Raw genomic sequence first — 50272 nt, 5'->3', positions numbered from 1 at the left:
TTTTTTGTCGGTGAGGCGGGGGGGAGGAGGGGGGGGGGGTCTTCCCCCCCCGGGGGGGGGGGGGGGGTCGGTGGGGGGGGGGCGCCCCCCCCCCCGACTCCGGCGGCCGACGCCACCGCGCCGGGGCCGGGACCCCGGTCGGACGCGTCGCACGCCCCAGGGGACCGGCGGGTCAGCCCAGGACGAGGCTCACGGTGCTGACGCAGTTGCCGGGGACGATCTCGCGGTCGACGACGCCCGGGGTCTCCTGGAGGTCCAGCACGGAGTGCGCCTCCACCTCGGGGGTCTCGGCCTCGGTGTTCTCGTCGACGGCGGGCTGGGTGTTCTCGGACATGGTGGTCTCCGTCCACTCGGGTGGGCCGGCCCGGCGTCCGCGGCGCCTGCCGCGGCCCGGTTCCTGCCGGTGCCGAGAAAGGTAGGGACAGCGGCCTGGCAGGCGCTTCGGCGCCGGTATGGGGCCGGTATGGGGCCAGCACCACGTGGCCCGAGGACGCCCCCGCCGACCGGCCCGGCCCGCCCCGGACCGCGCGGACCTGGGCCCATACCGAACCTGAAGCGGCGGCCGACCACTGGTGAACCGGTCCGTCCCAGCCTGGGCGTGCGCACGCCGCGCCCCCGGCCCCGAAGGAGGCGGCCCGTATGGAACTCGCCGAACTCGTCGGACTGCGGCCCTTCCCGGCCGCCGGTCTGCTGCTCGGCCTCACCCGCCGCTGCCCCCTGCGCTGCCGGCACTGCTCCACCGGATCGGACCTGACCGTGCGGGAGGAGCCGAAGGCCGCCCAACTGCTGCGGTTCGTCGGCTCGTTCACCGACGAGAACCGGCCGGACGTCGTCATGCTGACGGGCGGCGAGCCGCTGCTCCTGCCCACGCTCGCCGGGGAGCTGAGCTTCCTGGCCCGCCGCGCCGGATCGCGTACGGCGGTGCTGAGCGGGATGTTCTTCGCCCGCTCACAGCGGATCCCGCCCGCGATCCTGCGCGCGATCGCCCAGGTCGACCACTTCTCCGCGAGCCTGGACGTGTACCACGAGCGGGAGGTGTCGCGCGCGGACGTGTTCCGGGCGCTGCACCGCATCCGCGAGTCGGGGGTGAGCGTGAGCTTCCACCTCACGGGGGCCGGGGCGGACGACCCGTATCTCGCCGACATCACCCGGGCCGTCGACAAGGAGTTCGGCGGCCGGGTGCCGTCCCTGGTCAACGAGGTGCGGCCGTTCGGCCGGGCCGCCTCCTGGGCCCGCCCCGCGCGCACCGGGCCGGACCCGTCGGCGGCGGCACCCTGCTCGATGGCCGCCTGGCCGGTGGTCGCCTTCGACGGTACGGTACTGGCCTGCTGCAACCAGGACACGGTGGACCGGCGCCCCGCGCCGGCCCACCTGAACCTCGGGCACATCGGCTCCGACGACTGGGCGACCGTACGCCGACGGGCCCTGGAATCCCCGGTGCTGCGGATGATCCGCACGGTCGGCCCGACCCATCTGGCCGCCCGCTCCGGCGCCGCGCCCCACTCCGGCTCCTACTGCGACGGGTGCCGGGCGCTGGGCGGGAACGAGGCGGTGGCGGCCGGGGCCCGCGCGGTGGCGTCCGGCCCGGCGGGTGCGCTGCTCGACCTGGCGGCAGCGCGGCGCGGTGCGCTGGGCGGGCCGGAGGGGGTCGTACGGCGGCACGGCTGCTCGGCGTACGCGCGGCTGGTGGGGGCGGGGGGCGAGGCAGGGGCGGGCGCCGGGAGCGGAGCGGGGGCCCGCGCCGCGGCCGGAGCCGGAGCCGGGGCCGGAGTCGGGGCCCGAGCCGGGGCCGGGGCTCGTACCGGGACCGGGAGCGTGCGGTGACCACCGCGGGCCTTGGCGCCTCGGAGCGGCTGCGCACCAAACTCCTGCTGCTGGAACCGGAGTTCCGGGGCGCCACCACCCATATGTGGCGCGCAGAAGGGCTGTTGACGCGCTACCGGACGTATCTGTGCACCATGCACGCCGTGATCCGGGCCTCGGTCCCGCTGATGGAGCTTGCCTTGCGGCGCATGGCGGACCGGCCCGGCGATCCGCTCTGCGGACCGCTGACCGCCTATCTGGCGGAGCACATCCAGGAGGAGGCGGAGCACGACGCCTGGCTGCTGGAGGACCTCCGGGCGGCGGGCGCGCGCCCCCAGGACGCGCTCGACCCCCTGCCGCCGCCGGATGCGGCCGCCCTGGCCGGCCCCCAGTACTACTGGATCGAGCACCACCACCCCGTGGCCCTGCTCGGCTATGTCGCGGTGCTGGAGGGGTACGCGCCCGCGCCCGGGCTGACCGACCGCATCGGCAGGCTGACCGGGCTGCCCGCCGCCGCCCTGCGGACCGTACGGGAACACGCGACGCTCGACACCGGCCACCTGGACGAGCTGTACGCCCTGCTGGACCGGTTGCCGCTGACCCGGGACCAGGAGGCGGCCGTCGCGGTCAGCGCACTGCACTCCTTCGACGCGCTCACCCGGCTGTTCGTCCGGCTCGGGCGCTCCGCACCGGCGCCGTCGCTGCGGGGAGCCGGACCCACCCCACCGACGGGAGTCACCCGATGACCGGACGACCACCACTCACACCCGAGTCCTCCCCGGGCGCGTCCTCCTTGGAGGCGACCCTGCACGCCGCGGGCTTCCCCGTGGACCTCCTCACCGACGAACAACGTCTGGTGCTCAGCGAGTTGACGTCCGAGGAGCTGTCCCTGCTGCTCGACGTCAAGAGCCGGCTGGACGCGGTGGGCCCCGAGGTCCAGGCCCACGGCGAGATCGCGGGCGGCGCCCTGTTCTGAGCGCGCCGCCACGGACCCACGGGGTGTCCGCGCCAGGACGGGGGTCCGGCGCGGCGGGGCAGGTGCGGCCGGGCACGACAGCCGGCCGCACCACCTCCGATCCCGACCCCGAACCCGAACAACCGAGTTGACCCACGACGTGGACCACGACCCCGTGAGGACCCGCCATGATCTGCCCCTCGTGCCGACAGGACCTTCCCGCCACGGCCCGGTTCTGCTCGTCCTGCGGGACACCGTGCACCGGTCCGGCCGCGGCTGCTCCGCCCGCCCCCGTCGCACCTCCCCCGGAGGACGAACGCAAGCCGGTGACCGTACTGTTCTGCGATCTCGTGGGGTCGACGGCACTGTCGGGGGTGCTGGACCCGGAGACCCTGCGCACGGTGACCCTGCGGTACTTCGGGGCGATGAGCGCCCAGATCGTGGCGCGCGGCGGCACCCCGGAGAAGTTCATCGGGGACGCGGTGATGGCGGTGTTCGGCGTACCGGTGGTCCGTGAGGACGACGCCCGCCGGGCCCTGGCGGCGGCGCTGGGGATGCGCCGGGCGCTGGACGCCCTCAACGAGGAGCTGGACGCCTCGCTCGGCATCCGGCTGACCACCCGTGTCGGCGTCAACACCGGTCAGGTGATCGCCGGTTCGGATGCCACGGCCCGGCAGGCGCTGGTCTCCGGCGAGGTCGTCAACATCGCCGCACGCCTGGAGCAGAACGCGGGCCCCGGCGAGATCCTCATCGGCCCGCAGACCCTGCTCGCCGCCGGCCCCACGGTGAAGGCGGCGCCCACCGGCCCGCTCCGGCTGAAGGGCAAGCGCGAGAGCGTGGAGGCGTACCGGCTGCTCGCGCTCGGCGCCGACGACCCCGAGCTGCTGCGCCGCTTCGACGCCCCCTTCGTGGGTCGTGACGAGGAACTCCGCTTTCTGGAGAGGGCTTTGGAGGAGACCGTACGAGACGACCGCCCCGGTCTGCTGCGGGTGACGGGCGAGGCCGGTATCGGTAAGACACGGCTCGTACGGGAGTGGCTGACGCGCCACGGCGGGGAGGGCGCGTTCCATCAGGGGGCGGGCCGCTGCCGCACCTACGGGGACCACGGCACGCTGGCCCCGCTGGCCGAGGCCGTCCGCTCACTTCTCCCTCAGGCCGACGACCCGGCCGACACGCCCACGCCCACGCCCCCACCCGCGGACACCGACACGGACGATTCGACGGCCGACGCGATGGCCCTGCTCTCCGGGGGCCTCCTGCGCGACGGTACGCCCAACGCCCCCTTCGAGGACATGTGCGCGGCGCTGACCGTGGTCCTGAAGCGTGCGGCCCGCACCCGGCCCGCGGTCCTGGTGTTCGACGACTGGCACGCGGCGGCGCCCCTGCTGGTGCGGACGGTGGAGCGGCTGACGGGGGACGCCGGGCCCGCCCGCACCCTGGTGGTCTGCGCGGGCCGCCCGGACGGCTTGCCCGAGGGCCGTGCGCATCTCCACCTCTCCGGTCTCCCCCGCGAGGAGGCGGCCCGGCTCGCCGCCGGGCTGGCCCGGCTCGACGGCCGCCCCGCCCCTGCCGACGACCGCCTCCTCGCCCGCGCCGAGGGCAATCCCCTCTACCTGGAACAGCTCCTGGTCGGCGGGCAGCACCCCGACACCGACAGAAGCACCATCGCCACCCCCTCGGACCAGGAGGGAGAGCTGCCGCCCACGCTCCAGGCCCTGTTGGGCGCCCGGATCGGCGCGCTCGCCCGGCCCGAGCGCGGGGTGGTGGACCTGGCGGCCGTGATCGGCCGGGAGTTCGCCGCGGCGGAGCTGGTCCGCCTGGAACAGTCGGTGCGGCTGGAGCAGTCGGTACACCCGGCGAAGCGGCCCGGGGGGACTTCCGAAGGCCCCGGGGCCACTGCCGCCGGGCCCGCAACCGAAGGCGGACCCGGCGATCCCGCCACCCCCCGGGACCGCCGCCGCATGGACGAGGCCCTGGCGGAGCTGACCCGGCGGCGGCTGGTGGAGCCCGCACAGCCGTCCGGGGCCGGGACCCCGTCGGCGTACCGGTTCAGCAGTGGGCTGGTGCACGAGGTCGCCTACGCCTCGCTCTCCAAGCGTGCCAAGGCGGAGCGCCACGCGTGGGCGGCCGAGCTGCCGAGTGTGGCGCGGAGCGGGGACGGTGCGGTCGGGGGCCATCTGGAGCGCGCCTACCGCTACCGCGCCGAGCTGGGGCTGCTGGACGACCGGGCCCGGGAGCTGCGGGACCGGGCCGCCGCCGCGCTGGGCCGCGCCGGTGCGCAGGCCGCCGCCCGGTCCGACCTGCACTGGGCGCACGGGCTGCTGGAGCGGGCGGTGGAGCTCCGGCCGGACGCGGCGCGGGCGGTGCTGGGGCTCGGTGAGGTACGGGTGGCCCTCGGCCGGACCGTGGAGGGCGCCGAACTGCTGCGCACCGTGCGGGACTTGCCCACCGCACCCGTGGAGTCCGCGCACGCCCGGCTGGCGCTGGCGGTGCTGGACCCGACGGCGCCCCCCGGTCCCGCCGCCACGGCCCGTGCGGTGCTGCCGGTCTTCGAGGCGGCCGGGGACGCGGTGGGCCGGGCCCGCGCCCACCTCCGGCTGGCCCAGCGGCTCCAGCAGTCGGGCCGCCACGAGGAGGCGGAGCGCGACCATGCGCGGGCCCTGGAGCACGCGGTGGCGGCCGGGGCGGAGCCGGAGCGGGCAGGGGCGCTGGGCGCGATCGGGATCTCCCTCTGGCGCGGGCCCGTTCCGGTGCCCCAGGCGGTGGAGCGCTGCCGCACCCTGCTCGCGGCCCACGGTGCGGGCCGGCCGACGGTGCGGGTGACCCTCAACTGCCCGCTGGCGGTGCTGTACGGGCTCCAGGAACGGTCCGAGGAGGCATACGCGTGCCTGGCCGAGGCGGAACGGCTGGCCGCAAAGCTGGGGTTCGCGGAGGCGGAGGTGTTCCTTCCGGTGTTCCGGGCGACGGTGGAGGCGTTGCTCGGCCGCGGTGCCAAGGCCCTGGAACTGCTGGCCCGGGCCGACGCGGCGGCCCGGCGCACGGGGGCGGCGGGCATGCGGACGGCCGTCGCGCTGGACGCGGCCCGGCTGGAGCTGGACGCGGGCGGGGAGGACCGGGCGGCACCGTGGCTGGCGGCCGTGGGCGAGGCGTCGGGGCTGAGCCGGGCGGACGCCGTCGACCTGGAGGGGATGCGGGCCCGGCTGGCGGCCCGGGAGCGCCCGGACGAGGCGCTCCGCCACGCCGAGAGGGCCCACCGCGCCTCCCTGCTCACCGACTCTCCGCTGGTGCAGGCCACCGCCGAACTGGACCGGGCCCGCACGCTCGCCACGCTGGGCCTCACGGCGGCGGCGGGGGCGGCGGCCCGGAGCGCGGTGGAGCACTTCACGGGCAAGGGACATCTGCCGGGGGCGCGCCGGGCGGCCGCGTTCCCCACCTCGCTGCACCTCCCGAGGGCGAGGACCACGGCGGACATGGCCACGACGATCACGGCGAGGGAGGGGAGCTGACCCGATGAACACGGCAGGAAGCACCACGGTGACCACCGACACGGCCCCGGGGCCGGGCCTGACCTGGAGCCTGCGCGGACGCGGCCCCGAGGACGTCCCCGTACTGGGCGATCCGGGGCCGCCGGGCGGGCGGCCCACGACCCCCGCCACCGGACGCGGTGTACGCGTCTGCGTGGTGGACTCGGGGGTGGAGCGCGACCATCCGCTGGTCGGCCGACCGGCCTCGTCCTGGGTCGCCGTCAGGGACGGGGGCAGCGGGGAGATCACGGTCGAGCCGACCACGACCGGCGACACCTGCGGGCACGGCACCGCGTGCGCGGGCATCATCCGCCGGACCGCCCCGGAGTGCGAGATCCACAGCGTACGGGTGCTGGGGGAACGCTTCTCCGGTACGGGCGACATCCTGATGGCGGGTCTGCGGTGGGCGGTCGAGCAGCGCTTCGACGTGGTGAACCTGAGCCTGTCGACCACCCGGACCCGGTTCGCGCAGGAGCTGCACTCGCTGGCGGACAGCGCCTACTTCGCCCGTACGGTGATCGTCGCCTCGGCCCACAACACCCCGGTGGAGAGCTTCCCGTGGCGGTTCGCCTCGGTGATCTCCGTGGGCAGTCACCAGGAGGACGACCCCGCTCTCCACCTCTACAACCCGGCCCCGCCGGTGGAGTTCTTCGGCCCGGGCCAGAACGTGACCGTGCCGTGGCTGGGCGGCCGGACGATCCGCACCACCGGGAACAGCTTCGCGACGCCGTACGTGGCCGGGCTCTGCGCGCGCCTGCTGTCGGCGCACCCGCGGATGACGGCCTTCCAGCTCAAGAACGCGCTCTATCTGTCCGCGGCCAACGTCCGCCACGACCTCCGTCACGACCCGCACCCTTCATGCCCCCCGCGTCCTTCAACAGCGGCAGGAGACACCCACGATGACGCCGAAGTCTGATTCCGCCCTTTCGCTGCCCGCACCCGTCCCCGCCGCTCGGGACGCACACCGCGACGAACTGCTCCAGTCGGTCGTCGACGTCGCCCGGGCCATCTTCGGCGCGGCGGCCGGTTCGGTGCTGCTGCTCGACGAGGAGGCGGACGAGCTGGTCTTCCGGGCGGTCTCCGGGGAGGGCCAGGAGTTCCTGGTGGGCCGCCGGTTCCCGGCCGGGCGGGGCATCGCCGGCTGGGTGGCGACCTCGGGCGAGCCGATGGTGGTGGACGACCTGGCCGACGACCCCTCGTTCGACCGCTCGCTGGCGGAGTCCACGGAGTACGTCCCCGACTCCTTGATGGCGGCCCCCCTGATCAGCGACTCCCGGGTCCTCGGGGTCCTTGAGGTGCTGGACGCGTCACCGCAGGCCAGGAGCAGCGTGCGGGAGCTGGACCTGCTGGCGATGTTCGCCCGGCAGGCGGCGGCGGCCCTGCGGGTGATCACCCCGGAACCGGCACCTGCGGCTCCGGCGGGCCGCCCGCTGGAGGGAACGGAGCGGGAGGACGCGCTCCGGCTGCTCGGTAGCCTGGAGCAGGTGCTGCGGGGCACCGCATAGCGTCCCGGCCGACGGGCAGGAGCCGGGGGTAGGGCGCCGGGCGCACCCCCCCTCCGCGCGCGGCGACGACGGAAGGACGCACTCATGAAGCTCGCTTTCTCCACGCTCGGAGTACCGGGCATGCCGCTGCCCGAGGTCGCCCGGCTCGCCGCCGGCCACGGGTACCAGGGCGTGGAACTGCGCGCCCACCCCGAGGAGCCCGTGCACCTGGGGCTCTCCGCTCTCGAACGGGCTGCTGCGGTGGAGGTGTTCAAGGCGGCGGGGGTGGAGATCCTGACCGTGGCGGGGTACGTCCGGGTGGCGGCCGAGGGCGACGACGAGGCCGTCTCCGCCGAACTGGCCGAGCTGCTGAAGCTCGCCCGGGACCTGGGCGCCCGGTACGTCCGGGTCTTCCCCGGCGGCGGCGACCAGGACCCGGCGGACGCCGACGCGACGGCCGCCCGCCGCCTGGGCTCGGCCGCCCCGGCCGCCGCCGACATGGGCGTCACCATCCTGCTGGAGACCCACGACTCCCATCGCGCGGGCGCCGACGTGGCCCGGATCGCGGGCACGGTCGGCCACCCCAGGGTCGGCGCCGTCTGGGACGTCCTGCACACCTGGCTCGCCGACGAGGACCCCACCGCCACCCACCCGATCCTGGCCCCGCACCTCGGTTACGTCCAGGTCAAGGACGTCGCCTCCGCCACCGACCTCACCCCCCTCCCCCTGGGCACGGGCGTACTCCCCCTGGCCGCCTGCCTGGAGCTGCTGGACTCCGACACCTGGGTCTGCTGGGAGTACGAGAAGCGCTGGCACCCGGCCGCGGCCGATCTCCCGGACCTCCTGGGCGCGGGCCGGGAGCACCTGCTGCGGCTGGGGGCGCCGAAGGGGTAGGCGGCGGTTCCCCACCCCTCGCGACAGTGACACTTGTCACAGACCGGATGCCCGGTTTTGGCTGCTTGGTGCCTTCATAACTCCCTGGTGATTCACACAGGATCTTCATAGAGTCCCGCATGGCTTCTCATTCGCGATGGGGAGCAGTACACGTGGACGGGTGGGGACTGTGTCGGGGAAACGGCGTTACCGAAGAACAACAGGGCTGGTCGCAGGGGGTGTCGGCCTTGTCCTGCTGGCGGGTCTGGCGCCCCAGGCGGTCGCCGCACCGAGCGGTCGGCAGGCTTCTGCGCCGAGTGAAGCCGGAGAGTCCGGCGCGGGGGTGGATGCCGCGTCAGCGGAGGCGAAGCAGACCGGGCGGTCCGTTTAAGTGGCGTCGTTGCGTGGGGAGAGCAGCGAGGTCTTCGCGACGCCCGAGGGGAACCTGGAGGCGCGGGAGTATCAGCGTCCCTTAGTGCAGGAGGCCGCGAACGGCAAGTGGTCCACGATGACGTTCGGTCTGCGGGCGGCGAGCGAGTCGGACGGGCTGGGCTGGAAGCGGTTCTCCGACAAGGCGTTCCTGCGGGTGAAGTACAACCGGCCGCCCGGCCAGGTGAAGATGTCCCAGCTGTCGATGGAGTACGGGGGTGTGTGCAAGCCCCCCGCGAGTGCTCCCCGGGTGCGCACCCTGGGCAAGATCAGCATCGCCGGTGTGACCGACCCGGACGGTGACGACATCGCGATCCAGGTGCAGGCGTCGTGGGACGCGGGTGACGGCAAGGGCGTGATCGCCCGGTGGACCCCGGCCCTGACCTCGTACAAGAAGTCGGGTTCGGCCTTCACGCTGAGCCTGCCGACGACGATCCCCCAGAACAAGCTGGTGCACTGGCACGTCCGTTCCTACGACGGTGCCCAGTACTCCCCCTGGTCGTGGGCGGGTGATCCGACGTCGTGCTACTTCGTCTACGACAAGACCGTCCCGGCGGCTCCCACGATCGCGTCGCCGGAGTACCCGGCGTCCCAGCCGGACAATCCGAACGACCCGTGGCTGGACGGGGTGGGCCAGTACGGCACGTTCACCTTCAAGTCGTCGTCCAGCGACGTGACGCGCTACTGGTACGGCATCAACAACGACCCCACCTCGGCCCGTCAGCTGACCACATCCGGCGGGGCGGCCCAGAGCGTCCCGTTCCTGCCCTCGAAGCCGGGGCTGAACTTCATCACCGCCCAGGCCTTCGACGCCGCAGGGAACGGGTCGGAGATCCGTACGTACCAGTTCCGGGTCAAGGCCGGTCAGCCCGAACGCGCCACCTGGCAACTCGACGAGGAAGCAGGCGCCACCGAAGCGCAGGGCACGACCCCGCCGAGGACGCTGGCACTCCACGGAGGCGCGACCACCGGCGCACCCGGCACGAAGAACACCGCCCTCGAACTCGACGGCACCGACGGCCACGCCTCCTCCGACCTCTCGGTGGTCGACACGACCCGGGGCTTCACGGTCTCCACATGGGTCAAGCTGTCGAGGATCCCGCAGGGCACCGCGATCATCGCGGCCCAGCCGGGCAGCCACACGACGAGCTTCGAGCTGTACTACTCGGCGTACTACGACCGGTGGGTGTTCAACCAGTACGAGACGGACACACCGGACGCGGAGATCGTCCGGGCGATGGCCGCCCAGCCCGGTGGCGTCAGCGCGAACACCTGGACCCACCTGACCGGCTCGTACGACGAGGCCGCGAAGAAGCTGCGGCTCTACGTCAACCGCCAGCTCGTAGGCGAGGCACCGCTGCCGAACGCGTGGAACGGCCGACGCGGCCTGACCATCGGGGCGGGCTCCTACAGCGGGGTGAAGCGGTCGTTCTTCCCCGGCACTGTGGACGAACTCCAGATCTTCGACAGGACCTTGGCCCAGGGGGACATCGACAAGCTCTACGCCAAACAGCCCGTCGGCGACCCCGGCAGCCCCGCCCTGGCCCTCTTCCCCCTGGACGAGGACCCGGGAGCCACGGAGATCCAGGGCCATGGCGGTGTCCTGCCCGCGAAGTACAGCGGCGGCGTCACCACCGGTGTCCCGGGCATCGCCGGAACGGCGGCCAAGTTCGACGGCACCACCGGACACGCCCGGGTCGGCCAGACCGGCAGCCCCCACGTGAACACCTCACGCAGCTTCACCGTCAGCGCCTGGGCCAAGATGGACCCCGCCAAGCCCGGCAAGGCAGCGATCATCGCGGCCCAGACCGGCACCCACAAACCCGGGTTCGAGCTCTACTACTCGGCAGGCTTCGACCGCTGGGTCTTCAACCAGTACGCCACCGACACCGCACAGGCCCAGCCCATCCGCGCGATGCAGCCGGACGGAACGACGGCACGGGCCGGTGAATGGGTCCACCTGACCGGCGTCCACGACACCGTCGCCAAGTCCCTGACCCTCTACGTCAACGGCCAGAAAGCCGGCTCCGCACCGATCAGCAACCCCTTCCACGCCGACCGGTCCATGACCATCGGAGCCGGTATCTACAGCGGGACCACCGACTGCCACTTCCCCGGCCTGATCGACGACGTCCGCCTCTTCCAGCGCCCGGTATCGGCCGAGGAAGTACAGCAGATGTTCCGGCAGCGCCCCATCGTCAAGAGCAGGTGGAACTTCGAGGAGGGGACGTCCGGCACACCGTCCGGCACGCCGGACTCCTCCGTGGAGAAGAACGACCTGAAGCTGCACGGAAACGCCGAGCTGGGCATGGGCTGGGTCGACAGCGGCGGCCTCCAGTTGAACGGTACGAGCGGCTTCGCGGAGACGCCGAAGATGCCGGTCGACACCAGCACCAGCTTCACGATGACGGCCTGGGCCCAGGCAGCGGCTCTGCCCGAGCACGACATGACCGTGCTCAGCGCGGGCGGCACGAAGCGCAGCGCGCTCGAGGTCCGCTACCGGCCTGATCCGGCCGACCCGAACGCGTCGGGCAGCTGGCAGCTCAGCCTGCCCGACAGGGACGACGCGGCAGCCGCGGTCAAGCGGCTGAGCAGTACCGAGTTCTACGACGTCCGTCTCTGGAACCACATCGCCGTGGTCTACGACGGCTTCGCCAAGGAGGCGCGCCTCTACGTCAACGGCGTCCTCCAGGAGGCGGCCTGCCGGGACGCGGACGGGGACGGTGAGCCGGACGAAGCCGGCTGCCAGGACCTCGTCGCCTGGGCCGAGGACGTCCTGACCTTCAAGGCCACCGCGTCGCTGCGGATCGGACGGGGCCAGAACACGGGCGCCGACCAGTACTTCGCCGGAGCGATCGACGATGTGTGGTCCTTCCAGGGGGCGTTGACCGAAGAGCAGGTCTACAAACTCTTCACCGGCCTTGCCGATGTCCCCACCCAGGTCCCCACCACCAACTGACGCAAGGCGTCTCGGAGCGGGTCCACCCGACAAGGAGGCCCGCTCCGAATCTCCTCTCCGTTCAACTCTCCGTGCTCTGCCCACTCTGTCGGGCACTGCACCCGGCAGCGATGGATACATCACACCCCATGAAATCCAGACGTATACCTCCGACGCGGCTCCGGACGGTCCGCCGCATCTCGTTGGCCGTGTCCACCGTGATGGTGGCGACCCTGCTGCAGGCCAGCGCCACCCCGGCCCCGGCCGTCGCAGCCGCCACCAGCCTCCCCGGCCTGCCCGAATCGGAGAAGGCCGTCGAGGGCAGGCGGATCAACGAGGTAAAACCCCGCGCGGGGGACAAGGCGCTTCACTCCCCCGCCGCCGCCCCGCAGGCGAGGGTGCCGGCCCCCGGCCGGGCGACGGTCACCGTGCCTACCGCGACCGCCGACGGCACCACGCGCTTCGCCCGGCCCAAGAACCAGCCGATCGGCATCGGCCGCACCGCTGCGAGCCCGGGCTCCGACAAGGAGGGGAACGGAACCCGACGCTCAGCTCGTGCGCTCCCCGCCGCCCCCACCGACGTCACCTCACAGATCCTCGACCGCAAGCAGGCCACGCGGGCCGGGGTGAACGGGCTGCTCTTCGCGCTCACACCGCACACCCCGGACGCCGCGAGCCGCACCGCCGGGAACGGCGGCGAGGCACCGGTAGCCGTGTCGGTCGACTACTCGGCCTTCGCCCAGTCCTACGGGGGTGCGTACGCCTCCCGCATGCGGCTGTTCCACCTGCCCTCCTGCGCGCTCACCACCCCCGATCGTGAGGAGTGCCGCGACGGCACCCCGGTCGACGCGACGAACGACACGGCCGCACAGACACTGACCGCGGACGCGGTGACACTGCGGTCCGGTACGGCCACGGTCCTGGCCGCGACGGCCGCCACGGCGGGCGACCGAGGGGACTACAAGGCGACCTCGCTGTCCCCCTCCTCCAGCTGGAACACGAGCCTCAACACCGGTGACTTCACCTGGTCGTACGGCATCGAGGTCCCCGAGGTGCCCGGCAGCCTGAAGCCCCGCCTCGGGCTCTCCTACTCCTCCGGATCCATCGACGGCCGCACCGGAGGGACGAACAACCAGGGCTCCTGGGTCGGCGACGGCTTCGACCTGTGGCCCGGCTTCATCGAGCGCCGCTACAAGCCCTGCGCGGACGACGGCGTGAAGAACGCCGACGGAAGCAAGCCCGGTGACATGTGCTGGGCGTACGACAACGCGTTCATCTCCTTCAACGGCTCCAGCGGCGAACTCATCCCCGTCAGCAAGGACGAGTTCAAGCTCAAGCGCGACGACGGCACCCGGATCACCCGGCTGAAGTCGGCCGACCGCGCCAACGGCGACAACGACAACGAGTACTGGCGCCTCACCTCCCCCGACGGCACCCAGTACTACTTCGGCTACAACCGGCTGCCCGGCTGGACCAGCGGCAAGCCCACCACCGACTCCACCTGGACCCTCCCGGTCTTCGGCAACAACTCCGGGGAGGACTGCCACGGCACGACCTTCGCGAACTCGTGGTGCCAGCAGGCATGGCGGTGGAACGTCGACTACGTGGTCGACCCCCACGGCAACGCCATGAGCTACCACTACGCCAAGGAGACCAACTCCTACGGCCGCAACCTCAAGGCCACCGACAACACCCCGTACACCCGTGGCGGCACGCTCCAGCGCATCGACTACGGCCAGCGGTCCAACGACCTCTACGGCACCAAGCCCCTCTCCCAGGTCGTCTTCGGCAGTGCCGAGCGCTGCCTCCCGCAGTCCGGTGTCACCTGCGCCGCGGACACCATCGACTCCAACGCCTTCCACTGGTACGACACCCCCTGGGACCTCAACTGCAAGACGGGCGCCACCTGCGACAAGGGACGGTTCTCCCCGTCCTTCTGGACCCGCAAGCGGCTGACGGACATCACCACCCAGGTACTCAAGTCCGACGGCACGTACGCCAAGGTCGACTCCTGGAAGCTGGCCCACCGGTGGGGCATGGCGGACACCGACTACCAGCTGCTCCTGACGAGCATCCAGCGCACGGGTGAGTCCACCACCCCGCAGGCCACCGGCGAGCCCGCCGTCCCGGTCGTGACCCTCCCGAAGACGACGTTCGCGTACACCCAGCTGGCCAACCGGCTGGACAGGACCGGCGACGGATTCGCCCCGTTCATCAAGGAACGTCTCTTTGAGGTCGACGACGAATCCGGTGGGCAGATCAGCGCCAACTACTCGGCGGCGACCTGCAACTGGAACGCGCTGCCCACCCCGGAGACGAACACCACCCGCTGCTTCCCGCAGTTCATCGGCGGCAGCGACTCCGACCCCGCGACCGTGCACTGGTTCAACAAGTACGTGACGACGTCCGTCACCCTGACGGACCGCACCGGCGGCTCACCGGACCAGGTGACCAACTACCAGTACCTCGGTGATGCCGCCTGGCACTACGCCGACGACGACGGCCTGACCAAGGAGAAGGAGAAGACCTGGTCCCAGTGGCGCGGCTACGGGCAGGTCAGGGTCAAGTCCGGTGGCCATGGCGGCGACGCCGCCATGAAGACGCAGGAGGACTCCTACTTCCTGCGCGGGATGCACGGCGACCGTAAAACCACGTCGGGCGGGACCAAGTCCGTCTCCGTCTCCCTCGCCGCGGGCGAGGGGGCCGCGATCACGGACCACGAGGCGGCGGCGGGCTTCGCGTACAAGACCGTCACCTTCGACAAGCCCGGCGGGAAGGTCCTCAGCAAGTCGGTCAAGCGGCCCTGGTACCACGAGACGGCGAAGAAGGTCCGCGACTGGGGCACCGTCACGGCCAACTTCACCGGCATCAGCAGCGCGAAGAACTGGATCTCCCTCGACCAGGGCACGGGCAGCTCATGGCGCACCACGTCGACGTCCCTCACGTACGACACCGTCGCCGGACGCCTGACCGAGGCCGACGACTTCGGCGACGACTCCACGGCGGCCGACGACCAGTGCACCCGTACGACCTACCCGTCCAACACCAGCGGCATCATCACCCTCCCCGTCCGCGTCGAGACCGTCGCCAAGGCGTGCTCCGCTTCCGTGAACCGCGCCAAGGACGTGCTGAGCGACACCCGGTCCGTCTACGACGGCGGGGCCTACGGTGCGGCACCGGTGAAGGGTGACGTCACGGCCACGGCCACCCTGAAGAGCCACGACGGTTCCCAGGCCACGTACCTGGAGTCCGGGGCGACCTACGACACGTACGGGCGGCAGCTGACCACCACCGACCTGACGGCCGATGTGACGGTCACCGGAAACGCGGCTCCCGTACGCACCGCGCGGAACGACGGCCGTACCGGCACCGTGGCCTACCTCCCCGCGACGGGTTTCGCCACCCAGATCAAGACCACGACTCCGCCGGCGAAGAAGGGCGACGCCACCACGGCCCAGACCTCGACCACGGACGTCCTCCCGGGCCGCGACCTGGCGACGAAGCTGACCGACACCAACGGCAAGGTCACCGCCGTCAGATACGACGCGCTCGGCCGCACGAAGAAGGTGTGGCTGGCAGACCGGCGGACCAGCCAGACGCCGACCCAGGAATTCGACTACACCATCGCCGAGAACAAGCCGGTGTCCGTGACCACCTGGACGCTGAACAACTCGGGCGGCCAGATGGCGGCCTCGTACACCCTGTACGACGGCTTCCTCCGCGAGCGCCAGACGCAGGTCCCCGGACCTGAGGGCGGCTCCCTCATCGGTGACAGCTTCTACGACGAGCGTGGCCTGATCACGACGACGTTCACGCCCTACTACGTGGTCGGCAAGCCGTCCGCCACACTCTTCAAGCCCGACAACGCCCTGTCCGTCGAGACACAGACCCGTACCGCCTACGACGGGCTCAACCGGCCCGTCGAGACCCGCTGGCTCCGCGGAAACGGAGACGGCACCACGGTCCTCGGCATCACGAAGAACCTCTACGGCGGCGACCGGATCACGACCGTGCCGCCCGTGGGCGGCACCACGACCACCACGCTCACCGATGCCCGGGGCAACACCACCGAGCTGCGCCAGCACCGCACCCGCGCGGCAGACTCCGCGTTCGACAGCACCCGCTACGAGCACACGCCTCGCGGCGAGCTGAGCAAGGTCACCGATTCCGCGGGCAACAACTGGCTCTACGAGTACGACCAGCTGGGCCGCCAGACGAAGGCCACGGACCCCGACAAGGGCACCACCACCAGCACGTACGACGACCGCGGCCAGCTGACGCTCAGCAAGGACGCACGCACCGGCGTTCCCGGGCTCGCCTACGTCTACGACGGGCTCGGGCGCCGGACCGAAGTACGCGAGGGATCGGACAGCGGGCCGCTCCGCACCAAGCAGGTGTACGACACCTTCCCGGGGGCCAAGGGCCAGCTTGCCGAATCCACCCGGTACGTCGACGGCCACGCGTACACCACCAGGGTCGACGCCTACGACCAGCTGTACCGCCCGTTCAGAGCGTCCGTGGTCATACCGGCGGTCGAAGGCAAGCTCCAGGGCACCTACCAGACGAACAGCTCCTACCTCCCCTCCGGGCTGCAGGGCGGAGTCAACTACTCCCGTGCGGGGTCACTGCCGGGGGACACGTTCAGCTACACCTACGAGAAGGACACGCTCAGGCCGATCGCGGTCTCCGGGATGGGCATGACGTCCAGCACCTCCTACAGCTACACCGGAAAGCCCCTGCAGTACGCCATGGGCCTGGCCGACAGCGTCCAGAGGACCGAGGTCACCAACGCATACGAGCGGGGTACCCAGAGGCTCTCCAACTCAACGGTGAACCGGGACGACCAGCTCGGGGTCGACCGCCACGCGACCTACCGGTACGACGAGGCGGGCAACATCCTGTCGATCGCGGACGTGAACCGCACCGGCACGGACACCCAGTGCTTCACCTACGACCACCTCGGCCGGATCACCGAGGCCTGGGCCCAGCCCGTGACCACCTGCGCCCCGGCTCCGGCAGGCGACAAGCTCGGCGGTCCGGCTCCGTACTGGCAGTCCTTCACCTACGAGAACGGCAACCGGAAGACCGAGGTCCGGCACGACCCCACAGGAAATGCCGCCAAGGACATCACCAGGCAGTACGGCTACCCCGCCCCCGGCTCGGCGCGTCCCCATGCCCTCACCTCGCTCACCACGACCGACGCGGCGGGCAGCAGGACCGAGTCCTACGGCTACGACGCGACCGGCAACACCACCACACGTCCGGGCCAGGACCTGACCTGGGACGCCGAGGGTCACCTCGCCACGGTCACCGAGAACGGCAAGACCACCTCGTACCTCTACGACACGGCCGGAAACCGGCTCATCGCCCGCACCCCCACGGAGACGACCCTCTACCTCGGCCACACCGAGATCACCCTCGCAGCAGGTTCCGACGAGCCCAAGGCGACCCGCTACATCCCCCTCGGCGGCGGCCACACGGCCATCCGCAACGACGACGGCACCTTCGCCTTCACCATCGGCGACCACCACGGCACCGGCGAACTGGCCGTCCAGGCCACCACCCTCGCCCTCACCCAGCGCCGCACACTCCCGTTCGGCGCCCTCCGAGGCACGACCCCGACCACCTGGCCCGGCACCAAGGGCTTCGTCGGCGGCACCGACGACAGCAAGTCCACCGGCCTCACCCACCTCGGCGCCCGCGAGTACGACCCCGACCTCGGCCGCTTCATCTCCGTCGACCCGATCCTCGATCCGACCGACCCGCAGCAGATGAACGGCTACAACTACGGCAACGACAACCCCGTCCTGAACTGGGACCCCACGGGTCTCAAGAGTGACGAGTGCGGGTCGCTGTACCGCTGCGGCGGCAGCCAGGTCATCACCAGCAAGACCACCAAGTACCAGGACGTCAGCACCGTCGCCCGGCACTACCAGAAGACCGTCCCGGGAGCGACCATCGCCCAGTGGGGCGCAAGCGGACTCGGCAAGTTTGCCGCCTTCGGCAAGGCCAAGAAGGTCACCAGCTGGAAGAACACCAACTACGACGGAAATTGGCTCACGAACTCCATCGCTGGCGGAATACGCTACGGAGTCTCCTCCCTGGATTCCTATGCGTCGTCAATATCTCCTCTGCCGACGCCACCTGCCGCTCCCCTGTACGACAAGCTCGTCAGCAAATTGGGGGTGGACATCAACTCCCGCGCCTACGCCGACACCGAAGACGCCATGGCGATCATAAGCGTGATCGGCGGGGTGGCTGCACTCACGGCAGGCGCAAAAAAGGCAGCGCGGGCAGCGAAGGGGTGCGGCGGCAACAGCTTCACCCCGGGAGCGGAGGTCGTCCTCGCGGACGGAACGACCAAGCCGATCGAAGACGTCAAAATCGGCGACGAAGTACTGGCCACCGACCCGGAAACCGGTGAAACGCGGGCGGAGAAGGTCACCGCCGAAATCAAGGGCACCGGCGCCAAGAACCTGGTGAAGATCACCGTCGACACCGACGGCGACCGCGGCACCAAGACCGCCGAGATCACCGCAACCGACGGCCACCCCTTCTGGGTCCCCGAACTCGGCAAATGGATCGACGCCACCGACCTCCAGCCGGGCCAGTGGCTCCGAACGAGCGCCGGCACCCACGTCCAGATCACGGCAGTCAAACGCTGGACCCAGACCGCCACCGTCCACAACCTCACCGTCGCGAACATCCACACGTACTATGTGCTGGCGGGCGAGACTCCGGTACTCGTTCACAACAGCAGTGGATGCCCCAGATTTGTCGATGGTGATATCTGGGATGACGCATTCGAGGTATCTGGTCAGACGGTTGAGACTATGGCGACGGCGCGTATATCCGGCAACACTCTGCATCTAGACGGTTTCATGGTCTTCCCGAAGGGGACTGAGGGACTTAGTCGAGCGCCAGTTGGCCCCGATGCACTCAACCAGATGAAACACGCCTTGGCGACTCGGGCGCATGCTGAGGGGTTTAGGACTGTTGTGCTCAACTATGAGCGTCACATTCCGAAGCCAGATGGAACTATCTTTAAGCGTCCTGGCTCCATGACCTTGGATGTTGGGAAGATTTTGGGAGGAGGGTAGGAATGGACCGACGACTCTTGGATGCGCTTGCATCAAGGTTCGCTGCGGAAGGGATAGCGGAACAGGAGGAGGTGTTTCGGAAATTGCGTGAGCTCGGAATATCTCCGATCGGGTCGATCTATGTGGCGTCTCGGGTTCTCGGCCTATCATTTCCGGAAGCGAAATCTGCTCTCTATGAGAGCGCATCGTGGCGGGATCAGCATGAGGGATGGCAGGAGATTCAAGCCTCCCTTAGCGATGGGTCGAATTAGAGCCTACGCCGTTCATGATGTTGCTACGCAGTAGCAAATTTGAAGCCCCGTCAGATGCGTCCTGGCGGGGCTTCTGCGGTGGGTGACGCTGAGGTTGAAAGGGTGAGGTGACCGGGCTACGGAGGCTCAGTGGAGTGAGACCATCGTGATGACGCATGCCAAGAGGCGGCGATTTGACTCCACCTTCGTGCCATAGGCGTCTGAAAAGTTACCCCTTGAGCGCCCTGGGTGTCGCCGTGGCTAATTTCTTTGATACGAATTCGTGTGCACCGACCACCGGTACGAATCGATTTCCGAATCGCCACCTTTCCCCAGGAAAGATCTCACCGGTGCCTGGCACGGATGGAAGGGAAGCCAGGTGCGGTTGAAAGACGACGGCACGGCAGCGGTCGCGAATCTCGACGGACAGGATTGGTCATTCGACGAGAATTGGCGCATGTCAGGGGACGGCACCTGGCGACTTCTTGAACCTGGCGAGTATCGAGGGCCGCGTCTGGCGAGTGACGGCCAGGTCGTGAGGCTCGACGTCAAATCCAAAGAAGTGTCCCCCTCGAAGCGCGACCCAACGGCCGAGGGACGCGACGCTGCTTCTCCTGATGAGGCCTACTGCATCATCAGTGCTGTCATGAGCGAGGGGCAGGCCAAGCTTTACTTCTCTACAGGAGACCCAGACACCCGTTCCACTCTGGAGTTCTCGAAGAAATAAGATCTGGCGCGGTCCAGATCCCAAGGAGGCGCATCCGGTGACCCGGGTGCGCCTCCTGGCGCGACGGCACGTGCGCAGCGCCGCACAGAGCACGCTCGCGCCTCAGCACCCGTCGACGGTCGAAGCGCTCGCGCCCCTGTTCCGCAACGTCCTCGACCTCAGCGCGGGCCGGGAGCACCCGCTGCGGCTGGGGGCGCCGAAGGGGTAGGCGGGGCGGGCGCGGGGGTTATAGGGGTTCGGCGCCGTCCCGGGAGCGAGGTCAGGGCCACTCCGCCTACCAAAAGGGCCGCCGCGCACCAGCGCAGGGGGCTCATCGGTTCGCCCAGGAAGAGGGCGGCCGAGGACATGCCGAAGACCGGGACGAGGAGGGTGAACGGGGCCACGGAGGAGGCGGGGTGGTGGCGGAGCAGGAAGCCCCAGGCGCCGAAGCCGAGCACCGTACTGCCCCAGGCGATGAACAGGATGATCGCCACGCCGGACCAGTCCAGTGCTGCCAGGGCAGCCATGTCGCGGTCCCAGCCCTCGAAGAGGAGGGAGAGGGCGAGCAGGGGCAGGACGGGTACGGTCGAGACCCAGACCATGAAGCCGAGCGCGTCAGGTGGGGCGGCCCGGCGGGTCAGTACGTTGGAGACGCCCCAGCACGCCGCCGCCGCGATGACCAGGACGAAGGCGAGGAGCGGGCCGTCCGCGCCTTCGTCCACGGCTGCCACCCCGATGCCCGCCAGAGCGATCGCCATGCCCATCACCCGTACCCTGCCGGGCCGTTCGGAGAGGGCGAGGGCGGCGAACAGGGCGGTGAAGACGGCCTGGGCCTGGAGGACCAGGGAGGAGAGTCCGGCGGGCATCCCCTGGTCCATGCCGATGAACAGCAGCCCGAACTTCCCCACCCCGAGGGCGAGTCCCACCCCGATGACCCACTTCCAGGCGACGGCCGGCCGCCCGACCAGGAACACGGCGGGCAGGGCGGCGGCCAGGAAGCGCAGGGCGGAGAAGAGCAGTGGCGGGAAGTGTCTGAGCCCGACCTCGATCACGACGAAGCTCACGCCCCAGACGGCGGTGATCAGCACGGCCAGGGCGATATGGAGGGGACGCATGCACAGAGCATCGGCCAAGGAGACTGTGTAGCACCAGCGCTTATTTCTTCAGGATACTTTTAAGCTTTGCTGATGAGTGGTGGGCCCTTGAAGTCGGAGCGCAGGGGCGTCGAGCGGACCGTGCGGCAGATGTGGTCCGTGGGGCCCAAGCCGTCCAGGACCCGCGACACGGCCCGGCCGGTGCCGTCCTCCCGGTGGGCGGGGGCGTGGCCGGGGGCGGTATCGTCGTCGGCTCCGTCCGGGGCCGGGGCCGGGGCGTGCAGGACGGTGATCGTCGCCCCGTCGACGTCCTGCGGGCGGAGCCGGCCCAGGCTCGTCACCTCGCGGACCCGGAGCCCGCAGCGGGCGGCCCGGCCCAGGGCGGCGCGCACCAGGGGGCTGTCGCCGCCGCCGGTGACCAGGAGGGCGTCGGACTGGTCGAGGACGGAGCCGACCGCCGTGTCCAGGTCGTCCGTCGTGTAGCACCACTCCCAGGGGTGCTGGCCGCGCAGGCGCGGGAAGCGGCGGCGGAGCACCCGGAGGACGGCGGTCGCCTCGGAGACCAGGGCCCCCGGGGTGACCACGAAGGAGAGGCGCTCCGGGTCCAGGACCGTGAGCTTCTCCGCCTCCGCCGCGCTCGCCGCCCGTTGCACCGTTCCGGCGGGTCGCCTGCGCGGCCAGCCGCCGCCCGTACCGGCCGCCGGCGCGCCGACGATCACGACCTCGTCACCCCTCACCTGTGACCGGTGCAGCGAGCGCTCCGCCACGGCGGCGGACGGGCAGGCGGAGGCCGCCGGGCAGCCGCAGGGCAGCCAGTCCGCTCCGCGCGCTCTCGTGCCCTGGGGCGGCACGGAGGAGGAGCGAAGGGGGTGAGTGGGGGTGCGGTGTCCCGCAGTGTGGTGTTCCGGCGTGTGGTGTTCCGGAGTGTGGTGTTCCGGCGTGTGGTGTTCCGGAGTGTGCAGGTCGGGGGTGTGCAGGTCGGGTGTGTGGCGGCCCGAAGTGCGCGATGTGAGCGTCCACGGTCCGCGCGCGTGGTGCACCGAGGTGCGGGCCGTGTGCGGCGAGCCCTCGGGCGCGGCTTCCGGCTGGGGCGTCACCTCGCTCACGTACAGCACCCTCCGGGTCCATAACACCGCCTGCCACGACTCGATCTGCCGGTGGGCGAACGCGACCGCCGTACTGTCCTCGCTGCGGGCCGCCAGCGCCATGCCCCGGTGTCCGCCCTCGGGGCGCTCGTACGAGACCGCGACGACGGTCGTGCCCACCGGGCCCGGGCCGTCGCCGTTCACCGCCGCCTCCTCCCAGGCGCGGGCCTCGGCGGTGAAGCCCGCCTGCCGGGCATGGGCGGTGAGGAGGGGGTGGGCGGGGCAGTCCACCGGGCCGCGCAGGGGATGCCACCAGCGCGTGGCCACCGCGACCGTGCCGGGTGGGAGGGGGAGGGAGGTGGAGAGGAAGACGTCGGAGCGCTTGCTGCGGTTCATTCGTTCCTGCCGGTGGGGCCAACGGGGGGGTAGGAGGACCGAAGATCCTCGTGGGCAGGGCTTACAACCCGGTGGACTGCGCCGTTCTTCCGGTCCCCGCCGGTACTCACCCCTCTGGCCCAACGCTTGGCCGACCGCACCCGCCGAGGCCCCGGCGGGTCGGGCTCAGGGGCTCCGTGGCGTCGGCGGCCGTCTCCGGTGCCTCTCCCGTACGCGGGCTAGCAGCGCGGCGACCGCCGGATTCGCGCTGTACGGGCGGGTCCTGGCGATCAGCAGGCGCAGCCGGTCGTCGGCGCGGGCGCTGTCGACGACCGCATGCGCGTCGAGGAACTCGTGCCAGGTGCGGCAGGCCTGTTCCAGGTGGCCCACGGCGAGTTGGACCTCCGCGAGTTCGGCCAGGGACAGGGCGCGGGAGCGGCGCTCGTCGGCGGGGCGGTGGCGCAGGGAGAGGTCCAGCGCCCGGACGGCTGCGTGCCGGTCGCCCCTGCTCACCGCGACGGCCGCGCGCTGGAGAGCGAGCGAGCCGGAGTGGAAGGCGCCGACCGGGGTGTCCCCGCTCGACGACGACCGCTCCAGGCAGCGGTCCGCCAACGAGAGATGGTGGGCGTGGCCCGCGTCCCCCCGGTGCGCCAGTGTCACCGCCAGTTGACCGTGGAAGAAGGCCTGTTGGTGGGGCGGCGCATGGTGCAGGGCCGTGTCCGCCGCCTGTTGTGCCAGGCGGTGGGCCTCGCTGAAGTGCCCCAGTGCGTGGGCCTGCACGCTCAGGCCGCGCAGGGCCAGTCCGCGACCGATCCGGTCCCCCGCCTCACCGGCCAGCTCGGCGCTGGTGAGGTAGAGGCGCTGGGCAGCGGCGTGCCGGTCCATGTCGAAGTGGGTGAAGGCGCAGAGGTAGGTGAGGCGGGAGGCGACCGTGAGCAGTTCGCGTCGGACAGCGGGCCTCATGTCGCGCTTCAGCCACGGGAGGACCGTGGCGGCCAGGTACTGGCGCAGGGGCTCGTACACCGGTCCGGCCCCCAGGACCGCGTCCCCGCGCGAGAAGAGCGCCAGCAGCTCCTGCGCCGACGCCACATGCGCCATGGCCACCCGCCCGGAGGGGTGCGGAGGAGAGGGGGGTGTGGCGTGCGTCGCGAGGTCGGGCGGGGCGTTCCGTAGGAAGGGTGGGCCGTTCGCGCCGGCCTGCGGCCCGTACGCCTTCGCCTGGGGCCCGTACGGGATCGTCAGCGCGGCCAGCGAGTAGGCGCCGGCCAGGGCGACCCGGCGCCGGCCGGTCGCCCTCAGCGCTTCGTCCAGGCCCTCCACGGCGTCCCGTTCGCCGTACGCCGCACCGCTCTTGGGGCCGAGCCCGGCGTCCTCCTCCCGCACCGGGCGGCCCAAGCGGCGCGAGAGGGCTTCCGCGACCAGGGCGGGTGCGGGGCGGCGGGGGCGACTCCCGGCCAGCCAGTGCGCCACCGCCGTGCGGTCGTAGTACAAGGGCGTCCCCTGCGCCGCGCCCAGGGCGTTGACCTCGCGCGCCAGTTGCGCACCGCTCCATCCCGCCTCCGCCAGGAGAAGTCGCAGGGCCTGGTTCGGTGTACGGCGGGCCCGGCCGTCTCCTGCACGGCCCGCGCTGTCCCTCGTCACCCTCTTCCTCCCGTTCCTCCCGCTCCCCCCTGGTCCATTCCGTTCTCCCCTCTCCCTCTGGTTCGCGCCACCGTTCAACATGCTTGCGTGTTCAACATGTCTGGAACCCGCACATGGCGGCACCGGCCCGCCTCTCGCACAGACTCAGCGTGAAGGCCCTCCCCCGGGCTCACACAGTGCGCATTGCGTAGTGCGTCGCCCGCATGACCTGCGCCCCCGTGCTCCCCCCCCAGCTGAGGAACATCATGCACCCCGGTTCCGTCCCGCCGCCCCGCCCCGAAAGCCCCGGAGCCCTTGAAGGCTCCGCAGTCCCCGAAGAGTTTGAGCGTCCGCCGTTCCTCTGGCGGCGGCCCGTCCATCTCTTCCCCGGCCAGGGCGACTTCTCCGTCAGCACCCTGGTCGCCTCGGCCCACACCGCACCCGGTCTGCGCAAGGCCGTCCACGAGGTCTTCGAGCAGGTCGACACCGTGACCGCCGAGCGCGGGCTGCCCCGGCTCGGGCCGTGGCTGCTGGGGCCCGAGCCGCCCAGCGGTCGCGGCCTCGCGAGCGCGACCACCGGGACCTCCCAACTGGCCTTGTTCGGCGCGTCGGTGGCGGTGCACCGGGCGCTGAGCGAGGCATACGGGGTGCCCTCGGCGGCCGTCGGGGTGAGCTTCGGGGAACTCGCCGCGCTCACGGCCGCCGGAGTGTTCACCGTCGCGGACGGCGCACGCGCCGCGCACGATCTCGCGCTCGCGCTCACCTTCTGCCCGGGCGGGCTGACCGCGCTCGCCTGCTCGGAGCGGTCGGCGCGCGAACTGCTGGAGGAGGCGGGGGCGGCGGGCACGGGGACGGGTGCGGCAGACGTCGTCGTGGCCGTGGTCAACGACGAGCGGTCCGTCGTGGTCGCCGGACCGGTGGCGGCGCTGGCCCTGGTCGAGAGGGCGGCAGCGGACCGGCGGGTGGGGGCGGTACGGCTGCGGCTGCCGTTCACGTCCCACCACCCGGCCCTGGGCCACGCGGCCGAGGAGTTCGCCACCGCCGTCCGCGCCTACCCGCGCTCCGCCGCACGGTTCCCGGTCCACTCGGCCGTGGCGGGCCGCCGCTACGGGCCCACCGACGACCTGGCCGCACGGCTGGCCGACTGCCTGGTACGGCCGGCCTCGGTGCCGCCCGTCCTGCGCCAGGTGCTGGCGTACCGGCCGGGAGTCCTCTTCGAGGCCGGTACGGGCAGCGCCCTGGCCGCCGGCGCCCGCACCGTGCTCGCCGCCGACCTGGACCCGGCGCCCCCCGTGCACGCCCCGCTCGCGGAGGCCGCCTTCCCTTGGTGAACCCTCGCCCGCGCCGCGTGTTCCTGGTGGACCGCCGCCCGGGCCGCGTGCGCCTGGGCGGACCGCCGCCCACGACGCGTCCCTGTGGTGAAACGCCGCCCGGGCCGCGCCCGAGCGGTGAGCCGTCGCCCGGACCGCACCCCCGTGGTGGACCGCCGCCCACGCCGCGTGCGCCCGGTGAACCCTCGTCCGCGCCGCGTCCCTGTGGCGAAACGCCGCCGGGGCCGCGCCCGAGCGGTGAGCCGTCGCCCGGACCGCACCCCCGGCGTGAACAACCGTTCGACGCCGCTCCCGCGGTGGGCAGCCACCCGCCGACTCCCCCTTCCACGTACCGAACGCCAACTCCCGTTCCCCTGAAAGGAGAACGCATGACGACCCTCGCCCCCTCCCTCTCCGAGAGCGCCCGTGCCGAGATACATCGGCTCCTCCACGGGTCCTGCGACCCCGCCGCCCTGTCCGCTCTCCACGCGCTCCGCAAGGCCCTCGCGGACGGTGATCCCGGGCCGGTCCACGGCCCCGGCCGGGGCGCCGCCCTGCTGCGCCGACTGCGGTCGCTGGCCGACGCGTTGCCGCGCGGGGCCGGGATCCTCGACGACCCGGCCCGGCTCGCCGCCGTCCACGCCTCCGCCGCCGTCGTCGACCCCTCCCTCTGCCTGGCGGGGCTGGTCCACCATCTGCTCTGCCTGGGCTCCCTCACCGAACTCTCGGACGACTGGAAGGGGTTGGAGCCGCAGCTGTCGGCCCTGCGGGAAGGACGGGCCAAGGGCGTCTACCTGATCACCGAGGTGGGGCAGGCCAACAGCCATCTCGACACCGGGACCCGCGCCGACTTCGACCCGGCCGACGGCTCGTTCGTGCTGCACACCCCCGGGCCGGGCACCGCCAAGTTCGGCAGCGCCGGTACGCGGGGCGTCGAGCAGACGGGGGTGGTCCTGGCCAAGCTCTTCGTCGGCGGGACCGATCGCGGGGTCTTCGGCTTCATGGTCGACCTCACCGACGAGCAGGGGCCGCTCCCAGGCGTCGAGTTGTCAGCCCCGGTCGCGCTGGACGCCCTGCCGCTCGACTACGTGCAGGTACGGTTCCACCGCGTCCGAGTAGCGGCCGCCCACTGGCTCTCCGACGGGGCCCGGATCGACCGTCACCGCCATCACGGACCGGACGAAGACGGTCACGGTGGCGGCGGGGCGGTGGCGTTCCATGACCCCGCCGGGTCCCCGGAGCAGCGTCTCCAGCGCACCCTGCGCGTGGGCCAGGGGCTGTGGGCGGCCATGCCCGCCATCGCCGCCGCCACCTCCCGCCGCACCGCCGTCCAGGCCGTCCACTACGCCCGGGCGCGGCGTACGCGGAGCCGACTCGCCCCCGGGGTGCCGCTGCTCGCTTACCGGAGCCAGCAGACCGCGGTCCTCGGTGCGCTGGCCGACGCCTTCGCCCTGACGTGCGCCGCGGACGGCGCCCTGGCCGTACGGACCGGGGCCCAGGGCGGTGCGTCCCCCCGGCCGGACGACGAGGAGGCCATGGGGTTCACCCCGTGGGCGGCCGTCAGCCAACCCCTGGCCGCCTACAAGGCCGTGACCGTACGGACCGCCGCCCGCCTCACCGCCGAGTGCCAGCACCGGTGCGGCTTCACCGGCCAGTTGACCGCCCACCGCCTCGGCGGGTACCGGGACTTCCACCATGCCTTCGACACGGCCGGCGGCGACAGCCAGCTGATCTTCTACGACATAGGCCGCTCCCTGGTCGAGAACGGGCCCGGCCCGGAGCGCGAACTGCGGGAGCCGGAGCCGCGGGAGCCCCTGGAGCCCACTTCCCCCTACTGGTGGCCCGCCCTCCTCCGGCGCCATCGGGCTTCTCTCGTGGCAGAGTTGCGCCGACTCGGCGCTGCCGACGCGTCCCGGGACCCCTTCGAGCGGTGGAACCCGCTGCTGGAACGGGCCGGGCTGCTGGGCGAGGCGCACGCCACCCTGCTCATGGCCGATGACGTCGTCCGCGTACTGGAAGGGCTCCGCGATCCCGGTCTCGTACGGGCCCTGACTCCCCTGGCCGCCCTGCACGGTGTCCTCTCCGCCCGACGCTGGGCCGGTTCCCTGCTCTCCCTCGGGCCCCTGGAGGCGGCGGAGTTCGGGACGCTGTCCGCCGCCGTCGACCTGCTGTGCGATGCGGTGATGGAGCAACTACCGTTGCTGCTGCAGGTGTTCGGGGATCCGGAGGACCACCGTGCCCTCGACACCGCGCTCACCTGGACGCGCGGAGCCACCTCATGACCGCCGTCCGCCGCGTCGGCGTCCTCGGTCTGGGCACCCATCTGCCGGCCGGTGTCCGGAGCAACGAGGAGGTGGCCCGGGACGCCGGGGTGACCGCCCAGTGGATCGGGGAGCGTACCGGCGTCCTGACCCGGCATGTCGCCGGACCCGACGAGGCGGCCTCCGACCTCGCCGCCCACGCCGTCCGCTCGGCCGTCGAGGCGGCGCGGATCGACATCGCGGACGTCGGGCTGCTGGTCTGCGCCACCTCCACCCCCGACGAGCTGGGCCCCTCCACCGCCTGCCGCGTCCAGGCCCTCGTGGGCGCCCACCGGGCCGTCGCGCTGGATGTCGGCGCGGCCTGCTCGGGCTGGCTCTTCGCCGCCAAGGTCGCGTACGACTGGCTGCGCGGGTCCGGGCAGGACGGCTACGCGGTCGTCGTCGGCGTGGAGGCGTACTCCAAGTTCCTCGACCCCACCGACCGGGGTACCTCCGTCCTCTTCGCCGACGGGGCCGCCGCCACCGTCCTGGGACCGGTCGCCGCGCCGTACGGGTTCGCGGACTTCCGCCTGGGCTCCGACGGGACGCAGGCCGGGCTCGTCCTGATCCCCGGCGGCGGCAGCCGACTGCCCGCCGCCCCGGCCACGCTCGCCGCCGGGAGCCACCGCATCCACATGGACGGGCGGAGCGTCAGCCGGTTCATCGTCGACGTGCTGCCCCGGCTGATCACCGAGGCCCTGGACCGGGCCGGGCTCGGCGTGGAGGACATCGCGTGCTTCGTCTGCCACCAGCCCAATCCCGTACTGCTGCGGCGGCTCGGCGGCGAACTCGGCATCCCGCCGGAGCGGCTGGTCGTCGTCGGTGACGAGGTCGGCAACATCGGGGCCGCCAGCGCCGCCTACGCGCTCGCCGCCGCCGCTGCCCGGAACGGGCTGCGCCCCGGGGACCGGGTGCTGCTCACCGTCTTCGGCGCCGGGATGACCTGGGGGAGCGCGCTCCTCACCTGGAGCGGGGCCGATGCCCTGATGCCCATGGCGAAGACCGCCGACACGCCTGGCACGCCCGATCCACCCCACACGACCAGCCCGGCCGGAACGACCCGTAACTCCCCCGCCCCGGAAAGGAATCTGCCATGAACGCTCTCGACCTCTTCCGCCTGGACGGTGCCCGCGCCCTGGTCACCGGCGGCTCCCGAGGCATCGGCCGGGCCGTCGCCGAGGCCCTCGCCGACGCCGGATGCGACCTCGCGGTGACCGCCCGGGCCCTTCCCTCGCTGGACGCCACCGTACGGGCGGTGGCGGAGCGTGGCCGCAAGGCCGTGGCGCTCGACGGGGACCTCGCGGAGCCGGGGGTGGCGGCGACGCTCGTCGACCGGGCCGCCGCCGCGCTCGGCGGGCTCGACGTCGTCGTACACAACGCGGGGACCCTGCCCACCGCCGAGGACGGCAGCCCGCTGCTGGTGCCGCTCCACCACGCCGAGCAGCGGGACTGGGAGACCGTCGTCTCCGTCAACCTCAACGCCACGGCCGCCGTCTGCCGCGCCGCCCACCCGTATCTGGTGGAGTCGGAGCGGGCCAGCCTGGTGCTGATGTCGTCGGTCGCCGGGATCGTCGGCACCCCGATGATGGAGGCGTACGCGGCCACGAAGGCGGCCCAGTTGTCACTGGCGCGGAGTCTGGCGGTCGGATGGGCCCGGAGCGGGGTGCGGGTCAACGCGCTCTGCCCGGGGTGGACGCGTACGGACATGACCGCGTTCGCCAGTGAGGCGGGCGCCCTGTCGGACTGGCTCACCAGCCATGTGCCGCTGGGGCGTTGGGCCACAGTGGACGAGGTGGTCGGGGCGGCGCTCTTCCTCGCCTCCCCCGCCTCCTCGTTCGTCACCGGCCACGCGCTGGTCGTCGACGGCGGTCTCGCGGTACCGGACGGCGGTCTGGCCGGTCACCCGAAACCTCCCTCCCCCTTCGCGGCCACGGTCTGACCATGCGGACCCACGACGACACCCGCACCCCCACGTACCCCACCGCCGTCGTCTCCGGTGTCGGCTCCTGCCTGCCGCCGCACGTGGTCGACAACGACGCCGTCATCGCGCGCGGCGCCCTGCTCACCGACCCCGCCTGGATCCGGGCGCGTACCGGCATCGAGCGCCGCCGCCACGCCTCCCCGGGCACCAGCACGGGCGACCTGGCCGTCGGCGCGGGGCGGGCGGCGCTCGCCTCCGCCGGGGGCGCCCGACCGGACCTGGTCCTGCTCGCCACCTCCACCCCCGACCACCCGTGCCCGGCCACCGCCCCGGAGGTGGCCCGCCGGCTCGGGCTCGGAACGGTGGGCGCGTTCGACGTGTCGGCGGTCTGCTCGGGGTTCCTGTACGCCCTGGCCGTCGCGGCCGGGCTCGTACGCGGCGGAGCCTGCGCCGCACCCCTGGTCATCGCGGCCGAGACCTACACCGCCATCGTCGACCCCGCCGACCGGACCACCGCCCCGATCTTCGGCGACGGGGCCGGGGCGGTGCTCCTGCGGCCCGGCGGGCGGGACGAGCCCGGGGCCGTCCTCGCCACCGACCTCGGCTCGGACGGCAGCGGACGGGCCGCGATCACGGTCCCGGGCGGCGGCGCCCGACACCCGCGGCACCTGCCGCCGCCCGGCCCGGACGCGCACTTCTTCCACATGGAGGGCCGCGCCGTCTACGCCCACGCCGTACGGCGGATGACCCGGTCCTCCGAGGCCGCGCTGCGGCGGGCCGGCTGGGCGCCCGATTCCGTACGGGCGTTCATCGGCCACCAGGCCAACCAGCGGATCCTGGACTCGGTCGCGGACCGGCTGGGCATCGCGTCCGCCCACCGGTACGGCAACATCCGCGAGCTGGGCAACACCGCCGCCGCCTCCGTCCCCCTGGTCCTGGCCGACCCGGCCGTACACCGGGCGGTGGTGCCCGGCGAGCGCACCCTGCTCACCGCGTTCGGCGGCGGCTTCACCTGGGCCTCCACCGCCCTGACCTGGCCCGACGTCACGCCGCTGGCCGAGGAGCCGGACGCCGCCCCTACCGCTGCCTCGGCCCCTTCCCCCGCCTTCGTACCGTCATCACCCCTGTGAGGAGCCCCCGATGGACCACGTCTACACCCACCTCGTGACCCTGCTCGCCGACAAGTTCGAGGTCGCCGCCGATCTCATACGCCCCGACGCCACCCTCGGTGACCTGGAGCTGGACTCCCTCGCCGTGGTGGAGCTCTACGTCACCCTCCAGGAGGAGTGGGGCGTTCCGCTCGACGACTCCGAGGCCACCGCCGAGCTGACCGTGGACGAGGTGGCCCGCTCGGTGACGGCGCTCCTCGGCTCGGAGAAGACCGGTGGCGCGCCGTGAGCGACGATCTCGCCGTCACCGGCATCGGACTGGTGACCCCCGGCGGCACGGGCACCGAGGCGACCTGGGAGACGGTGTGCGCCGGGCGGGCGACCGCGCGCGTCGACCCCGTTCTGACGGAAGCGGGTGCGCCGGTGCGGCTCGCCTGCCGGGTGGCGCCTCCGGCGGAGGAAGGGGTACGGGGGCGGCTCTGGCGGTTCGACCCCGCCACCCGGTTCCTGCTCACCGCCGCCCGCGAGGCCCTGGCCTCCGCCGGACTGGAGCCGGGGCGGTGGGACCCCGGGCGGGTCGCGGTGGTCGTGGGCACGGCGGCGGGCGGTGTCGCCACGCTGGAGGCGCAGCACCGCAAGCTGCTCGTCTCCGGCCCCCGGGCGCTCTCCCCGATGACGCTCCCGGCCTTCCTCCCGAACATGGCCGCCGGGCAGCTCGCCCTCGAACTGGGCGCCACAGGCCCGGCGTTGCAGGCCTCCACGGCCTGCGCCTCGGGGGCGACGGCGATCATCACGGCCGCGCTGCTGTTACGGGCCGGGGTGTGCGACGTCGCCGTGGCGGGCGGGACGGATGCCATGGTCACGCCCCTGTGCGCCTCGGCGTTCGCCAAGCTCGGCGCACTGTCGCGGCGGGAGGACGGCCCGGGCGGGGCCTCGCGCCCGTTCGACCGGGACCGGGACGGGTTCGTGCTGGGCGAGGGGTGCGGGGTGCTCGTCCTGGAGCGCACCGCCCACGCCACCGCCCGTGCGGCCCGGCCCCTGGCGTTCCTGGCCGGGTCCGGGGCCACCGGCGACGCCCACCACGCCACCGCCCCGCACCCCGAGGGCGCCGGGCTGCGCGCGGCGACGGCTCTGGCGCTGGCCGGGGCGGGCCGTACGCCGGGCGAGGTCGACCACATCAACGCGCACGGCACCTCCACCGCGCTCAACGACGCGGTGGAGGCCACGGCGATCCGCGAGCTGTACGCGTCCGCCCCCGGCACGGGCAGCGGCGGCCCCGCCCGCGAAGGCCCCTCGGTCACCTCGGCCAAGGGGGTCCTCGGGCACACGATGGGCGCGGCCGGGGCGATCGAGGCGGCGCTCACCGTGCTGACCCTCGCGCGCGGGACCGTGCCGCCCACCGCCGGGTTCACGGCCCCGGACGCCACCACGGCGGGCATCGACCTCGTCCACGGGACCGCCCGGCCGCAGCGCGTGCGCCTCGCCCTCAGCCACTCGCTCGGCTTCGGCGGACACAACACGGTCCTGGCGTTCACGCCCGCCTGACGCGGCACCGGGGACGGCCACTCCTTCGCGCGCGTGTCGTTCCCGGGCCGCCCCCACCCCCTTGACCGAAAGTTACTTCCCCTATATCCGTATCATCTTGGAAGTTTCCTTCAGGCAAGGAAGGAGCTCACACGTGCCCCACCGCACCTCACGGCGCACCCTCCTCACCGTCACCGCCGCCGCCACGGTGGCCGCGGCCACCGGCGCCCTCACCGCCGCCGGACCCGCCTCCGCACACGCCGCACCCGGGCACCACCCCGCGTCCGGCCACCACGACGCCTCCACCGACCGTCGGCTGCGGCGGATCATCGCCGGGATGAGCCTGGAGGAGAAGGTCGGCCAGCTCTTCGTGATGCGGGTGTACGGGCACTCCGCCACCGACCCCGACCAGGCCGACATCGACGCCAACCTCCGCGAGATCGGGGTCCGCACCGCCGCCGAGCTGGTCTCCGCCTACCACGTCGGGGGGATCATCTACTTCACCTGGGCCCACAACACCCGCGACCCGCACCAGATCGCCGCCCTCTCCAACGGCATCCAGCGGGCCGCCCTGGCCGAGCGCCACCGCGTCCCGCTGCTCATCTCCACCGACCAGGAGCACGGCATCGTCTGCCGGGTCGGGGAGCCCGCGACGCTGCTGCCGGGCGCGATGGCGCTCGGCGCGGGCGGCTCGCGCTCCGACACCCGGCGGGCGGCCTGGATCGCCGGCACCGAGCTGGCCGCGCTCGGCATCAGGCAGAACTACGCGCCGGACGCCGACGTCAACGTCAACCCGGCCAACCCCGTCATCGGCGTACGCTCCTTCGGCTCCGACCCGCAGTCGGTGGCCGAGCTGGTCGCGGCGCAGGTGAAGGGCTACCAGAGCGCCGGGATCGCGGCCACCGCCAAGCACTTCCCCGGCCACGGCGACACCAGCACCGACAGCCACACCGGGCTGCCCGTCATCGAGCACACCCGGCAGGAGTGGGAGGAGCTGGACGCGCCGCCGTTCCGGGCGGCGGTCCGGGCCCGTATCGACTCGGTCATGACCGCCCACATCGTGGTCCCGGCGCTCGACCCGTCCGAGGACCCGGCCACCCTCTCCCGGCCGATCCTCACCGGTATCCTCCGCGAGGAGCTGGGCTACGACGGGGTGGTCGTCACGGACTCGCTCGGCATGGAGGGCGTGCGGACGAAGTACGGCGACGACCGCGTCCCGGTCCTGGCACTGCTGGCGGGCGTGGACCAGCTGCTCAACCCGCCGAACCTGTCCGTCGCGTGGCACGCGGTCCTGGAGGCGGTCGAGGACGGCGAGATCAGCGAGGCGCGGATCGACGAATCGATCCTGCGCATTCTGCGGCTCAAGTCGAGACTGGGCCTGTTCCGCGACCCGTTCGTCAGCGCCCGGGACGTCGACCGCAGGGTCGGCATCCGGCCGCACCTCGCCGACGCCGACCGGATCGCCGAGCGGACGACCACCCTGCTCGCCGACCCCGGCGCCCTGCTCCCGCTCTCCCGCCGCAGCCACCGGCGGCTGCTGGTGGTGGGCGCCGACCCGGCGTCGCCGTCCGGCACGACGGGCCCGCCGACCGCCACGCTGACGGAGGCCTTCTCCGAACTCGGCTTCTCCGCATCGGCGTTGTCCACCGGCACCGCCCCGAGCCCGGCGAGGACCGCCGAGGCCGTCGCCGCCGCGCGGGGGCGGGACGCGGTGATCGTCGCCACGTACAACATCACCGCGACCAGCGCCCAACTCGCCCTCGTCGACGCCCTGGTGGCGACCGGCGTCCCGGTGGTCGCCGTCGCGATCCGCAACCCGTACGACGCCGCGCACCTCACCGGTCGCGGGGTCGCCGCGGTCCTGGCGTCCTACTCCTGGACGGACGTCGAACTCCGCGCCGCCGCGCGGGTGATCGCGGGCAGCACCGTGCCGCGGGGCAGGCTCCCGGTCCCGGTGCAGCGGGCGGACGACCCGGCGCTGGTGCTGTACCCGGTGGGGCACGGACTGACGTACTGACCGCGGCGCTGACGCACCGGTGCCCGCCGACTCCGAAGAGCCGGCGGGCACCGGTGCGTCAGCCGACCGGCCCTACGGGCGCAGGACCTCCTCGCCGCGCTCGACCTCACCGTTCAGCCGGTCCAGCCGCGTGTCGAACTTCGCCAGCGGCTTCGCCTTCGCCGGATCCGCCTGGACGGCCGCGGGGGCGACCCCCGCCCACCGCTGGATGGCCGCGGTGGCCTTCGCCCGCTCGGCGTCGGGGAGTCCGGAGATCCGGGCACCGTGGTTGGCACCCGGCACGGTGTAGACGTAGCTGTCCTTGGCGCCGCGCCCGAGGCGGAAGGGCTCCGCGCCCCAGGGGTCGTTCTCCCCGTACACGTACAGCATCTGCCGGGCGTTGTTCCGGACCCAGCTGTCCACGTCCCGCATCGCTCCCCGGTCGAACTTCATGGGGATGGAGCGGGGGACGAAGTTGCGCGGGGGCTGGTAGCCGTAGCGGCTCAGGTCGCCGAGCCAGGGCTGCTTGATGTCCGGCGAACCGAGCTGGGTGCCCGCCTGGTAGTAGTACGGGGTGTACGCCTCCAACTCCTGGTCGGAGTAGAAGCCGAAGCCGGAGATCGCGTCGACGGCGTCCCAGATCTCCTCGTCGGTGGCGTTCTTGGCGTCAGGCAGGATCTCGGTGCAGTCGGCGAGCGAGCTGTACTGCCAGAACGCCCAGATGTAGTCCATGACGGCGGCCTCGTAGGCGCGGTCGAAGGAGCCGAGGGTGGTGTAGGTGAGGCCGTTGGCGGCCGCGTGCTCCTTGAACTTCTCCAGGAGCGGGGCCCGGCGGATCAGGCCCTCGCGCTGCACCGCCTGGAGCTTGTCGCGGCACTCCTTCGTGCCGACGTTGCGGAAGAACCGGTCGTACGCGGAGTCCTCGCGGTCGTCCACGTCGTTGGGCGCCACGTACGCGACGACGGCGTCCATGTCCTTGGGGTAGAACCGCTCGAAGTACGTGGCGGTCATCCCGCCCTTGGAGCCGCCGGTGGCCAGCCACTTCTGCGGGTAGATCTTCTTGAGGGCCGTGAACACCCGGTGCTGGTCGGTGGCCGCCTGCCAGATGTCCAGCTTGGACCAGTCGGCGGGCGCCGGGCGGGACGGGGTGAAGAAGCGGTACTCCAGGGAGACCTGGTTGCCGTCGACGATCTGCGTCGGCTCGCTGCGGCCGGGGTTGGTGGAGACGTGGTAGCCGCTGGTGGAGAAGACCGTCGGGCGGGCGGTGTCCTTGTGCAGCACGGTGATCCGCTGCTGGAACGTTCCCTTGGACGGGCGCCGGTGGTCCACCGGCTGGGTGTAGTTGAGGACGAAGTAGCGGTAGCCGAAGTACGGCTTCTCCTCGATCAGGCTCATTCCCGGGATCGCCAGGATGCGTTCCTTGATGTCCTTGCTCTGCGTGTCACCACCGCTTACGGCGGCGGTGCCGCTGCTCTTCGCGTCCGGTTCCGCGGCGGTGGCCGCACCGGCCGAGGCCCCCGCCGCCGTGACGGTGCCGACGAGCACCGCCAGCGAGAGAACCCCTGTGAGCGCCTTGCGCATACACCCTCCCCTTGATTCACAACAGTCGCGGTGAACCTAGCGAGGTCAACGCGCCTGGCGCCAGACCCGGTTGGGCGTGTCCTGCTTCCTCACACGTTTCCCCCGCGGTGCGCTCAGCACAGGATCCAGCCGGTGGACGCCGACTTCCCGGCGACCGCTCCGGTGGCCCGGACGCAGCGGTTGAGGGCGTTCACCGTCACCGGGCCGGCCATCGTGGTGAACGAACCGCTGTCCTTGACCACATGTCCGCCGCGCGGCTGGAGCGTGACGCTCATCGCCTGCTTCCTGCCCGGCGCCTTGGCCACGGCGACCGCGCACGCATGGGTGCGGCTCTTGTAGACGCGCAGCTCCCCCGTCGCGAACGCGACGGTCTTCGCGGGGCGGCCGGAGCAGCCGGGGGCGGCCTGGGCGGCGGTGGCCGGGGTGCCGAGGAGGAGCACGAGGCCGGACAGCAACGGCAAGGCGAGCAGGCGTGCCGCTACCGCTCCGGGCCGGGGCCGCCGCCACTGCCCGGATCTGACCGCCCTGTCGAACACTTCCGCCCCCACCTGACATCTGTACGCACCGGTGCGTCTCTGCCTACGACGCAGCGGAGCCCCGGAGGGTTGCACGGGGCGCGCCGGGGTCCGGTCCCGGCCGCGGACGCCCGCTCGGGACCGCAGCGCCTGACGGGGATGTCCACGCCTGGTTCGGACGTCGGCCGATGCCGCATCCGTCCGCGGGTCGTCGTCCGGTTCAGACGTCGGCCGTCTCGTCCTCGCCCATGTCCTGCCCTGTGAAGGTGCGCCACAGCCGGGCGTACCGCCCGTCCAGGGCCAGCAGCTCGTCGTGTGTGCCGTCCTCGGCGACGCGCCCCTGGTCCATCACGACGACCCGGTCGGCGCGGGCGGCGGTGGTCAGGCGGTGGGCCACGACCAGGGTGGTGCGGCGGCCGGCGAGCCGGTCGGTGGCCTGGTTGACCAGGGCCTCCGTGGCAAGGTCCAGGGCGGCGGTGGCCTCGTCGAGGAGCAGGATGTCGGGGTCGACCAGCTCGGCGCGGGCCAGTGCGATGAGCTGGCGCTGCCCGGCGGAGAGGTTGCGGCCCCGCTCGGCGACCTCGTGGAGGTAGCCGCCCTCCAGGGTGGCGATCATCTCGTGGGCGCCGACCGCGCGGGCGGCGGCCTCCACCCGGGCGTCGGTGGCGTCGGGGAGCCCGTAGGCGATGGCGTCGCGGACCGTGCCCGCGAAGAGGTACGCCTCCTGGGGGACGACTCCGAGGCGGTGGCGGTAGGCGGTCATGTCGAGCCGGCGCAGGTCGGTGCCGTCGGCGGTGACGCGCCCGCCCGTGGGGTCGTAGAACCGGGCGACCAGCTTGACCAGGGTGGACTTGCCCGCGCCGGTCTCGCCGACGAAGGCGACGGTCTGCCCGGCCGGGATGCGGAGGTCGATGCCGGTGAGGGCCTCCTCGTCGCCCCCGTACGCGAAGGAGACGTTCTCGAAGGCGATCTCGCCGCGCAGGGAGGGCACGTCGAGCGGTTCGTCCGGGTCGGCGGTGGAGGTGGGCTCGCGCAGCAGCTCCTGGATGCGGCCGAGGGAGACGGTGGCCTGCTGGTAGCCGTCGAAGACCTGCGAGAGCTGCTGGACGGGGGCGAAGAACAGCTCGATGTAGAGGAGGTAGGCGACCAGGGCGCCGGTGGTCAGGGTGCCGGCCTCGATCCGGCCCGCGCCGACGATGATGACGGCCGCGGCGGCGATCGAGGCGAGGAGCTGGACGAAGGGGAAGTACACCGAGATCAGCCACTGGCCGCGGACCCGCGCCCGGCGGTAGCCGTCACTGCGCTCGGCGTACCGTGCCGCGCCGTCGCGCTCCCGGCCGAAGGCCTGGACGATACGGAGGCCGGAGACGGACTCCTGGAGGTCGGCGTTGACCCCGCTGATGCGCTCACGGGCCAGTTCGTACGCCTTGACGCTGCTGCGGCGGAAGAAGAACGTCCCGACGATCAGGACGGGCAGGGTGGCCAGGACGACCAGGGCGAGCTGGATGTCCAGGACGAGCAGGGCGACCATGATGCCGAAGAAGGTGACGACGGAGACGGACGCGGTGACCAGGCCGGTCTGGAGGAACGTGGAGAGCGCGTCCACGTCCGTGGTCATCCGGGTCATGATCCGGCCGGTCAGCTCGCGCTCGTAGTAGTCGAGGCCGAGCCGCTGGAGCTGGGCGAAGATCTTGAGGCGGAGCGAGTAGAGGACCCGCTCACCGGTCCGGCCGGTCACCCGGATCGCCCCGGCCTGGGCCGCCCACTGCACGAGCACGACGGCCAGGGCGATCACGGAGGCCGCCCACACCGCGCCCATCGCCACCCGGTTGACGCCCTCGTCGATGCCGTACCGGATGAGGACCGGCAGCAGCAGGCCCGTCCCGGCGTCGACGGCGACCAGCCCGAGGGCCAGGAGGAGGGCCCCGCCGAAGCCGCGCAGCAGTCGGCGCAGCCCGTAGGAGTCCTCCGGGCGCACGGCCCGGGCCTCGTCGACCTGCGGAGTGTCCGTGGCGGGCGGCAGGGCCTCGACCTGGGCGAGCAGCTCGGGGGTGGCGGGCATCTGGGCGACCGAGGCGTCCCGCTCCTCCTCCTTGCGGATCCAGAGCTGGGGCGTGACCCCGCGCTCGGCGTCGAACTCGGCGTCCAGCTCCTGCTGGAGGGCCCGGTCACCGTCCGGGTCGGTCTCGCCGCGCGGGGGCCGGTGGCCCGGGGACGTACCGCCCAGCTCGTCGGGGTCCGTGAGGAGGCGGCGGTAGAGGGCGGAGGTGCGCTCCAGCTCCTCGTGGGTGCCGAGGGCGGCGAGCTTCCCGCCGTCCAGGACGGCGATGCGGTCGGCGAGCTGGAGGGTGGAGCGCCGGTGGGCGATCAGGAGGGTGGTGCGGCCCTCCATCACCTGCTTCAGCGCCTCGTGGATCTCGTGCTCCACACGGGCGTCGACGGCGGAGGTGGCGTCGTCCAGGAGGAGGAGCCGGGGGTCGGTGAGGACCGCGCGGGCGAGGGCGACGCGCTGGCGCTGGCCGCCGGAGAGGGTGAGGCCGTGTTCACCGACGGTGGTGTCGTAGCCGTCGGGCAGCTCGGTGATGAACCCGTGGGCCTGGGCGGCGCGGGCGGCCTGCTCGATCTGCTCCTGGGTCGCGCCGGGGAGGCCGTAGGCGATGTTGGCGCGGACGGTGTCGGAGAAGAGGAAGCTGTCCTCGGGGACGAGCCCGATGGCGGCGCGCAGGGAGGCCTGGGTCAGCTCGCGGACGTCGTGGCCGCCGATGAGGACGGCGCCGTGGGAGACGTCGTAGAAGCGCGGCAGCAGGAGCGAGACGGTGGACTTGCCGCTGCCGGAGGCGCCGACGACGGCGACGGTCTCGCCGGGTTCGACGGTGAGCGAGAACCCGTCGAGGACGGGCCGTTCCTCGTCGTACCCGAACCGTACGTCGTCGAACTCGATCCCGGCCGGGGCGTCGGCCGGGAGCTCCTTCGTGCCGTCCCGCATGGACGGCTCGGTGTCGATCAGCTCCAGGACGCGCTCCACACCGGCGCGGGCCTGCTGGCCGACGGTGAGGACCATGGCGAGCATCCGGACCGGGCCGACGAGCTGGGCGAGGTAGGTGGAGAAGGCGACGAAGGTGCCGAGGGTGATCTCGCCCCTGGTGGCCAGCCAGCCGCCGAGGGCGAGCATGGCGACCTGGCCGAGCGCGGGGACGGCCTGGAGGGCGGGGGTGTAGCGGGCGTTGAGCCGGACGGTGCGCAGCCGCCCGGCGAAGAGCCGCCTGCTGACCTCGCGGAGCTTCCCGGTCTCCTGGTCCTCCTGGCCGAACCCCTTGACGACCCGGACCCCGGAGACGGCCCCGTCGACGACTCCGGCGACGGCGGCGGCCTGGCCCTGGGCGTACCAGGTGGCGGGGAAGAGACGGGTCCTGGAGCGGCGGGCGATGAACCAGAGGGCGGGGGCGACGGCGAGGGCGACCAGGGTGAGCGGCAGCGAGAGCCACGCCATGATCACCAGGGAGATCAGGAAGAGCAGGACGTTCCCGATGGTCATCGGGAGCATGAACAGCAGCCCCTGGATCAGCTGGAGGTCGCTGGTGGCCCGGCCGACGACCTGCCCGGTGGACAGCTCGTCCTGACGCTTCCCGTCCAGCCGGGTGATGGTCGCGTACATGTCCGTCCGCAGGTCGTGCTGGACGTCCAGGGCGAGTCGGCCGCCGTAGTAGCGGCGGATGTAGGTGGCGATGTAGACGAGGACGGCGGCGCCGACGAGGAGGCCGGTCCAGAGCAGGAGCGAGCGGGTGCGGTCGGTGACGACGTCGTCGATGATCACCTTGGTGATCAGCGGGACGAGGGCCATGACGGCCATCCCGGCGAGCGAGGAGCCGAGCGCGAGCACGACGTTGCGCCGGTACCGCCATGCGTACCCGGTCAGCCGCCGGCCCCACCCCTGTCCCTCTGCGCCCGCCACGCGTTGCCTCCCGTTCCGCTGATCCATCTGTTCCGCCTGATCTTCCGGAAGGCACCAACGCGGTGGCGGGCGGATTTCATCCCTCCGCGAGGGATCGGGCCCCTGCGGAGGCATCGGCGCATGACAGACGCGTCGGCGTCTTACAGATGCGTCGGCTCGAACATCCGCAGCAGGGCCGGAAGCACCACGACGGACGGTCCCGGGGCCGCGAGGGCCTGGGTGAGGTCGGCGGCGAGGGAGTCCGGGGTGGTGCGGACGGCCGGGACGCCGAAGGACTCCGCGAGGGCGACGAAGTCCGGGCGGGACAGTTCGGTGGCATCGGCGGCCGAGGCCGGCCCGTAGGCGTCCGTCATGTACTCGCGCAGGATGCCGTAGCCCCCGTCGTCCACGATCAGCCAGGTCAGCGGCGCGTCGTACTGACGGGCGGTGGCCAGCTCCGCGATGGAGTACATCGCCCCGCCGTCCCCGGAGACCGCGAGCACCGGGGTCGTGGGGTCGGCGGCGGCAGCCCCGACGGCCGCCGGGAAGGCGTAGCCGAGGCCGCCCGCGCCCTGGGCGGAGTGCATGGTGTTGGGGCGCCGGGCGTCGAAGGCGGACCAGGCCCAGTAGGACAGGATCGTCATGTCCCAGAAGCTGGGCGACCCGTCCGGCAGCGCCTGGCGGACGGCGGCCAGGACCTGCTGCTCCAGGGCCAGTTCCTGGGCGTCGATCCGGACCCGTACCTTCTCCAGCACCGTACGGACGCGCTCCGCCGCCCCGGGGTCCTTCCGCCGTTCGACCGTCTCCAGCAGGTCGGACAGGGCCTCGCGGGCGTCGGAGTGGATGCCGAGCGCGGGGTGGTTGGACTCCAGCTTCCCGGCGTCCGCCTCGATCTGGATGACCCGGCCGCGCGGGCGGAAGGTGTGGTAGTTCGAGGAGAGTTCGCCGAGCCCCGAGCCGACGACGAGCAGGACGTCCGCGTCCTCCAGGAAGTCGGTGGTGTGCCGGTCCTCCAGCCAGGAGCGCAGCGAGAGCGGGTGCTCCCAGGGGAAAGCGCCCTTGCCGCCGAAGGTGGTGACGACGGGGGCGTCGATCCTCTCCGCCAGCGCGCGCAGCTTGCCGGAGGCGTCGGAGCGTACGACTCCGCCGCCCGCGATGATCACCGGGCGTTCGGCGTTGGACAGCAGGTGCGCGGCGGCGACCGTCAGCTCGGGGCGCGGGTACAGCTCGCGCGGGGTGGCGTCCATGGCGCTGACGACCGGCAGGGTCGTCTCCGCCAGCAGCACGTCCTGCGGGATCTCCACCCAGACCGGCCCGTGCGGGGCGGTCAGCGCGGACTCCCAGGCGGCGGCGATCGCGGACGGGATCTGCGAGGCGGCCCGCACGGTGTGCACGGACTTCACGATGTCCCGGACGGAGGCCTGCTGGTCGCGCAGCTCGTGGAGATAGCCGTGGCGCCCGCCGCCGAGCCCCGCCGTGGGGACCTGGCTGGCGATCGCGAGGACGGGCGCGGAGGCGGCGGCCGCCTCCTGGAGCGCGGCGAGCGAGGTGAGCGCGCCGGGCCCGGTGGAGAGGAGGAGCGGGGCGACCTCGCCGGTGATCCGGCCGTAGGCGTCGGCGGCGAACCCGGCGTTGTTCTCGACGCGGAGCCCGACGTACCGCAGCGACGAGCGGCGCAGCGCGTCGAACATGCCGAGCGCGTGCTGTCCGGGCAGCCCGAAGACGGTGGTCGCGCCGAGCCCCTGGAGGGACTCGACGACGAGGTCACCGCCGGTGCGGCCGGGCGGCGGGGTCAGTACGGCGGCGGCCTGGGCGGCGGTGAGCCGCGGCCGGTCGTCGTGGTCGTGGCTCACGCGGCGTTCCCGGCTCCGGTGGCGTCCTTCGCCGCCGCGATCTGGCGGGACATGATCGTCGTCAGCTCGTACGCGGTGTGGGAGGCGGCCACGGAGGTGATCTCGGCGTGGTCGTACGCGGGCGCCACCTCGACCAGGTCGGCGGAGACCAGGTGGCAGGAGGCGAGCCCGCGCAGGATCTCCAGCAGCTCACGGGAGGTGATGCCGCCGGCCTCGGGGGTTCCGGTGCCGGGGGCGTGCGCCGGGTCCAGGACGTCGATGTCGATGGAGATGTAGAGCGGCCGGTCCCCGATGCGCTGGCGCAGCTGGTCGGCGATCTCGTCGACGCCGCGCCGCATGACGTCGGCGGAGGTGACGATGCCGAAGCCCATCTTCTCGTCGTCGGTCAGGTCCTGCTTGCCGTAGAGCGGGCCGCGGGTGCCGACGTGGGAGAGGGCGGAGGTGTCGAGGATGCCCTCCTCGACGGCCCGGCGGAAGGGGGTGCCGTGGGTGTACTCGGCACCGAAGTAGGTGTCCCAGGTGTCCAGGTGGGCGTCGAAGTGGAGCAGGGCGACGGGCCCGTGCTTCTTGGCGACGGAGCGCAGGAGGGGCAGGGCGATGGTGTGGTCGCCGCCGAGGGTCATCAGACGGGCGCCCGTGGAGAGCAGGTCGTCGGCGGCGGCCTCGACGGTCTCCACGGCCTCGTTGATGTTGAAGGGGTTGGCCGCGATGTCCCCGGCGTCCGCGACCTGCGCGAGGGCGAACGGGGAGGCGTCCTGGGCCGGGTTGTACGGGCGCAGCAGCCGGGAGGCCTCACGGATGGCGTTGCCGCCGAAGCGGGCGCCGGGCCGGTAGGAGACCCCGCTGTCGAAGGGCACGCCGACGACGGCGACGTCGGTGCGCCCGACCTCGTCGAGCCGGGGCAGCCGGGCGAACGTCGCGGGCCCGGCGTACCGCGGGATGCGGGAGGAGTCGACGGGGCCGCGCGGCGCTTCGTTGCTGCTCATGGGGGTGTGCCTTTCCTTCGGGTTCGTACGGTGTCCAGTGTGCGGGGTGCGGGCAGACACGGGTGCGAGGAAGACGGTAGGTGGCCCGGAGGCGGGGCAGAAGTGTACGTTTCCTCCACCAGCATCGCCCTGAATGGACGAATCATCCATGCCATCGCCCTCCGAGGCCGCCCCGGGACCGCCCACGCCCCCCGTCCCGCTCTCCGCCCTGCTCGCCCGCGAGGAGCTGGGCCTGCGCCGGATCGCGGGCCCGCCCGACGCCGACCTGCTCTGGGTGCACACATCGGAGATGGCCGACCCCTACCCGTATCTCCTCGGCGGTGAGCTGCTGCTGAGCGCCGGGGTGCTGCTCGCGGACCCGGACCGCTATGTGGCGCGGCTGGTGGAGGCGGGGGCGGCGGCGCTGGGGTTCGGCGTGCGGCCGGTGCACGAGAGCGTCCCGGAGGCGCTGGTCGAGGCGTGCGACCGGCACGGCCTGCCGCTGCTGGAGGTGCCGCCGAAGACCCCGTTCACGACGATCGCACGGGCGGTGTGGCGGCTGATGGCCGAGGCCCGCCACCGGGAGCTGCGCCGGGTGACCCGTGCCCAGCAGGCCCTGGCGACGGCGGCGGCCCGCCCCGACCCCGTACCGGCGGTCCTCCACCAGCTCGCCGCCCACCTGGAGGGCCGGGCGGCCCTGCTGACGGCGGGCGGCGAGGAGCTGCACGCGGCGGGCCGCCGCCCGTCCCCGGAGGCAGCCGCGGCCCTGACCCGCCTGGCCGGACTGGTCACCCGCGACCGCCCGGGCGCCCCCGCCTCGGCCACGGACACGGCGGGCGAGGCCCATCTGTCGGCGTACGCGCTGGGCGGCGAGGCCTCTCCCGCCTCCTTTCAGGGCCAGGGCCAGGCCCTCGCCCTGGCCCTGGCGACCCGTCGGCGGGAACCGGGCGACCACACGGTGGCCGGGATCGCGGTGGTCCTGCTCTCCCTCCTGGCCGCCCCGCACCAGGGCGCGGACGCGGCGGACCGCTCGGCAGCGCTCGTACGGCTGCTGCTGGGCGCCTCCCCCGCCGAGGTGGCCCCCCTGCTGGGCCCGGACGGCCCCTGGACGGTGGTCCACGCCCGCCGTACGGACGGCACGCGGGCGGACGCCCTGACGGCGGGGGCGCTCGGGGCGTCGCTGGGCTCGACCCTGGTGGACGCGGGGCACGGGGAGGGCGACGCGGTACGGGTCCTGCTCCAGGAGCCCCACGCCCCCGCCCCGCGACCGGGCTGGACCCTGGGCGCCTCCGCCCCCGCCCCGCTTTCCGCCCTCACCACCGCCGACCTCCGGGCGGCCCGTGCCCTGGCCCACGCGCAGGCGACCCGCGCCCCCCTGGCGACGGAGTCCCCCGCCACCGGCCTGGCCGCCCTGATCCCACCCGACCGGGCGGCCGCCCACGCCCGCGCCCTCCTCGCCCCGCTCACCCCGCCCCTGGCCGACACTCTGCGCTGCTGGCTCTCCCTGCACGGCAGTTGGGACCGTACTGCGGTGGCCCTGGCCGTACACCGCAACACCGTCCGACAACGTGTCGGACGGTGTGCGGAGTTGCTGGGGATGGACCTCGACGACATGGACGTGCGGACGGAGTTGTGGCTGGCGCTGCGCCTGGAAGAGCCGACCGGTCCGTGACGGCGGAGTGTGTCAGCAGGTCGGGGACGAGGAGATCCTGATGCCCGTCAACTTGGTGTGGCCCCGTGAGACCCCGGAGGACTCACCCGGCTTGACGCAGCGGGTGTACCCGTCGCTGTAGCGGATGCGGGCGCCGTCGTCCTTGCGCGAGTTGTAGATCCGTGAGGCGTACGCGCTGGCTCCGACCGTCTGGTACTGGCTGGTGATGTCCCGGAACTGGCCGGTCTTCTTCCCCTTGGTGTCGTAGAAGCAGACGTACGGGTACGGGCAGTCGCCGGGCACCGCGGCCTCGGCGGCGGACGCCGCGGAGGTGACGAGCCCCGCGGCCATGATCAGGGCTCCGGCGACGGCCGCGCAGGTGCGGGCGAGAGGGACTGCGGGCATGGCTTCTTTCCTCGACTGTTCGGTGTGACAGGGGGGTTGGATGGTCGGATTCGGGAGGTGGGGGGCCACGGGCCGCGTTCAGGCACCCGTAGTGCGCGTGTCCGCTCTGCGGACCGCCACCGTGGCCGAGCGGGGGCGGCCGGAGCGGTGGTGGTCGGGCCAGTTGCTCACCTCGCGCGGGCTGTTCGCGTCCGGGGTGCCCCAGCGGGTGGTGCGCTCGCCGGGGTGCTGGATGTTGACGAGGAGCGTCCGGGCGTCGGGGGTGGTGGTCACGCCGGTGACCTCGGCGCCTCGGGGGGCGGTGAGGAAGCGGCGTACCTCACCGGTCGTAGGGTCGGCGGCCAGTAGTGCGTTGTTCCCGGCCGCCCGGTGGAGGGGCGCGGGGCCGCCCAGGTCGCGGCCGGAGATCCCGGTGGAGATCCACAGCGTGCCGTCGGCGGAGAACCAGAGGCCCTTGGGGGCGGCGAAGGTCCCGTCGGCCGGGCGGTCCGGGTCGTCGGCGGCCAGGAACTCCTCCCAGCGGAAGGCGGGTTGCCGGGTGCGGCGGCCGGCCGGTTGCTCGCGCCAGCGGATGATGCGGCCGTACGGGTCGGTGCGGCACACCCCCTGGGCGGCGGCGGTCGGCGCATCGCCGCTGGTGCACGTCGAGCCGCCGGGGCTGTTGGCCAGTGCCAGGTAGGCCTGGCCGTCCCTCGGGTTCACGGCGACGCGTTCGGGCCGGGCCAGCGGGGTGGCGCCCAGGGCGTCGGCGGCCAGCCGGGCCCGGAGGAGGACGTCGGCCTGGTCGCGCCAGCCCTTGTCGCGGGTGAGCGGGCCGTGGCCGTGGCTCAGCGGGAGCCAGCGGCCGGTCCCGTCGGCGTCGAACCGGGCCGCGTACAGCGTCCCGTGGTCCAGTGGGCTTCGGCCCCTCGCCCGCAGCTCCCGCCAGTCACCCGCGCTGACGTACTTGTACAGGTACTCGGCGTCCTCCGCGTCCGCGCTGTAGACGACGAGGCGTCCGGCCGCCTCGGTCACGGTGGCGCCGCCGTGGGCGAACCGGCCGAGCGCGGTCCGCTTGACCGGGGGCGCCGAGGGGTCCCGGGGGTCCAGCTCCACGATCCAGCCGAACTGCTCGGGGCTCGCCTGGGCGGAGGCCAGGTCGAAGCGCTCGTCCGCCCGGTGCCAGGGGTGTCCGTGGCCGCCGGCGGACAGCCCGTACCGTACGTGGGCCTCACCGCGCCGCCACTCCGGGTCGTCGGTCCCGAAGACGGCGTTGGCGTTCTCCTCGGCCACCAGACAGGTACCCCAGGGGGTGAGGCCCTGACCGCTCGGTGCCAGCACCCCGCGCGCCCGGCCCGTCGCGGGTCCCGGCGCCGGGACCGGGCCGGAGAACCGTACGGGCGAATCGGCGGTGATCCTGCGGTTGTTCGCGGAGTCCACGACCTCCCAGATGCCGTCGACCTCCCGCATCTCCAGCACGGTGAGGCCCTGTGCGGCCATGGCCTTACGGGCGTCGCCCCCCAGCAGGGCCGGGTCCGTGCTCTCGTGGCTGATCACCAGGAGCCCGCGCGGCTCGCCCTCCGGCCCGTCGTCGAGCGGGAGGAACTGGACTCCGTGGTGGTGGCTGCCGATCTGGTTCGCCTGGTCAGCGGCCGGCGCGCTCGCGTCCGCCCGCCAGGCGGGCCCGGTCGGGTGGACGGGGTCGCCCCAGGGGGCGAGGACATCGGCCCGGAAGCCGGTCGGTACGGCGACGGTGTCCGCCTCGCTCGCCGCGACCGCCGTGAACTGCGCGAGACCCCGGCGGGCCGCCGCCCCGCTCGGCGGCGGCGGGGACCCGGCGGACGGGGCCGTGGTGGCGGGGGCGAGCGCGGCTGCCGCCGACGTGCCCAGGGCGAGCAGTCCGGCGGCGGCGAGTGCGCCACCGGCGACCACGCCCCGTCTGGAGGGGCCGGCCGTCGGGTGGGTGGTGGTCTGCGTGTCCTCGCGCATCAGAACCTCCCCTGGTTCAGCGCGGTCTGGAGCGCCTTGGTGGTGGTCGCACCCCAGGCGCCGTCGATCGTGAGCTTGGTGCCGGTCATCAGCATCAGGTGGCGTTGCAGGGCCTTCACCGTGTTCGGGCCGATGTCCCCGTCCACGGTCAGTCCGGCGTCGGACCAGGTGTTGAGGTGGCGTTGGAGCGCGCGCTTGGACGCGGCGCCCCAGACGCCGTCGGCGGTGACGCCGATGGCCCGCTGGGTGGAGGCGATCGTCCGGGGGCCGAAGTCGCCGTCCACGGTCAGGTTCGGGCCGTCGGAGAAGCGGGTGAACGCGGTCTCGGTGTCCGGGCCCCAGAGGCCGTCCGCCGTGACGCCCACCCGGGCCTGGAGCCACTTGACCCCGGTCTCGGTCTGCGGGCCGAAAAGCCCGTCCTCGGTCAACTTGGGGGTGTATCCCAGGCTGTTGACCGCCTTCTGCTGGCGCAGGACGGACCGGACCGTCGTCAGGCCGCCGTCGGACCAGGTGGCGCCGCCCTTGACGAGATCGCGGTAGGCGGCCTCCGTGGCGGGGCCCCACAGTCCGTCCGCCGGGACCCCGGCCCTGGTCTGGAGCCACTTCACACCGGACTCGGTCCGCGGGCCGAAGACGCCGTCGACATCCAGCTTCGGCGTGTGGCCCAGGTCGTTGACCGCCTTCTGCTGGGAGGCGATGGACCGGATCGAGCTCATGCCCTTGCCGGCGCCGCCGGTGCTGGTGTAGGCGCGGTAGGCGGCCTCCGTGTCCGGGCCCCAGATGCCGTCCGCGGTGACGCCGACCCTGGCCTGGAGCCACTTGATCCCGGCGACGGTCTTCGGGCCCGTGATGCCGTCGACGTCCAACGGCGGTGTGTAGCCGAGGCTGTTGACCGCCTTCTGCTGGGAGGCCACCGAGCGCACGCCACCGGTGTCCTTGCCGCCGTCCCCGTCCCCGATGTCCGACCAGCCGTCCACCGGCATCCCCGAACCCACCCAGGAGCGGAGGTCGTTGCCGGGGCAGGAGGTGGAGCCCAGCGCACTGTGGTAGGTCTTGGAGAGCGTCCGGCCGAAGACGGCGTTCGCCTTCTCGTAGAGGCTGCGGATCGAGACCTTGGCCGCCTTGGTGGCGTCACCGTCCAGGCCGATGAAGCAGACGGCGATGTGCGACCGGTTGTAACCGGAGGTGTGGGCGCCCTCGCTGTGCCAGCCGCGGCCCTCGTAGATGCGGCCGGCGGTGTCCACCAGGAAGTTGTAGCCGATGTCCGACCAGCCGTTGGAGTCCATGTGGTAGTTCTGGATCTGCCGCACGGTCTGCGAGGCCGGACCGGCCGAGTAGTGCACCACGAATCCCCGGCGCTCCGACGCGGGCACCTTGACGACCGACTTCGGGGCCCGTGCTCCCCAGGCGCCCCGGGAGATGATGTTCAGGGCGGCGGCCTCCGCGCCCTGCTTGGCGGGCGGTTCGGGGTCGATGGACGAGCCGGCCTTCGCGTACGGGAGCAGGTTCGCCCCGGGGCACTCGGTGTCCCAGCCGCCTGCCCGGTGCGGGAGGAGTTCCCCTCCGGCCCGCCGCTCGCGCGGGAGTTCGTAGCGCAGGTGGTGGATGAGCTTCTTCATCGACGCGAGCATCGCGGACTGCGGCTTGTCGGGGACGCCCAGCATGCCCTGGACCGAGTAGAAGGCGGCGTTGCGGCCGAGTTCACGCCCGCCGCTCAGGGCGATGGGGGCGCCGCCGTTCGCCTCGCCCCGCTGGTAGCCCCGGCCTTCGTAGACCGTGCCGTGCGGGCAGACGAGGAAGTTGTACTTGACGTCGCCGGAGTCCGGGTAGTGGTCGGCGAACATGCTCGCGACCTTCTTGCGGCAGTCCGCCTCCGAGGCCGGGGAGAAGGAGGTGCGGCTGCCTATGTAGTGGACGAAGACCCCGCCCCGCCACGGCTCCCAGGTCAGGTCGGAGGGCTGCGGCGGTCCGCCGTAGGCGCGGATGTACCAGTCGTTGTCGCGGCCCTCCCACAGGCGCGTGGCCAACGGCATGTCGATGTGCGCGGCCCATACGGACCTCTTCTGGATGGTGACGGACGCCATGGCCCTTGGATCACCGCTCTCTCGGCTCTCACGGATCTGCTGGACGTACGGGGAGAGGGGAGGGAACGGGAGGTACGGGCGGGCGCGCCCGCGCACCGGCCGGGCCCGCTCCCCCGTGGCGGGCCCGGCGGTCCTCCCGCGGGTCAGGAGGTGACGTTCCAGTCGAGCTTGCCGCTCCAGGTACGGGTGCCCTCGGCGAAGTCGCCCCCGGCGCCCAGGCAGAAGGAGGTGCCGGCCGCGAAGTTGGTGCCGAGCCGCTTGCGGCCGGTGTCGTGGGCGGCGAAGTGGACGGACTGGCCGCGCACGCTGCGGTCGCCGCACTTGTACCAGAAGACCTTCATGTCGACGGAGCGCGCGTCGATCTTCAGGTAGATGTTCGAGCCGCTGACCGAGATCGTGCGGGCCGTCGTGTAGTACGTGGTCGTCGACTTCAGCGTGCCCGAGACGGAGGCGGTGGCCGCCTGGGCGGGGCCGGCGAATCCGATCACGGCGGCCATGGCCGCGGCGGCGGGGACGAGGATCCTGCTCTTCTTCATGTCTCTTCCTGAGGCTGGTGGTCCACAACGCCGTCATCAGCGGGTGCGGGAAGGACGGGCGGTGCCAGGAGCGTCGCCGTCCCCGGCCCGGGAGAGCCAGGAATCCGGCCGCATGCGGGATAAGTTGGGGACGGCCGCCGCCGTGAGCTGCGGTTTCCCTCCGGTACGTGGGACGGGTCGGGACGTCCCCGCCCGCACGGGGACGCCCCCGCGGCCTCTCCCGCCCGCCGGGCGCCGTCCCGCACCCGTCCCTCGCACGTCCCTGCCGCAGCCCCGCCCCGGCCGGGTCCGCGCAGGTCAGGGGCGTCCCCGGAGCGTGGGCCGTCCCGGGCCGTCCCCGGTTCTCCCAGGAGTCGGCGGATCGGCCGCCGGGGCGGTCAAGACTGGTGCGCGTCAAGGAAGTCCGC

General features: G+C 72.8%; 31 protein-coding genes and 2 pseudogenes (1 of these 33 running past the window's edge). 20 read left to right on the top strand and 13 right to left on the bottom strand.

Annotated elements, in window-relative coordinates; all coding sequences use genetic code 11:
- Positions 1 to 172 precede the first annotated feature (172 nt).
- Positions 173 to 334: a hypothetical protein gene (locus tag AC0682_RS08220; protein ID WP_478531643.1), complete on the bottom strand. Its 162-nt coding sequence runs from the start codon at positions 332 to 334 to the stop codon at positions 173 to 175.
- Between the two features lie 305 nt (positions 335 to 639).
- Here AC0682_RS08220 and AC0682_RS08215 point away from each other — a divergent pair, with 305 nt between their 5' ends.
- From AC0682_RS08215 to AC0682_RS08170, 10 genes and pseudogenes are all read left to right on the top strand, one after another.
- Positions 640 to 1824: a radical SAM protein gene (locus AC0682_RS08215; RefSeq protein ID WP_478531642.1), complete on the top strand. Its 1185-nt coding sequence runs from the start codon at positions 640 to 642 to the stop codon at positions 1822 to 1824.
- Positions 1821 to 2549: an iron-containing redox enzyme family protein gene (locus AC0682_RS08210; RefSeq protein WP_478531641.1), complete on the top strand. Its 729-nt coding sequence runs from the start codon at positions 1821 to 1823 to the stop codon at positions 2547 to 2549. The genes AC0682_RS08215 and AC0682_RS08210 overlap by 4 nt, the downstream gene beginning before the upstream one ends.
- Positions 2546 to 2779: an aroma-sacti cluster domain-containing protein gene (locus tag AC0682_RS08205; RefSeq protein ID WP_478531640.1), complete on the top strand. Its 234-nt coding sequence runs from the start codon at positions 2546 to 2548 to the stop codon at positions 2777 to 2779. The genes AC0682_RS08210 and AC0682_RS08205 overlap by 4 nt, the downstream gene beginning before the upstream one ends.
- A 167-nt stretch (positions 2780 to 2946) precedes the next feature.
- A complete protein-coding gene (locus AC0682_RS08200; RefSeq protein ID WP_478531639.1) occupies positions 2947 to 6264 on the top strand; it encodes an AAA family ATPase in 3318 nt (1105 codons plus the stop codon).
- A 4-nt stretch (positions 6265 to 6268) separates the two neighbouring features.
- Entirely contained in the window at positions 6269 to 7198 is a 930-nt protein-coding gene (locus AC0682_RS08195) for a S8 family peptidase (RefSeq protein WP_478531638.1), read from the top strand.
- A complete protein-coding gene (locus AC0682_RS08190; protein WP_254812515.1) occupies positions 7182 to 7787 on the top strand; it encodes a GAF domain-containing protein in 606 nt (201 codons plus the stop codon). The genes AC0682_RS08195 and AC0682_RS08190 overlap by 17 nt, the downstream gene beginning before the upstream one ends.
- A gap of 84 nt (positions 7788 to 7871) precedes the next feature.
- Positions 7872 to 8660 carry a sugar phosphate isomerase/epimerase family protein gene (locus AC0682_RS08185; protein WP_478531636.1) on the top strand — a complete coding sequence of 263 codons (789 nt, stop codon included), beginning with the start codon at positions 7872 to 7874 and terminating at the stop codon, positions 8658 to 8660.
- Positions 8661 to 9051: 391 nt separating this feature from the next.
- Positions 9052 to 12027, top strand: a pseudogene (locus tag AC0682_RS08180) (LamG domain-containing protein); the annotation flags it as partial.
- Positions 12028 to 12155: 128 nt separating this feature from the next.
- The gene (locus tag AC0682_RS08175; protein ID WP_478531634.1) at positions 12156 to 19106 is read left to right on the top strand and encodes a polymorphic toxin-type HINT domain-containing protein; all 6951 of its coding nucleotides are present in this window, start codon (positions 12156 to 12158) and stop codon (positions 19104 to 19106) included.
- 513 nt (positions 19107 to 19619) lie between these two features.
- Positions 19620 to 20063, top strand: a complete 444-nt coding sequence (locus AC0682_RS08170; RefSeq protein ID WP_478531633.1) for a hypothetical protein — start codon at positions 19620 to 19622, stop codon at positions 20061 to 20063.
- A gap of 158 nt (positions 20064 to 20221) precedes the next feature.
- Here the strand turns inward: AC0682_RS08170 and AC0682_RS08165 are convergent, their stop codons facing one another.
- The 3 genes from AC0682_RS08165 to AC0682_RS08155 all read right to left on the bottom strand — a co-directional run bounded on the left by AC0682_RS08165 (position 20222) and on the right by AC0682_RS08155 (position 24237).
- The gene (locus AC0682_RS08165) at positions 20222 to 21157 is read right to left on the bottom strand and encodes an EamA family transporter (protein WP_478531632.1); all 936 of its coding nucleotides are present in this window, start codon (positions 21155 to 21157) and stop codon (positions 20222 to 20224) included.
- A 59-nt stretch (positions 21158 to 21216) separates the two neighbouring features.
- On the bottom strand, positions 21217 to 22617 hold the full coding sequence (locus AC0682_RS08160; protein WP_478531631.1) for a 4-hydroxy-3-methylbut-2-enyl diphosphate reductase: 1401 nt from the start codon (positions 22615 to 22617) through the stop codon (positions 21217 to 21219).
- 165 nt (positions 22618 to 22782) lie between these two features.
- The gene (locus tag AC0682_RS08155; protein ID WP_478531629.1) at positions 22783 to 24237 is read right to left on the bottom strand and encodes a hypothetical protein; all 1455 of its coding nucleotides are present in this window, start codon (positions 24235 to 24237) and stop codon (positions 22783 to 22785) included.
- Between the two features lie 245 nt (positions 24238 to 24482).
- Here AC0682_RS08155 and AC0682_RS08150 point away from each other — a divergent pair, with 245 nt between their 5' ends.
- The 8 genes from AC0682_RS08150 (at position 24483) to AC0682_RS08115 (ending at position 34397) form a co-directional block, all read left to right on the top strand.
- On the top strand, positions 24483 to 25547 hold the full coding sequence (locus tag AC0682_RS08150) for an acyltransferase domain-containing protein (protein ID WP_478531628.1): 1065 nt from the start codon (positions 24483 to 24485) through the stop codon (positions 25545 to 25547).
- A 368-nt stretch (positions 25548 to 25915) separates the two neighbouring features.
- Entirely contained in the window at positions 25916 to 27808 is a 1893-nt protein-coding gene (locus AC0682_RS08145; RefSeq protein ID WP_478531627.1) for an acyl-CoA dehydrogenase family protein, read from the top strand.
- Positions 27805 to 28923, top strand: a complete 1119-nt coding sequence (locus AC0682_RS08140) for a 3-oxoacyl-ACP synthase III family protein (protein WP_478531626.1) — start codon at positions 27805 to 27807, stop codon at positions 28921 to 28923. The genes AC0682_RS08145 and AC0682_RS08140 overlap by 4 nt, the downstream gene beginning before the upstream one ends.
- Entirely contained in the window at positions 28920 to 29765 is an 846-nt protein-coding gene (locus AC0682_RS08135; RefSeq protein ID WP_478531625.1) for an SDR family NAD(P)-dependent oxidoreductase, read from the top strand. Before AC0682_RS08140 ends, AC0682_RS08135 begins: the two co-directional genes overlap by 4 nt.
- Before the next feature lie 2 nt (positions 29766 to 29767).
- Positions 29768 to 30877: a beta-ketoacyl-ACP synthase III gene (locus AC0682_RS08130; protein ID WP_478531624.1), complete on the top strand. Its 1110-nt coding sequence runs from the start codon at positions 29768 to 29770 to the stop codon at positions 30875 to 30877.
- Between the two features lie 10 nt (positions 30878 to 30887).
- Entirely contained in the window at positions 30888 to 31145 is a 258-nt protein-coding gene (locus tag AC0682_RS08125; RefSeq protein ID WP_478531623.1) for an acyl carrier protein, read from the top strand.
- The gene (locus AC0682_RS08120) at positions 31142 to 32401 is read left to right on the top strand and encodes a beta-ketoacyl-[acyl-carrier-protein] synthase family protein (protein WP_478531622.1); all 1260 of its coding nucleotides are present in this window, start codon (positions 31142 to 31144) and stop codon (positions 32399 to 32401) included. Before AC0682_RS08125 ends, AC0682_RS08120 begins: the two co-directional genes overlap by 4 nt.
- A 133-nt stretch (positions 32402 to 32534) precedes the next feature.
- Positions 32535 to 34397 carry a glycoside hydrolase family 3 protein gene (locus AC0682_RS08115; RefSeq protein ID WP_478531620.1) on the top strand — a complete coding sequence of 621 codons (1863 nt, stop codon included), beginning with the start codon at positions 32535 to 32537 and terminating at the stop codon, positions 34395 to 34397.
- A gap of 72 nt (positions 34398 to 34469) precedes the next feature.
- Here AC0682_RS08115 and AC0682_RS08110 read toward each other — a convergent pair whose 3' ends face one another.
- The 5 genes from AC0682_RS08110 to speB form a co-directional block, all read right to left on the bottom strand.
- Positions 34470 to 35957, bottom strand: a complete 1488-nt coding sequence (locus AC0682_RS08110) for a S28 family serine protease (RefSeq protein ID WP_478531618.1) — start codon at positions 35955 to 35957, stop codon at positions 34470 to 34472.
- Positions 35958 to 36070: 113 nt separating this feature from the next.
- Complete coding sequence (locus tag AC0682_RS08105; RefSeq protein WP_478531752.1) at positions 36071 to 36493, bottom strand: hypothetical protein; 423 nt, start codon at positions 36491 to 36493, stop codon at positions 36071 to 36073.
- A gap of 199 nt (positions 36494 to 36692) precedes the next feature.
- Positions 36693 to 40451, bottom strand: coding sequence for an ABC transporter ATP-binding protein (locus tag AC0682_RS08100; RefSeq protein ID WP_478531617.1), 3759 nt, complete (start codon positions 40449 to 40451; stop codon positions 36693 to 36695).
- Between the two features lie 113 nt (positions 40452 to 40564).
- Entirely contained in the window at positions 40565 to 42256 is a 1692-nt protein-coding gene (locus tag AC0682_RS08095; protein ID WP_478531616.1) for a thiamine pyrophosphate-binding protein, read from the bottom strand.
- Positions 42253 to 43242 (bottom strand): agmatinase, encoded by a 990-nt coding sequence (gene speB / locus AC0682_RS08090; protein WP_478531615.1) that lies wholly within the window; start codon positions 43240 to 43242, stop codon positions 42253 to 42255. The genes AC0682_RS08095 and speB overlap by 4 nt, the downstream gene beginning before the upstream one ends.
- Before the next feature lie 133 nt (positions 43243 to 43375).
- Between speB and AC0682_RS08085 the strand changes: the two genes are divergently transcribed.
- Complete coding sequence (locus AC0682_RS08085) at positions 43376 to 44893, top strand: PucR family transcriptional regulator ligand-binding domain-containing protein (RefSeq protein WP_478531614.1); 1518 nt, start codon at positions 43376 to 43378, stop codon at positions 44891 to 44893.
- A gap of 12 nt (positions 44894 to 44905) precedes the next feature.
- Here the strand turns inward: AC0682_RS08085 and AC0682_RS08080 are convergent, their stop codons facing one another.
- The 4 genes from AC0682_RS08080 to AC0682_RS08065 form a co-directional block, all read right to left on the bottom strand.
- Complete coding sequence (locus AC0682_RS08080; protein ID WP_478531613.1) at positions 44906 to 45277, bottom strand: hypothetical protein; 372 nt, start codon at positions 45275 to 45277, stop codon at positions 44906 to 44908.
- A 78-nt stretch (positions 45278 to 45355) separates the two neighbouring features.
- Positions 45356 to 47245: a PhoX family protein gene (locus tag AC0682_RS08075; RefSeq protein WP_478531612.1), complete on the bottom strand. Its 1890-nt coding sequence runs from the start codon at positions 47243 to 47245 to the stop codon at positions 45356 to 45358.
- Positions 47245 to 49329, bottom strand: a complete 2085-nt coding sequence (locus AC0682_RS08070) for a peptidoglycan recognition protein family protein (RefSeq protein WP_478531611.1) — start codon at positions 49327 to 49329, stop codon at positions 47245 to 47247. Before AC0682_RS08070 ends, AC0682_RS08075 begins: the two co-directional genes overlap by 1 nt.
- Positions 49330 to 49472: 143 nt before the next feature.
- On the bottom strand, positions 49473 to 49865 hold the full coding sequence (locus AC0682_RS08065; RefSeq protein WP_478531610.1) for a hypothetical protein: 393 nt from the start codon (positions 49863 to 49865) through the stop codon (positions 49473 to 49475).
- On the opposite strand from AC0682_RS08065, the pseudogene AC0682_RS08060 reads away from it, so the two are divergent.
- Positions 49825 to 50272, top strand: a pseudogene (locus tag AC0682_RS08060) (peptidoglycan-binding domain-containing protein); its annotated part runs 293 nt beyond the window's last position; the annotation flags it as partial. The gene AC0682_RS08065 and the pseudogene AC0682_RS08060 sit on opposite strands and share 41 nt — an antisense overlap.

The sequence above is a fragment of the Streptomyces sp. NPDC043746 genome (assembly GCF_056436485.1).
Note: the sequence above shows the minus strand (reverse complement) of the source record. Positions and strands in the feature narration are given on the sequence as shown.

What these genes read in the sequence shown, in the direction of transcription:
- AC0682_RS08085 (WP_478531614.1), top strand. Translation starts at nt 43,376, where the DNA reads ATGGACGAATCATCCATGCCATCGCCCTCCGAGGCCGCCCCGGGACCG.
- AC0682_RS08190 (WP_254812515.1), top strand. Translation starts at nt 7,182, where the DNA reads ATGACGCCGAAGTCTGATTCCGCCCTTTCGCTGCCCGCACCCGTCCCC.
- AC0682_RS08175 (WP_478531634.1), top strand. Translation starts at nt 12,156, where the DNA reads ATGAAATCCAGACGTATACCTCCGACGCGGCTCCGGACGGTCCGCCGC.
- AC0682_RS08165 (WP_478531632.1), bottom strand. Translation starts at nt 21,157, where the DNA reads ATGCGTCCCCTCCATATCGCCCTGGCCGTGCTGATCACCGCCGTCTGG.
- AC0682_RS08220 (WP_478531643.1), bottom strand. Translation starts at nt 334, where the DNA reads ATGTCCGAGAACACCCAGCCCGCCGTCGACGAGAACACCGAGGCCGAG.
- AC0682_RS08140 (WP_478531626.1), top strand. Translation starts at nt 27,805, where the DNA reads ATGACCGCCGTCCGCCGCGTCGGCGTCCTCGGTCTGGGCACCCATCTG.
- AC0682_RS08065 (WP_478531610.1), bottom strand. Translation starts at nt 49,865, where the DNA reads ATGAAGAAGAGCAGGATCCTCGTCCCCGCCGCCGCGGCCATGGCCGCC.
- AC0682_RS08200 (WP_478531639.1), top strand. Translation starts at nt 2,947, where the DNA reads ATGATCTGCCCCTCGTGCCGACAGGACCTTCCCGCCACGGCCCGGTTC.
- AC0682_RS08080 (WP_478531613.1), bottom strand. Translation starts at nt 45,277, where the DNA reads ATGCCCGCAGTCCCTCTCGCCCGCACCTGCGCGGCCGTCGCCGGAGCC.
- AC0682_RS08075 (WP_478531612.1), bottom strand. Translation starts at nt 47,245, where the DNA reads ATGCGCGAGGACACGCAGACCACCACCCACCCGACGGCCGGCCCCTCC.
- AC0682_RS08160 (WP_478531631.1), bottom strand. Translation starts at nt 22,617, where the DNA reads ATGAACCGCAGCAAGCGCTCCGACGTCTTCCTCTCCACCTCCCTCCCC.
- AC0682_RS08110 (WP_478531618.1), bottom strand. Translation starts at nt 35,957, where the DNA reads ATGCGCAAGGCGCTCACAGGGGTTCTCTCGCTGGCGGTGCTCGTCGGC.
- AC0682_RS08195 (WP_478531638.1), top strand. Translation starts at nt 6,269, where the DNA reads ATGAACACGGCAGGAAGCACCACGGTGACCACCGACACGGCCCCGGGG.
- AC0682_RS08145 (WP_478531627.1), top strand. Translation starts at nt 25,916, where the DNA reads ATGACGACCCTCGCCCCCTCCCTCTCCGAGAGCGCCCGTGCCGAGATA.
- AC0682_RS08070 (WP_478531611.1), bottom strand. Translation starts at nt 49,329, where the DNA reads ATGGCGTCCGTCACCATCCAGAAGAGGTCCGTATGGGCCGCGCACATC.
- speB (WP_478531615.1), bottom strand. Translation starts at nt 43,242, where the DNA reads ATGAGCAGCAACGAAGCGCCGCGCGGCCCCGTCGACTCCTCCCGCATC.
- AC0682_RS08100 (WP_478531617.1), bottom strand. Translation starts at nt 40,451, where the DNA reads ATGGATCAGCGGAACGGGAGGCAACGCGTGGCGGGCGCAGAGGGACAG.
- AC0682_RS08130 (WP_478531624.1), top strand. Translation starts at nt 29,768, where the DNA reads ATGCGGACCCACGACGACACCCGCACCCCCACGTACCCCACCGCCGTC.
- AC0682_RS08185 (WP_478531636.1), top strand. Translation starts at nt 7,872, where the DNA reads ATGAAGCTCGCTTTCTCCACGCTCGGAGTACCGGGCATGCCGCTGCCC.
- AC0682_RS08215 (WP_478531642.1), top strand. Translation starts at nt 640, where the DNA reads ATGGAACTCGCCGAACTCGTCGGACTGCGGCCCTTCCCGGCCGCCGGT.
- AC0682_RS08150 (WP_478531628.1), top strand. Translation starts at nt 24,483, where the DNA reads ATGCACCCCGGTTCCGTCCCGCCGCCCCGCCCCGAAAGCCCCGGAGCC.
- AC0682_RS08125 (WP_478531623.1), top strand. Translation starts at nt 30,888, where the DNA reads ATGGACCACGTCTACACCCACCTCGTGACCCTGCTCGCCGACAAGTTC.
- AC0682_RS08135 (WP_478531625.1), top strand. Translation starts at nt 28,920, where the DNA reads ATGAACGCTCTCGACCTCTTCCGCCTGGACGGTGCCCGCGCCCTGGTC.
- AC0682_RS08205 (WP_478531640.1), top strand. Translation starts at nt 2,546, where the DNA reads ATGACCGGACGACCACCACTCACACCCGAGTCCTCCCCGGGCGCGTCC.